This window comes from Anaeroplasma sp. (genome assembly GCF_034179385.1).
Classification (GTDB): Bacteria; Bacillota_I; Bacilli_A; order Acholeplasmatales; family Anaeroplasmataceae; genus Anaeroplasma.
In genome coordinates this window covers 1-57,671 of the sequence record NZ_JAXFPY010000086.1, presented here as the reverse complement: position 1 = coordinate 57,671, position 57,671 = coordinate 1, and the positions used below count along the sequence as shown (strand labels likewise).

Here is a 57,671-nt window from a genome sequence, read left to right as displayed (position 1 = left end):
AGCCTAAGGATACTCCATCATTAATGGCTTTATAAATATCACCAGGGATATATACCTCATTCCCAATTTCAACAAAAACGATAGTAATACCTGTATCCTGGCACATAGGGATGTTTTCCTTCTCTGCAAGGCAATCATTTTCTATAATTTGCTCTAAAATAGATTTTGCTAAACCGCATTCCTTATTTTTAGCACATTCTATAGCATTTAAAACATCACTCTCTATATAGGTTGCAGCCTCAATAGCAAGGCGCTTAACCTCATTTGTGATTACGCTAGGTTCAATTGTTTTCATAAGAATCCTCCTAGGTAACATTATATAATAATTCTTATGAAATTTAATACGGAAAATGCTTTTATAGTTTGAATTACCTTCAAAAAAAGTTATAATGTAAGAAACGGAGTGATTATTATGAACGATAAATTTGAAAATTGGTTAAAAGCCAAGAAAATGGGGGAAATCACAGATGATGCTCTCCAACAAGATGATGTCGTTGGCTTTTTAGATAATATGAAGGGATTGTTATTCCCAGGATATGTAGAGCATGTAAATATATTAAGCGATTATATTGATGAAAAAATTGATGCAATAAAATATTTCTTGCATAAGCTATTAAGAGCAGTAGAAAGAATAACGAAGAACTCTTTATTATGTGAAAACATGATCGATTGCTTCTTTAACTTTATTCCAGAAATTGATTCTTATCTTCAAACAGATTTACAAGCTCTATTTGATGGGGATCCTGCTGCAAAAACAAAATCAGAAATTATCTTAACTTATCCTGGATTAACGGCTATCTTTACTTATAGAATTGCTCATGTCCTATATAAGCTTGAGGTGCCTATTTTACCTAGAGCTTTAACGGAATATGCACATAGTAAAACAGGTATAGATATTCATCCAGGTGCAGAAATTGATTCTTACTTTTTTATAGACCATGGTACAGGTATCGTCATTGGTGAAACAACTATTATCGGAAAGCATGTAAAATTATATCAAGGTGTAACCTTAGGCGCACTATCCTTAAGAGAGGGTCAAAAGCTTTCGGGAACAAAGCGTCACCCAACGGTTAAGGACAATGTAACAATTTATTCTGGTGCTTCCGTACTTGGTGGTGAAACCATTATTGGAGAAAATACAACCCTAGGCTCTAATGTATTTATTACAACAAGCGTTGAACCAAATATGACTGTAACAATTTTAGGTGAAAAAAGGCACAAGGAGTGATAATATGAAGGTTGAATATTACAAGGAATATAGTAATATTTTGGGAAGAGATATGGAATTTAAAGTTTTTGGCCATGCCGGAAAGCCTTGTATTGCATTTCCTGCAGAGGCAAAAAGATTCTATGATTATGAGGATCATGGCTTAATTGGGGCTATGGAATATTATATCGACCAAGGAAGAATCCAAGTATTTTGTGTGGATTCTTTCGATAATGAATCTTGGAGTGCGAACTGGAAAAACCCACATGACCGCATATTAGCACAAGAAGCATATTTTAATTATATAATTAATGAATTTGTACCAAGAGTATATGAAATTAATACAAAAGGTAATGGTGGAGGAGTAGCCGATGGTATTATGACATTCGGTGTATCCTTAGGTGCATATCATGCACTAAACTTCTTAGTAAGAAGACCAGATATCTTTAATCACGTGTTAGCCTTATCTGGAATTTATCATTCTGGCTTCTTCATTAAGGATTATGCGGATGAATTAACCTTCTTAAATTCTCCTCTAGATTCTTTAATTGTTATGCATAACAATCATCCATATGTTGAGCTATACAAAAGAGCTAGAATTATCATTTGTGTAGGGCAGGGTGCATGGGAGGATATCTGCTTAGAAGAAACAAGAAAGGTAGATCAAGCCTTAAAGAATTTAGGCATACCTGCTTGGGTGGATTATTGGGGATATGATAGACCTCATGATTGGCCTAGCTGGCTTGAGCAGGTACCGTATTTCTTGTACCATATTTTAGACTAATAAAATTCGAGGATAAGTCAATTATCCTCCTTTTTATTTTCGAATTTTATCCTATTTTGAATATCATTTTGAAAACCCTTACATTGCTTGGGAAAATCCAATATTTTTATTGCATTATGAAAAATTAAGAATATAATATATCTATCAAATTATGTTTTGATTAAAAAAAGACGAATATTTTCTATAATATTCAAAGAAAATTTTTGGGAAAGGAAATTCGAAAGACACAAGTCTTTCATTCGGTAAACTGCGTTGGCACAACCTATTATCGAATTGCACAACATAGTAAAGTACTATGGAGACAATTGCGTTGTAGATGGCATTAACTTAGACATCTACCCTAATGAGTTTGTTACTCTACTAGGTCCCTCTGGATGTGGTAAAACAACTACACTTAGAATGATTGGAGGATTTGAGTATCCTTCATCTGGTGAAATCATTGTCAATGGAAAAATTATTAATAATCTTCCTGCATATGCAAGACCTATTAATACTGTATTCCAAAGATATGCACTATTTCCTCATTTGAACGTTTTTGATAACGTTGCCTTTGGTATCCGTAACCGTGGAAGAAAATTCATGATTGAATTCTATGGCGGAAAGGAAAAGGTAATTCAGGGCTGTATCGAAGAAAAAATTAGAAGAGGTATCCCTGAAAAAAAAGCCAAAAAGGTGTCTTATTTTGACATCAACAAGTATTTGAAAATTTGTGTTAGGGATTCTGTAATGACAGCCCTTGAGATGGTAAATCTATCTGGCTTTGAAGAGCGTAGCATCGATAAGATTTCCGGTGGACAAATGCAAAGAGTTGCAATCGCAAGAGCAATCGTGTTAAAACCTAAAATTTTATTACTAGATGAGCCACTATCTGCACTAGATTTAAAGCTTCGTCAAAACATGCAATATGAGCTTAAGGAAATGCAAAGAAATTTAGGTATTACATTTATCTTTGTAACTCACGACCAAGAAGAAGCTATGGTAATGAGCGACCGTATTGTCGTTATGAAGGATGGTATCATTCAGCAGCTTGGTACACCAAAGGATATCTACAATGAGCCTGTCAACCGTTATGTTGCAAACTTCATTGGAGAATCTAATATAATTCAGGGTGTATATATTGGACGTAATCGTGTAAAGTTCTTAGGTGCAGAATTTTATGTTGTTGGATATGAATTTAGTGATATGGAACCTGTAGATGTAGTTATTCGTCCTGAGGACTGGGATGTTGTTCCTATGTCTAAGGCAAAGGTTAAGGGTGTTGTTACATCGAGTATTTTTAAGGGTGTACACTTTGAACTTTTAGTTGATATTGAGGGTGTAGAATATGTTGTTCACACCTACGAGGATATTAAAAAGGGAGAGGTTGTCGGCTTAACCATCGACCCATATGAGATTTGTCTTATGAAGCTTGATGGCTCTCCTAAGAAGCTAATTCCTGTTGAAGAAATTGAAAGAAGAAAAGATTTGTCAAAAGAGGTAGACTAAGATGCAGAAGACCAATCAGAAAAGGGTCATTCCAGCACATCAGGTTTCTCACCGTCTTGAACGAATGGCAAAGCCTTACCTTTATTGGTTATACTTACTTGCTGTAGTACCAATGATCGTAATGTTTTTCTTGATGTTTGTAGACACAGAAGGAATTAAATTCGATGGAATGGCATTTAGTATATCTAATTTTGCAATCCTTACCGAAGAATCTACACTTATCGCATTTTGGAATTCGATCAGGTTTGCAGTTTTAACTACTGTAATTTGTATTTTCTTTGGCTATTTAGTTGCGTATAGCTTATATCAATCAAAATTAAAGAATAAATATATGGTTTTATTATTGTTAATATTACCATCATGGACCAATATATTACTTAGAATTAATGCTTTAGCATCTATTTTTAAACCAAATAATATTTTACAAGATATTTTTAACCTACCTGCCGTAGGGGAGGGTATTATTGGTACAGATTGGGCAGTATTACTTGGTATGGTATTTACCTATTTACCATTTATGATTATGCCTATTTATACATCCTTAGAGAAGATAGATCCATTACTTCATGAGGCCTCCTTAGACTTAGGTATGACGGATTTCAAGAAGTTTTGGTATGTTACCTTCCCATTATCCTCTAAGGGTATTGTATCTGGGTCTATTATGGTACTTTTACCTTGTATGTCCGGATTTGCTATTCCACAAATCCTTGGTAATGGTAATGTATTACTTATCGGTAATATCATTGAACAAAGCTTCAAGAGTATGAGTTATAATAGAGGCTCAGTTTTAGCTATTGTAATTTTAATTATCATTTTAGGAGCTATCCTAATCATTAACAAGACAGATAAGGAGGGCTCAACATTACTATGATGAATGAAGAAGTAAAAGCATATGATCCTTCTAATTATTCCTATGCTAAGGCATCGGATTATGGATATAAGGATTATAAGGCCTTAAAGATGGCATGGAAGATATTAAAATATATCCTTTTAGCATTTTCCATTTTCATGATTTATTTTGCAGTGATCATTATTGCAATTCAGTCCTTCAATTCAACGGATTCTACTACTGAATTTGCATCCTTTACCTTCCAAAATTATGCAAAAATGTTTGGTAAAGGCTCCTTAAATGATTCTATTTTAAATACATTTAAGACATCTATTATTGCAACTTTGGTTGCAACAGTAATTGGTACATTTATCGCAGTAGGTGCATATTACCTACCTCCAAAGATTAAGAATAGATTATTATTGTTAAATAATATTCCATTATTAAATGCAGATATCGTTACTGGTATTTCTTTAATGCTTATATTCTCCTTGTTCTTAACTATAAATAAGAAATTCTTCGGCTTTTGGACAATTACAATTGCGCATATTTATTTCATATTACCTTACATTTTCTTATCCGTTCATCCAAAGATGAAGGAAATTGATCCGAATATGCTTGATGCATCACTCGATTTAGGAGTTAAGCCATTTCGGTCTGTATTAAAGGTAATTATTCCAGCAATTAAGGGTGGAATCTTCTCTGGTATGGTACTTGCATTTACCATAAGCTTTGAGGATTTCGTCGTTGGTTATTATACAAAGGGTAATGGATATAATACATTATCTATTTGGATTTATGCATCCATTGGTAGAAAGAGCCTATACCCTGGTGTATATGCATTCTCTACTATGGTTACAGCTGTTATGATTTTAGCTGTAGTATTATTCAATGTATATAAGAAATTTAATCTAGATGTAAAGATTAAGAAAGTATTCATGAATCTACGTAAGAAGAGGGAGGCAAAGCTTTATGAACAAAAGTAAGCTTGTATATGGGATCCTTCTTGCATCCGCTTTCGCTTTAGGATTAACATCCTGTAGTGGAAGGCAAACCCTATTATTTCTAAATTGGGGAGAATATATTGATGAGGAAATGCTTGATGCATTTGAAGATAAATATAATTGTACCGTAAGTATGGATTTAGGTGATTCTAATGAAATTTTCTACTCTATGGTTAGTGCAGGTACTACGGTATATGATGTTGTATGTCCATCAGACTATATGGTTGAAAAGATGTACATGAAGGGAATGCTTCAGGAAATTGATTTTTCAAAGCTTTCTATGTCTGGCTATAATCCAAATACGGAAGAAGGTAAGGCGAACATACGTAAGGGCGTCTTATCTATAATGCAGGATATGGATAATAATCTTAAGCAAAAAGATAGTACTTATCAAGCAGGTACAATTCAAAACTATTTTGTCCCATATCTATGGGGTACTTGGGGAATTATGTATTCTACAAGGAAAGAGGATTTACCAAAGGAGGGTGAGGTTCCACCTACATACGAGAATACAATTAAGTATGCTATAATCGAATCTGAAAATCAATGGAGCTCCTTATTTGATAGAAATTCCCTTCCGAAAGGAACAAGAGTTTCTATGTATGATTCCTATCAGCATGCATATTATGCTGCAAGCCGTTATTTTGAAAAGACAAAGCCTTTAACAAATACCTATGGAAATCCACTTTCTACTCTGGATTTAGAGCGTATGAGAGATTTGGTTAAAAATATGAAGTTTGACTCTTGGGGAACCGATAATATAAAGAAGGATATTGTTGCAGGAAATACGGATGTAGGATTCATGTGGACAGGTGATTTCTTATATTACTACTGTGAAAATGCGGCAAAGGTCGCTATTGAAGCATATATTAATGGCGATGTAACTATGGATAATATGGAAGCTATGCTTGCAGAAATATGTGATTCTTCGGATAGAGTATATGAAGCAAATGGTAAAAGATATGGTATTGGCTTCGATTTATTTATTCCAGATGACACTGTTGCCTTCTGTGATAATTTAGTAATTCCTAAGGATGCATCGAATGTCGATTTAGCACATAAATTCATTGATTTTATGTCTTCTTATAAAACTAGTGCTTCTTTAGATGAAGAAGGAAAAGAAATTGATCCTTCCACCTTAGATGATGCAGACATTTTAACTCCAAAGTTTTCAAACACATATTATGTTACATATGATGCTGTAACTATTGATGTATATGAGGATTTAGTGGGATTACAGGATCCATCTGTATTTAATCAAGAATTAGCAGATATCTCTAAAGAAGAATTTAGAACAATGAATGTAGAGGACACAACTCTTTATGGTGTATTATATGATTATGTAACGGGCATAGCATTTACAAAGTATTATGAAAAGGACAATGTAAAGGGAAGCATATTAGCCACATTTGGTCAAAAATATATCGATCAAATTAATACGACATTTAATAATGCAAGAACATAAAAAGATACTTTAGTATCTTGGGGCTTTATAAGCCCCTTTTCTTTATAGATAAATAGAAACAAAATATAAAAAACTCTATAGACAAAATTCACTTTGTGACCAGTATTTTTAAGACTTGTTTTGAAAAATATGTCAAATAGGATATAATATAGAATGAGAGTTTGCGGAAGGAGGGAATATGATGATCAATTTCCATAAGTATTCATTCTTGGATTGCAAGAAGCTTAAACGATATATTGAGAATGATGATTATTGGATTTGTCAATACAATCCAATATGGATATTCGTTTGGAGTGATTATTATAAGCCTGAAATTTGCTTCCGTCACGACTTTGTGTTCATTAGGTTTATGATGCCTGATGTTGGTATGTGCTACTACCCTCCTTTAGGCAAGGGGGATTTAAAGCAAGCAATAGAGGATATGGAAGAGGATGCAAAAGAGAAAGGCTTTGATTTTTATTTAGCCCCTGTTGCTGAATCCTTATATCCATATGTTTCAAAGCTTAGTGATAAGCTTTATGAAAATAGAAATTTTGATACCTATATATGCTCCTCAGACTCCCTATCCTTCTTCAAGGAAAAGGAATATAAGGAAAAAAGAAAGCTATGCGAAAAATTTGAAAAGCAGCATAGAGATGCGGTATATAAGCCAATAAAGAAGGAAGACTTTGGTTTGATTTTGGAATTTATTACCGATTGGAATCAGGAGCATTCGGATCAATATAACACTCCCTATTTTTATAAGCAATTAAATATGATAAAAAAATGTATGGATCATTTATATGAGCTAGATTTATTTGGAATAATCTTAATGGATGAAAAGAAGGTCTATGGTGTTGCGATTGCATCCTTGATTGGTAATGTTGCAACATTACATGTAAACCTATCCTTAGATAGTATTCCTGGTGCAGCAGAGGAGCTTATGCAGTGCTTCGCAAGAACTACCTCTCTAAAAGCGAGATATATTTCTTTAGAGGTGGATTCAGGGGATTTAGTAGAAAGGAAGAAAAAGTCTTCCTATAAGCCTCTAAAGCTTGAAAAGTACTACGCAACATTTAATCTTTAATTTTGGCATAAAAAGATATATAATAAAAAAGAAATGGCCTTAGGGCTTAGGAGGATTTATTAATGGAAAATAATACAAGAGAAAATATTCCGGAAAGTATTTGGGCTGATGGAGTACCAGAGAATATAGAGGATAAGGATAGAATTAGTCCAGAGGAGCTTCATGGTATGGCTATTGATTATGTCATGAAGAAGGTTATTTTACCTAAAGGCTTTAAGGTTGAACAGGGCTTCCCAAGAAGGGATTTCCCAAATATTGTTATGAAAAGAGATGGGGTAATCTATATGGTGGTTGTATTCCCATCTGTATTTCCAAGCTATGCTACTCCAAACGATGATTTTCGTTTGAAGGTAGTAGAAAACGCAAAGAAATTTGATGCAGTTGCATTATATGCACCAGTAGGATATAAATCTATTGATGAGGAGCGTGCAAAGGCACAGCTTACTCTAAAGGGAGATGTATTCCAAACCATGTTCCCAGGATTTATTGTTTTAAACGATCAAGAGCATCAGGATTTCAATGTCAAGCCTGAGGATTTATTCCGTCCATAAGAGAAGCCTCTTGGCTTCTTTTCTTTATACTAAAGGGAAAAAATTTTTAAATTCATGGTTGACTATAGACTAATTATTTAATATAATTACTATGTTGTAACATGCACCACTTAGAAAGGGTCAAAAATGGATAAAATCCTACCCTAATAGTGTGTCTTAAATAATGAAGGAGGTAATACGACATGTATGCAATTGTTGAAACTGGTGGAAAGCAAGTAAAGGTTGAAGTTGGCGAAGCTATCTATGTTGAAAAGGTAGAAGTAGCAGAAGGCGAATCTTATACTTTCGATAAGGTTTTATTAGTAGCTGGTGATGAAACAAAGGTTGGTGCTCCATATGTTGAGGGCGCTACAGTTGTTGCAAAGTGCGAGAAACAGGGAAGAGGCAAGAAGATTACAATCTACAAGTATCGTCCTAAGAAGCATTCTGCATCTAAGAAGGGTCATCGTCAGTCATATACTAAGTTTGTTGTTGAAGCTATCAATGCTTAATTATGACTACTTATTATATTGAACGTAAAACAAATGAAGCATTAATCGAGATTAAAGGACATGCAGGAGCGGGCACTAGTGGTCATGATGTTGTATGTGCAGCAATCTCTACAGCCTGTTATATGACAGCAAATCTCATTGACAAATTGGATTTACGTTACAACATCTTAGATCTTGTTTGTGAGGATGGCTATTTCAGATTACAGGTAAAAACTGATAATCATGTAGTTTTAGGTATCTTCGATAATTTAGAAGAGCACATTATAGAATTACATAATCAGTATCCTAAATATTTAAAAATGAAGAAATAGGAGGATTCAAGATATGTTACTTAAGCTTAATATTCAGTTATTTGCATATAAAAAAGGTGTAGTTACAACTAAACACGGCCGTGATTCTGAGGCAAAGCGTTTAGGCGCTAAGGCTTCTGATGGTGAGGTTGTTACAGCTGGTTCAATTTTATACCGTCAAAGAGGTACTAAGTTCTTCCCAGGCGAAAATGTTGGTCGTGGTGGAGACGATACTTTGTATGCAAAGGTTGCTGGAACAGTAAAGTTCGAGCGTAAGGGACGCGACAAGAAGCAGATTTCTGTTTACCCAATCGCTGAATAATTAAATTGCAAGAATTTAGCCCAAAGGTACCACGGTCTTTTGGGCTTTATTTTTCAATAAAAAGGAGGGAATACTCATGTTTATAGATTCCGCTACAATGGAAATCACTGCTGGTAAGGGTGGAGATGGTATTGTTGCATATAGAAGAGAACTAAAGGTCGAGCGCGGTGGACCTTATGGTGGATCTGGTGGAAAAGGTGGATCCGTTATCTTCGTAGGCGATGAAGGTATGTCCACATTACTTGATTTAAGATACAATAAGGTTGTTAAGGGAAATCCTGGTGAAAAGGGTAAGAATAAGGGTATGTATGGTGCAAATGCTGATGATACCTATATTCGTGTACCTGTAGGTACAACTATATTTGATGATGATTCTGGTAAGGTCATTGGAGATATTACCAAAAACAAGCAAGAGGTTATCGTATGTAAGGGTGGCCGTGGTGGTAGAGGTAATATGGCATTTGCCAATGGTGTTATTAAATGCCCTGATTTTTGTGAAAAGGGTGAGCCTGGCGAGCATAGGTTTATTCGCTGCGAACTTAGAGTTTTAGCGGACTGCGGACTTGTTGGATTCCCTAGTGTTGGTAAATCCACTTTAATTAGTGCAGTTTCCTCTGCAAGACCAAAAATTGCCGCATACCATTTTACAACCTTACAACCGAATTTAGGTATGGTAAGATTAGATGATGGTAGAGACTTCGTCATGGCAGATCTACCTGGTATTATCGAGGGTGCGCACGAGGGTGCAGGCTTAGGACTTCAATTCCTACGTCACATCGAAAGATGTAAGGTTATTGTCCATATCATAGATATGGCCTCTGTAGATTTGAGAGATCCATATAATGATTTTGTAACTATTAATAATGAGCTAAAGGAATATAAAATGAATTTAGCCAATCGTCCAATGATTATTGTTGCAAATAAGATGGATTTACCACAGGCAAAGGAAAACTTAAAGGAATTTAAGAAAAAGGTTCAACTACCTATCATCGAAATATCTGCATATACAAAAGAGAATTTAAATGAGCTTTTATATAAGATTGCAGATACCCTAGATTCTACAGAAAGCTTCAGCTTATTTGAAGAGGATGAGCTCGATGTTGTAGAATATGGCTTAGAAGAGGAAAAGAAGCCATTTACTATTGAAAAGCAAAGTGATGGTGTATATAACATCACTGGAGATAAGATCAAAAGAGTCATTGAAATGACAGATTTTGATTCGGATACAGCAAGATACCGCTTTGCGCGTCAGCTTAGAGCCTATGGCGTTGATGATGCCTTAAGAAAGCTTGGCGTACAAAATGGTGATACTGTTAGAATTTATGATATTGAATTTGAATTCATAGAATAAAAGATGGGGACTACAAAGTCCCCATTTTAATCGTCTAAAACACCTGTTTGTGATAAATATTCTAAATATTCCTCATGAGGTAATATTTCCATATTTTTTACCTTAAATAGATTATTTTCCTTAGCGATATAAACTCTATTTTGGCAATCCATATCTGGTGTATCTAAATAGACATCAATCATTTTGACATAATTATCAATTAAATATTTTACTCTTGCGTGGCCATCAAGTAATACATATTCATCATCGATTATTGTAACTGGTACAACAAGCCTTTCATTTTCTAAATATTTTTCTATTGCATCATATTTCTTTTGGTCAATAAAGAATTTGGATGGCTGTAATATATCTACTGGCAGCTTAAATGTATGTATATCATCATATGCGAAATAGAAGCTTCTATCTGAATTATAAAAGCGTACAATTTGTTTATTATATTTTCTAAATGCAGCTATAGCATCCTTAATATGTAAAATATTATCATAAATGACCTTGGAATCCATACCATGAATTTCAAATTCATAATGGTATTTTTTATCGTCATCTACTATGGTAAAGCAATTTCCTAAGGCCTTATTATCAAAGGTATAAAAGGAATCTATTCTATCTCTTATTATTTTCACGTTTCATCACCAAATTCATTATAAATACATTTTAAAAATTTCTCAAGTAAATCTCCACTTTTGGATAGATGAATATAATTGAAATTATATTCCTTGAGTGCTATAATAAAAGAAATATTTTTGGAGGAATAGACTTTATGAACGATTTAATGAGAGAAAAAATTTTAAGAAATCTTGAAACAAATAGCCGTATTGACCTTCATGATTTAGCTATTATGATGGGAGTTAGTGAGGCTGAGGTCGCGAATGAAGTCGCCCAAATGGAGAAGGAACATATCATTTGTGGATATACAACCCTAATCAATTGGGATAATACCTCTAAGGAGGTTGTAACTGCCCTAATTGAGGTTAAGGTCACTCCTCAAAGAGGAATTGGCTTTGATTCTATCGCACAGAGAATCGCAAAATTCCCAGAGGTTACAAGCGTATATTTAATGAGTGGTGGATTTGACTTCGCTGTATTCATTGAGGGTAAATCCATGAAGGAGGTAGCAAGATTTGTCTTTGACAAGCTTTCTACCTTAGATTACATCCTATCTAGTGCTACTCACTTCGTTTTAAAGAAGTATAAAGATCATGGTGTAGATCTTTTTGAGGAGAAGAAGGATGAGCGTATGCTGGTAGTTGCATAATGCGTGATTTTCTATCGAAAAAGGTCAAAGATTTAAAGCCGAGCGGAATCCGTAAATTCTTCGACATCGCAAAGGAAATCGAAGGCTGTATTTCCTTAGGTGTTGGTGAGCCGGATTTTGATACACCATGGCATATAAGAGAAGAAGGTATATATTCCTTAGAAAGAGGAAAGACACATTATACTTCCAATTCTGGTTTAAAGGAATTAAGAATCGAAATCTCTAATTATTTAAATAGAAAGAATCATTTAGATTATAACTATCTTGATCAAATCTTAGTTACCGTAGGTGGTTCTGAGGCCATTGATTTAGCCCTTCGTGCAATGATTGAGGATGGAGATGAGGTCATTATTACAACCCCATGTTATGTATCCTATTTACCTTGTGCGATTATGGCTGGGGCTAATGTGGTTGAAATTCCTTTAAAAAACGAAAATGAATTCCGCTTAACAAAAGAGGAATTAGAGGCTGCAATAACACCAAAAAGTAAAATTCTTTTAATGAATTTTCCAAATAACCCAACAGGAGCTATTATGGAATATAAGGATTTAGAAGAAATAGCTAAGGTAGTTATTGAGCATGATTTAATTGTAATTTCAGACGAAATCTATTCTGAATTAACCTATTTTGGGCGACATAGATCTATAGCTGAGGTTCCTTTAATGAAGGAAAGAACAATTGTAATCAACGGATTCTCAAAATCCTATGCAATGACAGGCTGGAGATTAGGCTTTGCCTGTGGACCAAAGGAAATTATAAAAGAGATGACAAAGATTCATCAATTCTGTATTATGTGTGCTCCAATAACAAGCCAGCATGCGGCTGTTGAAGCTCTAAAAAATGGGGATAATGACGTCCTTGAAATGAAAGAAGCATACGATGAAAGAAGAAGATATCTTCTTTATCGTTTAAAGGAAATGGGCCTTCCGTGCTTCACACCTAAGGGTGCATTTTACGTCTTCCCTGATATACGTAAATTTGGTATGACAAGCGAAGAATTTAGCTTAAAGCTTTTAAAAGAGAAAAAGGTAGTTGTTGTACCAGGATCCGCATTCGGTGAATCAGGAGAGGGATTCATAAGAATCTCTTATGCTTATTCTATCGAAGATTTAAAGAAGGCCTTGGCCCGAGTAGAGGAATTTATTCAAACATTAAAGTAAGCATTAAGGACTTGAAATGTTAAATTTTAAGTCCTTTTTGTTGGAAAGGATGTATTATGGAAAAATATGAAATTCATAAATTCTTGGAAGAATATAAGCAAAAGCTTATGGATATGCATCAAGCATTACAAATCGATACAAAGGAACCAAGATTAAAAGAGTTAAATGAAGAAATCCAAGCCCCTGAATTTTGGGGTGACCCGAAACATGCCCAAACGGTTATTGGACAAGCAAATGCACTAAAGGATACAATATCGAGCTATAATAGCGCGAAAAGCCAATATAACGATATTAGAGAAATGGTCGATTTAGCCTTAGAGGATACGGATGCAATGGCACTTCTTGAGGAATCCATTGAGGATTTAAAATCCTATATGTCAGAGCTTGAAAAGAAGGCTTTATTTAGTGGTAAATATGATTTCAATAATTGTATTTTAGAGCTACACCCAGGTGCTGGTGGTACAGAATCTATGGACTGGGCAGATATGCTTTATAGAATGTATACAAGATTTTGTGCAAGAAAGGGATTTAAGACCTCTGTCATTGACTTTCAAGCAGGAGATGAGGCTGGGATTAAATCCGTTACCCTATCGATTGAAGGTCCATATGCCTATGGCCTATTAAAGGCTGAGCGTGGAGTACACCGCTTGGTTCGTATTTCTCCATTCGATTCGAATGCGAGAAGACATACCTCCTTCTGTAGCTGTGAAATTGCACCTCAAATTGAGGAGACCTCTGATTTAGTGATTCCTGAGGAGGATTTAAGAGTTGATACCTTCTGTTCCTCAGGTCCTGGTGGACAGGGTGTTAATACAACCTATTCTGCAGTAAGAGTTACGCATAAGCCAACGGGTCTATTTGTTGCATGCCAAAAGGAAAGAAGCCAAATCCGCAATAAGGAAATCGCGATGACCTTATTAAAATCTAAGCTATTAGAGCTTGAAATTAAGAAGCAAGAGGAAGAGCTTGCTAAAGAAAAGGGTGAACAAATGGGTATTAATTTTGGTTCACAGATACGTTCCTATGTATTCTGCCCATATACCCTAGTTAAGGATCACCGTACGGATTATGAAATGGGAAATATTAACGCTGTAATGGATGGAGATATCGAAGGCTTTATGCTTGAATATTTAAAGATGAAGGCTGGTGCGAAAAATGAATAATGAAGAAGTAAAGGAAGCCAAAGAGACAATTTTAGAAATAGAAAAAAAGAATAAGCCTGATTTAAAAAAATGGCTTATTCAATATATATGGGTTACCGTTGGTGTAATCTTTGTAACGCTTGGTTATTATTTTTTCTTTGACCCTGCAAATATTATTGCAGGTGGTGTTACCGGTCTTGCAGTATTCCTAAAGCCTCTATGGAAAAATTCAAGCTGGTTCACATCTTCTATATTCCTATATGGTATAGAAGCGATCTGCTTACTTTTAGGTTTAATATTTATTGGTAAGGATTTCTTTTTAAAGACGATTTATGCATCGTTATTATACCCATCCTTAGTATTTATTCTAGAAAGAATAAGTATTCCAGGAGATGTTCCTCTTCAAATGGTCATCTATAAAAGCATTCAAAATAATACGGAATTAATTTGCTTATTATTTGGTGCATTATTAACGGGTGGTGGAGTTGGTATTGCCCTAAGAAATAATGGTTCTACTGGTGGTATGGATGTCGTTCAAAAAATGATTTCAAAATATGCAAAGATTCCACTATCTCAAACGATGTATTTCACAGACTGGGTAATCGTAATATTTGCGGGATTAAAGTTTAATCCATTCTCCTATTCTATAGAATATGTTGTCTATGGTTCAATAGCTGTACTTGTTGAGGGCTTTATCATCGATTATATTGCCCTATCCATCAAGCCAAGAAGAACGGTATATGTTATATCCGATAATCCAGAAAGCATTAAGGATTTAATCTATTCTGAGCTTGACCGCGGTGTAACCTTCTCCCCAGTTAAGGGAGCTTATACCAATAAGGAAAGAACAATGGTTATTTGTACAATGGATAAGAATGAGGCCTATAGAATTGTAGGTATGATTTCTAAGGTTGATCCTAAGGCATTTACCTTTGTAACCTCCTGTAAAGAGGTAAGAGGAGAATATGGCAAGAGGGGCATATTTTAATGATTGTAGAAAAGGTTTTGAAGACCAAAAAGGGTTTATATCAAATTACAATTGATAATAAAAATTATTTATTTAGTGAAGATACTGTCGTTCAATTTCATTTGATTGAGGGACATAGAACCACGCAAAAGGAAATTGATCTTGCTATAAAGAGTGAAGATGTATCTTCACTTTTTCATAAGGCTGTAGCTTATGCTTTAAAATATGGCGCGGGTGAAAAGAGAGTTAGGGATTATTTAAAAAGAAAAGAGGTTCCTTATCCTACGATGGATTCTATTATAAATAGAATGAAGGAGGATAAGATTTTAAATGATTTAGAATTGATAGATTCTTTAATCGAATCTTATGCCAAAAAGGGAAATGGACGTAATTTAATAAAAGAAAAGCTATACCAAAAGGGCTTTAAAAAGGAAGATATAGAGGCTAGATTATCTTATATGGATATGAATACCTATAAAAATGGACTAATCAAGCTATTTTCTAAGGTGGAGCATAGATATGATAAATATGATTTACCTATTCGAAAAGAAAAACTAAAGGCCTATTTATTATCTAGAGGATACACTTATTCTGAAATTGCTTTCCTGTTCTAATTTAACTTGTTAAATTGGCAATTCTAATATATAATAAAAGTAACTGCGTTACGATATAGAAAGAAGGAGTGATATTATGTCTGTTCGCGAAAAAATTAATGGTGATTTCCTTTATTATTTCGATCAAGGAAAGGTAACCGACGCATACCAGGTGTTTGGAGCACACCTAGTAAAGGATGAGTATGGGAATATGGTCGCATGTGAGTTTACCTTATATGCACCAAATGCTGACCACATTTATATTATTGGTGAGTGGAATTATTACCAAGAGGGTCAAACCGAAATGTTTTGCATCGATAGTAAGGGTATTTGGTATGCAAGAATTGAGGGCAATTACGAGTGGAAGGCATACAAGTATGTCATCTACACAAAGAATGGACAACGTTTAATTAAAGCTGATCCATATGCATTCTATAGTGCATATCGTCCTGCACAGGACTCTAAGGTTTATGATATTGATGGATATTGTTGGAATGACCAGGATTGGATGTTTACCCATGAAAAGACCTATGATAAGCCTTTAGCCATTTATGAAATGCATTTAGGATCTTGGAGAAAGAAGCCAGATGGTTCATTCTATACCACTGCAGAGCTTGCTCCTATGGTCGTTGATTATATAAAGCAATATGGATTTACTCATGTTGAGGTAATGCCTGCATATGAGCATCCACTAGATATGTCCTGGGGATATCAGGGAACTGGTTATTATTCCGTTTCCGCTAGATGGGGCGTTCCTAAGGATTTCATGTATTTTGTTGATTTATGTCACCAAAATGGTATTGGTGTAATTATGGACTGGGTTCCTGGTCATATTTGTCGTGATGCTCATGGCTTATATATGTTTGATGGTACTCCACTTTATGAATATTCAAAGCCTGAGGATAGAGAAAATGTGGAATGGGGAACTGCAAACCTTGACTTAGGTAAGGGAACAACGAGATCCTTCCTATTCTCTAACGCAATGTTCTATATGAATTATTTCCACGTCGATGGTTTCCGTGTCGATGCTGTATCGAATTTAATTTACTGGCTAGGAAACTGCAATCGTGGTGTAAATGAGGGCGCATGTGATTTCTTAAGACAGTGCTCTAGATTAATCTTCGGTAAGGATGATAGAGTATTATTCATGGCTGAGGATTCTAGTGCTTATGGTAATGTTACAAAGCCAGTTGACTTTGGGGGACTTGGATTTAACTATAAGTGGGATATGGGTTGGATGAACGATACACTTAAGTATTTCAAGCTAGACCCAATCTATAGAAAGTATCATCATCATCAATTGACATTCTCTATGATGTATTTCTATAGTGAGCAATTCTGCCTGCCTCTATCTCATGATGAGGTTGTACACTGTAAGGGCTCCTTATTAAATAAGATGCCAGGAGATCGTTGGCAGCAATTTGCAAATTATAGATTATTAATTGGTTATATGTTTACACATCCAGGAAAGAAGTTGCTTTTCATGGGTGATGAATTATCTACCTATGATGAATGGCATTATGAGAGTGAGCTTGCATGGAATATCCGTCAATATCCAGATCATGATGCAGCTGCAAGATTCGTTCGTGATATGACCTTAGTTTATAAATATCATGCACCATTATGGCAGCAAGATTATTCTACAAATGGATTCTACTGGATTCAAGCGGATAATGCAGAACAATCCTTATATGTATTTGCAAGAGTTGCAAATGATCCAAAGGATCAACTAGTTATCGTAATGAACTGTACACCAAATACATATGATAATTATAGAATTGGTGTACCTGAGGCGGATGAATATGAAGAGGTAATCAACTCAGATAAGGATATTTATGGTGGTTCGAATAGAATCAATCCATTCAACTTAAAGGTTGAAAACTATGGTCAGGATAATCAAGCACATAGTGTATTAATGACTATTCCACCTTTAGGTATTTCTATACTTAAGCCTATTTATAAGCCAAAGGCAAAAGAAGAGGTTAAGGTAGAGGCTAAGGTAGAGGTTAAGGAAGAACCTAAAGAAGCTAAAAAGACTACTAAGAAGCCAACTACAAAAAAGGCTTCTGCTACAAAAGCGCCTGCAAAGAAGGCAACAACAAAGAAGAAAACTGCATAATCTATTTAATATAATTAAATAAACTGAAGCAATTACGTTGTTTTCGAAACTTTTTTCTATGAAGTATTGAAAGTTTCGGAATCAATGTGATAAAATGCTTATGGAGTTTTCGAAAATGGAGGGAAACGTATAATGAATAATTATCCTAATTTTAAGGACAAAGAAACATTTAAAAAAGCATTTAAGGCGAATGTAGAAGCTAAATATGCTATCGATTTTGAAAAGTCAACACCATATCAACAGTACGTTGTACTAGGTGAAATGATTAGATATTATATTGCCAAGGATTGGAATAACACAAACCAGGTAACATTTGATACAAAGGCTAAAAAGGTTTATTACTTCTCTATGGAGTTCCTAATTGGCCGTATGATTACAAACAACCTTATGAACGCAGGCGTTTATGATGTTGTAAAGGAAGCTTTCGATGATATGGGTATCGACCTTAATGAGGTTGAGCACCAGGAATCTGATGCGGGCTTAGGTAATGGTGGCTTAGGTCGTCTTGCTGCATGCTTCATGGATTCTGTTGCATCCTTAGGCCTACCTGTACATGGTAACTGTATCCGTTACCGCTATGGCTTCTTCGAGCAAGGTGTAGTTAATGGTTATCAGGTTGAGCACCCTGATCGCTGGTTAAAGGATGTTCACGTTTGGGAAATCCGTAAGGATGATCAGGCTGTTGAAATTCCATTCTATGGATATATTCAAATGTCTACCGTTAATGGTAAGCTTGTAGTAGAGCATAAGGATGCTGAATATGTTAAGGCAGTACCATATGATGTACCTATGATTGGTGCAGGTAACCATATCGTTAATACATTAAGATTATGGAGTGCAGAACCAGCTTCAACATACCCTGAAAATGATGCGTTCCAGTATGCAAGAAATTTAAGAGAAATTTCTTCTATGCTATATCCAAATGATGATACCGATGAGGGTAAGCTACTTCGTTTAAAGCAGCAGTATTTCTTTGTTGCTGCAGGTGTTAATGGAGCACTTCGTCTTCATAAGAAGACCTTTGGTACAGTAAAGAATTTAGCTGACAAGTTAGTATTCCATATCAATGATACACACCCAGCTTTAATCGTTCCTGAATTAATGAGATATTTAGTTGATGAGGAAGGATTAGCTTGGGAGGAAGCATGGAACATTACTAAGAACTGCTGTGCATATACAAACCATACAATTTTAGCAGAAGCACTTGAAAAGTGGCCAGTTCACCTATTCAAGAGATTATTACCAAGAATTTATACGATTACAGAGGAAATCAACCGTCGTATATTGCTTGAGATTGCATCTGTTTATGGTCCAAATTCTAAGCAGGCTTATGACATGGCTATCATCAAGGATGGTAGAGTACATATGGCGAATTTAGCAATCCATGGCTCATTCAGCGTAAATGGTGTTGCTGCACTTCATACAGAAATTTTAAAGAATATCGAAATGAAGGTATTTAATGACTACTATCCTGGAAAGTTCAACAACAAGACAAACGGTATTACTCACCGTCGTTGGGTTGCACAATCCAATCCAGAATTAGTTGAAATTTTAGATAAGTATTGTGGTAAGGATTGGATTAAGGATCCTGAAAAGTATTTCCCTGAGCTATTAAAGATTGCGGATGATCCAAAGGCTCAGAAGGAATTCGCTTTAATGAAGAAGGCTCGTAAGGAAGCTTTAGCTACAAAGATCTTTAATGAGCAGGGTATTTCATTAGATACAAACTCTATCTTTGATGTACAGGTTAAGAGATTACATGAATATAAGCGTCAGCTAATGAACGCATTACATATTATGTATATTTATAACCGCTTAAAGAGCGATGCTGAATTTAAGAAGAATTATCATCCTCATACATTTATCTTCGGTGCAAAGGCAGCATCAGGCTATGTTTTAGCTAAGAAGATTATCAAATTAATTAATACTATCGCTGATAAGGTTAATAATGATTACGAAACAAATTCCCTATTAAAGGTTGTATTCTGCGTTAACTATAATGTAACTTATGCAGAAACGATTATGCCAGCTGCAGATGTATCTGAGCAGATTTCAACAGCTTCTAAGGAAGCATCTGGTACAGGTAATATGAAGTTCATGATGAATGGTGCAATTACTTGTGGTACACTAGATGGTGCTAACGTAGAAATTGGTGAGCTTGTTGGTGATGAAAATATCGTTATCTTCGGTATGACTGCAAAAGAGGTAACTGACCTTTATGATCAGGGTGGATATAATCCTTGGGATTATTATAACAACGACCAAAGAATTCGTCAGGTTATTGATCAATTAACGAATGGATTCTTTGACCGTGTAGATAGAGGCGAATTCCAAATGATTCGTGATACATTACTTGGCAAGGATAACTACTTCGTATTAAAGGATTTCGATTCCTATGTAAAGGCTCAGGAAAAGATTAATGAGCTTTATAAGGACCAGAAGAAGTGGTTACATATGTCTATTGTAAATATTGCAAAATCTGGCTTCTTCACTACGGATCGTACAATGAGACAGTACAATGAGGATATTTGGCACGTTAGCCCAATTGAGACTGTTAAGCCAAAGGCTGAGGCAGCTACTCCAAAGAAGGCTTGTCAAAAGCGTTCTTCAGCTAAGAAGGCTTAGGAATTGTATATTTAAAAATTATAGGGGATGCAAGTCCCCTATTTTTTGAATAAGGAGGGAATATGTTCGAATTTAAAAATAAAACCATCCTAGAAGAAAGTATTAAAAAAGAGAAAAAGAAAACGACTCTCTTTTCTGTTTTGCGTGCTATTTTAGCTGTTTCAACTATTGTATTTATTTTATGCTTATTATCCATAGGGGATTATCTCTTATATGGATTATTATCTGGCGGATTCTTCATTTTATTTATGATAGCGATTATTTTATCGAATCCATTCTATAAAAGGGTAAGAATCCTAGAAAATAAGCGTAAGGTATATGAGCGTCATATGCAAAGAAGAGAAAAGAAATTCTCTCATTTTTCGGATAATGGTGCTGAATTTAAGGATAAGGAAGACTATAAATTGTCCGATTTAGACGTTTTTGGCCCTAAATCCCTATACCAATACCTTAGTGAGGCAAAAACCCCTTTAGGAAGGTCTATGCTTGCCAATCAGCTAAAAAATCCAATCAAGATGGAGGATGGATTTACAAATTTTGTAAATACACTTGCAGATTGTGAGGAATCCCTAGACCTTGAGGCATCCTTAATGGAATTCAAAAAGGGACAAAATGGTATTACAACGAATGAGTTTGAATCCGTAGTTCATGATGAGATATCCTATAAATTTTGGTATATTTTACCAATAGTAAGCTTTCTATTCATGCTTATATATATACCAATTTTCCTTATCTATGGATTTAATCCATATATTCTACTCATCTTTTTAGCATTCAATTTTATTTCATCTAAGATTATAATCAAGGATAAAATCTATAGAGTGGATGCGAATTCCTATTATTATTTAGCGGATTTATATGTCGATTTATCTGAATCCATAAAAAATACAAATATATCTGATCCTTATTACAATAAATTAAAGGAAGAAATTATAAATGAATTGCCCTTAATGAAAAAAATAAGGGGTATATATACCTTACTTCTCATAAGAAGAAATCTATTACTTAATATTATATTAAATATAATATTTTCCTTTGATGCCTTCTTAATTTTATACCTTAAGGCTAAGATATCTAAGGGTATAAAATTAAATAAAGCTATAGAAAATATTGCAATACTTGAAGTCGCATTATCCTTCAAAAATATTGGTATGGATAATTTAGAATATACCATTCCAGAGGATAATGATATTCTACTAGCTCATGATATGAGACATCCTTTTGTTAAGGATTGTATTCCAAATTCTATCGAATTCGATGGTGGTATTGTTTTAACAGGTTCAAATATGAGCGGTAAAACAACATTTATGAGAACCTTAGGTATTTGTATGCTGTTAAAAAATGCATCCTCCATTGTTCCTGCAGTAAGCTTTAAGGCACCAAGCCTTACTATTTATACCTCGCTTAGAGCAAATGATATGCTACAGGAGGGGGTATCTACCTTCTATGCTGAAATCAAAAGAATGAATAAAATTAATCAAGCTATAAAGAAAGAGAAATGCTTGGTTTTAGTGGATGAAATCTTTAAGGGAACCAATGCGCTTGAGCGCACTTTGGCATCAAGAAAGGTTATAGAAAAGCTCAATATGTATCATGCTATATTTATTATATCTACGCATGATTTTGAGCTATGTGAAACGGAAGGTATCACAAATTATCATTTTGAAGAAAGCTATAAGGATGATAAAATTTTCTTTGATTATAAATTAAAGGAAGGCCCAGGCATAAAGGGGAATGCCTTATATCTTCTTAAAATGTCTGGAATACTAGAGTGAAAATGGCTAATTTTAGTCATTTTTTCTTTTTCTTGAGATTTCTTTGAAAAACACGATTTTATATTATATAATAATATAGAGGTGGTGTAGATGGTATTTGCAATTAAATTTTGGATATTCAATTTAGACTTTACCACCATACTATCCTTTATTATTGGAATTGGGATTGGTATGTTATTATTAAGCCTAATCTACGCTTTAGTAGTCCTATTATCTATGAGAGATAAAAAATATAAAGCAAAGCTTCAGGCGAATGATTTATCTGTTCGGGAAGCAGAGGAAATGATTCGAATTGCCAAGGCCTCCTTTAATGATAAAACACTAAGGGGAGATCAAAAGGAGCTTGAGCATTTCAAATATGTATCTATGAATTTAGTTTATGGAATTGCATCTAGATTCTATCCAGATTCTAAGCATCCTTTTTTTGAACTTACGATTGATGAATCCTTAGAGCTTATTACCTATGTTAAGGAAAGATTAGATCAAATATTAAATCATAGAGTATTAAAGCTTATAAGAAAATATAAGGTATCCTCTATTATGTCTTTAACAGAGGCTACGATGCAGGTATTTGATTCTAAGGCCTATGAGGTTGGCAATGCATTTAAAAACACAATGAAGACAGGCTCATATATTTTAAGTATCATTAATCCATTGAATCTATTAAAGAAGAGTACAGTAGATATATCCGTAAAAATTATTATGAAAAAGATATATTTAGCAACTATTGGAATCGTTGGCGAAGAGGCCTATAAGATCTTCTCTAAATCATATCAAAATAATAGGGAGGAAATTGATTCTAATGTACTAGAAGAAATTCTTTCAGATGAAGATATTGAAAATACTTTAGATACCCAAAAAGATGAATTAAAAATGAAGAAAAGAATTATTGTTGCAAGAGATAATTCATATGATTTTGAGTCTTCATTTGATAATAAGAAGCCATTAAAGAAGAAGGTAAAAATATCATAGGAGGGATAAAATGAAAAAGAAAAAGGTAAAGGAGCCCGTATATATTCCACTTTTATATACAGAAGAGCCCTTTGAAATCTATCAATTAACAGAAAAATTTAAATTCAACGCAAGAAAAAATGAATTTCATGGTATTAATGTTGCATCCCCAGCCTATGGATCTCAAGTAGATGATAAGCCTATTTACCCAGATAATGCCGGTAAGGTTGATGTAGACCAAGGCTATGATTATATTAGAAAGCCAGAGGAAAAGCATATTTCTGATGAGGAAATCATCAAAAAATATGGAACGAAATATTATGAATTCCAAATGCTGAACCATGAGCAAGCAAGAGAATATTTAGGTGGAGATGGTCCTGAACTTAAGAAAAAAGAGGAATTACCAAAGGCACCAAAGAAAAAGAAGTCCCTATCCTTATTTGAAGAGGACTTTGAAGAATTTGTTCATGAGGGTGAGGAAAAGCCTATAGAGGATGTGGCTAAGGAAGAGGTAGTAGAGGATACTCCTGATTTCGTACTTGATTTGAATGTAGATGATACTCCATATGAGTATAATACTCCATCTAAGTCCCTTCCTAAGGCAAAGCCTACATCGATTCCATCCTTCCTAACGGAAAAACCAAAGGAGGAGCCTGTTTTAGAGGTAGAGGAAGATCCATTTAAGATGGATAAATCCTTAGAAGAAGACTTTAGCTTTGAGGATATGCCTAGCATGGAATCTCCTGAAATTAAATTCCAGGATAATCCTCCTGTAGATAGAAATATTTCTATTGAAGAGGCTATAAGAAGAGCAAGTCTAGGAGATTTCCCTACAGTTACTCCACTTGAAAAAAAGGAACCTGAAGAGGTGGAAGAGGGCATAAAGACTCAAGATCAACCTCCTAAAAAGGAAGAAAAGCCTATTGTATTTAAGAAGGAAGATAAATATAAGAATTATCATATCGATTATTCATCAATGTTTGAAAGATCCTCTAAGGAGGAATCTTCCCTTCCTAAGTGGCTTGAGGAAAAGAAGGAAATTATCAACCAAACCCTTACCTCCTTCGGTATTGCAGGTGAGGTAATTTCCTATACTAAGGGTCCTGCCTTCACTCTATATGAAATTAGGCTTGAACAAGGTGTTAATGTTAAAAAAGTTAACCAAATTAGGGATAACCTTGCGATGAACCTAGAGGTTCAATCCTTACGTATTCTATGCCCAATTCCAGGAAAGAATACCGTAGGTATTGAAGCCCCAAATGATAAGGCAGAGGTCGTTAAATTTGGTGATATCATCGATGATGCCTTCGTCAATGATAAGAAGCCTATGAATGTAGCCTTAGGTAAGGATATTAATGGTAACTGTGTATATCAGGATATTACCGATATGCCACATGCTTTAATTGCCGGTGCTACAAAATCAGGTAAATCCGTATGTATCAATACTTTACTTATATCTTTATTAATTAAGAATTCACCAGATAAGCTAAAGCTTATTTTAGTTGACCCTAAGATGGTTGAAATGACCTTCTATAGAGATATTCCACATCTGGCTGTACCCGTTATTACCGATTTAACCTTAGCGGGTGAGGCACTGAAGTGGGCTTGTGAGGAGATGGATCGAAGATATGAAATCTTCTCAAAGAATAGGGTTAGAAATCTTGAGGAATATAATAAGAAGAGGATGGAGTATAAAGAATTAGAAAACCTACCATATATTTTAGCTGTAATCGATGAGTTTAACGATTTGGTTATGCAGTGTGGTGCTGAGGTTAACGATTCTATCGTAAGACTTGCTCAAAAGGCAAGAGCCTGCGGTATGCATATCATTTTAGCTACCCAAAGACCAACCGTACAGGTTGTATCTGGTACAATTAAGGCAAACATTCCATGCCGTATTGCCTTCCGTGTGGCATCTCAAATCGATTCGAATACCATTTTGGATGAGGTTGGTGCAGAAAATCTACTTGGTAGAGGAGATATGCTTATTAAAAACCAGGGGGCTCCACTACGTGCACAGGGCGCATACCTACCAGATAATGAAATTATCGCTATTTGTGATTATTTAGTTGAAACTTATGGTCCTGATTATATGTTCAACTTAGATGATTTAAAGAAGAGAATGAATCAGGTAAATGCGCAAGGCTCTTTAGGTGGTAGAGATATTGCTTCAGAATCTGAGGAATTATTATATCAGATTGCACAATTCTGTGTAGATTCTAATGCCTGCTCCATCAATGGTATTCAAAATGCCTTTAATCTAGGCTTTAACCGTGCATCAAGAATTGTTACAATGCTTGAGGATAGAAATATCGTATCTGCTAAGAATGGAACAAAGAGCCGAGAGATTTTAGTAGATAGCTATGAATTAAGAAAGATGTTTGGTATTGATGAGGAATGAAAGAATCTCTAGAAAATAAGTATTTAGATAAAACAATTACGGAAGAAGAACTCGGTAAATATAAAAAAACTCTTTGGATGAAAAAAGGAATCCTTAATGGTATCTATTTATTTATGATGATCTTTTCCTTTATATATATCAAAAGGATTGGAGTATTCTTTAACGCCTTAGGTGGTGGTGGATTTTCCTTCTATCTGGTTGCAATTGTTATCTTCTATATTACCTTAAGTTTAGCCTTTGGCTATTTCCTATTTCAAATAGGTTATATGATTTATTCAGAAATGAAAGGGCTTGACTGGGTAGCCTTAATTACAAAATTAAATATCAAATTAGATATTTATTCCTTTATTTGTAAATGCTTATCTATATTATTATTTATAATGATATATATAACCACTCCATGTACGGTTGTAGGATCCTCTATGGAACCTACATTTAAGGATGGAGACCGATTATTATGTACAGATTTATTTTATACTCCAAAAAGAGACGATATTATCGTCTTTGATGCTAAAAATTATACAGAGCTAGATTCCTTTTTCATCAAAAGAACGATTGCAATTGAAGGCGATATTATAAAACTCTCTGGACCAGATATGAATGAGGTTAGTATCAATAATCAGGTATATAGCGATATTTCAAAGGATGAATTTATAAGAATTCGTAAAAGCGCAGGAATTATGGATGATACTGAAACTTCTTTCCTTATTCCATCTGGAATGCAGCTTGTGATGGGAGATAATAGAGATAATTCCCATGACTCAAGAAAATTTGGTTTAATCAAAAACGAGGATGTCTTTGGTAGAGTTTATATGAGGGTGTTCCCATTTACTGGCATACATTTTTATTAGAATAGGAGGATTCAAATATGAATCCGATTCAATGGTTTCCTGGCCATATGGCCAAGGCAAAAAGAGAAATTAAAGAGAATATTAAGCTTGTCGATTTAGTCATAGAATTAAAGGATGCAAGAATTCCCTTTTCATCAACGAATCCTATGGTGGGTGAAATTGTTGGAAATAAACCTAGATTAATTCTATTAAATAAATCTTCTTTAGCTGACCCTAAAATAACTAAGGAATGGATGGAATACTATAAATCCTTAAATATATTATCCTTGGATATTGATTCTATAAACGGCTATAACATTAAAAATGTTGTACCCTATGCAAGATTAGCCTTGAAGGAAGTATTTGAAAAAAGAGAATCCAAAGGAATTAAAAGCAAGCAGATTAAAGCATTAATCATTGGTATACCTAATGTAGGTAAATCTACCCTGATTAATACACTTGCAAAAAGAAAGGCTGTACAGGTAGGAGATAGGCCCGGTGTAACAAAATCACAAACCTGGATTAAAATCACAGAGGATTTATTCTTGTTAGATACCCCAGGTATCCTATGGCCTAAGTTTGAAGATCAAACGGTAGGCTTAAAGCTTGCGATGTGTGGTTCTATTAAGGATGAAATATTAGATATGGAATATATTACAGATGAGTCTGTAAGATATTTAAGTATACATTATCCAAATTTATTAAAGGAAAGATATAATATAACTGAAATTTCCTCTGATCCTATAGTAATATTAGAGGAGATAGGTAAAAAAAGAGGATGTATGCTAAAGGGTGGCATCATTGATTTAGATAGAGTAAGAACGATTATAATGAATGAGCTTAGAAGTATGAAGATAGGGGCAATGAGTTATGAAAAGCCAGAAGGAAGAAGTTAACCTATATAAATATGAGAATGAATTATATGATGAGGGATATGAAAATATCTGTGGTGTAGATGAGGCAGGTAGAGGACCACTCGCAGGTCCTGTTGTCGTTGCTGCATGTATACTACCTCCCTTTTTAAAGATAGATGGAATTAATGATTCGAAAAAGCTATCTGAAAAGAAAAGAGAGGCATTATATAAAATCATTGTTAAAAACGCTTTAGCCTATAGTGTTGTATTTATATCGGAAAAGGACATAGATGAATTAAATATTTATCAAGCAACCAAAAAGGGAATGCTAAAGGCTATAGAGGATATTAAGGTTAAGCCAGATTATGTATTGATTGATGCAATGCCTTTAGGTGAGCTTGAAATAGAGCATATATCCTTAGTTCACGGAGATGCACTATCCGCAAGTGTAGCTGCTGCATCTATATTAGCTAAGGTATCTAGAGATCATTATATGGAAAAAATGGATTTCAAATACCCAAATTATGGATTTAAGAAGCATAAGGGCTATGGAACTAAGGAACATTTACTTGCCTTAGAAAAATATGGTCCATGTAAAATCCATAGAAAAACATATGCACCAGTATCGAAGTATTTCTCAAAGCAGTTATCCCTAAATTTGGATTTTAACGAAGAAGAAAATGAAAAATAATTTTTGAATGCTCCCTCCTTTAGGAGGGGGCTTGTTTTTTTAAAGAAAGTCTAAAAATCGAGCCTTGACAACTAAAAAATCTTGGTCTATTATAGAGAAGCACTTTATAGGAGGATATAGAATGAACAAAATAATCATCGTCGAATCTCCAAGTAAATCAAAAACAATTTCTGGCTATTTAGGTGGAAAATATACCGTTTTATCCTCAAAAGGACATATTTGTGACCTTGCTACTACAGGCAAGGGTGGATTAGGTATAGATATCGATAATGGCTTCATTCCAGACTATAGAATTATAGATGGAAAGGAATCCTTAGTAAAATCACTACAAAAGGCTTGCAAGGGCAATCAAGTCTATCTTGCAACCGACCCCGACCGTGAGGGAGAGGCTATTGCATATCATCTTGCTAGAGAATTAAATTTAGATTTAAATGATTTAAATCGTATTGAATTCCATGAAATTACAAAGCAAGCAGTAAATGATGCCCTATTACATCCACATACCATCAATATGAAAATGGTGGATAGCCAAGAATCAAGAAGAATGATTGATCGAATCTTAGGCTTTAAGCTATCTAAGCTTCTTCAAAGAAAAATTGGCTCTAAAAGTGCCGGAAGAGTACAAAGTGCAACCTTATTATTAATTGTAAATCTAGAAAAAGAAATTCAAGCCTTCATTCCTGAGGCTTACTATGAAATGGAGGCTATATTTAAAGCCTTCAAGCTTAAGATATCTGAAATTAATGGCGTTAAAATAGATTCTAAAAATAGAATTAAGGATAGAAAGATACTTGAGGATTTAAAATCGAGACTATTATCCTTTACGGTATCTGATATATCGAAAAAGCAAATTAAGAAGCAATCCTATCCTACCTATACGACATCTACGATGCAGCAGGATGCATCGATTCGCTTAGGCTTTAGCCCAACAAAGACGATGAGTATCGCTCAAGCGCTATATGAAGGTAAAAATATTGGTAGTGAGACAGTCGGTTTAATTACCTATATGCGTACAGACTCCACTCGTCTTTCGGATATCTTTGTTAAGAGTGTTGAGGATTATATCCTAAATACCTATGGTACAAGATATTTAGGTAGTGTTAAGACAAAGAATCAAAAGGGTATGCAGGATGCTCATGAGGGTATAAGACCTACATCCATAAGTAGAACACCAGATTCTTTAAAGCCATATTTATCCAATGATGAATATAAGCTTTATAATCTAATTTATAAAAGAACTCTAGCCTCCTTAATGAGTGCTGCAGTATTTAATCAAACAAAGGTAGAATTTACAAATACAGATTCCTTATGGACAACCCAAGGCTCAGAGCTTACCTTTGATGGCTATTTAAAGGTATATGGAAAGGAAGAGGAGGAATCGGATTTCATTCCAAATTTTGCCTTAGGAGATTCCTATAATGCAGATAAGATTAATATCCTAGATAAGGAAACACAGCCTAAGAGTAGATATACAGAGGCATCCTTAATTAAGGATATGGAGGATTTAGGTATAGGTAGACCATCTACTTATGCACAAACCATTGCTACATTAAAGGAAAGAGAATATATCAAGCTTGAAAAGAGAATGATTCATCCAACAGAACAGGGTATATTAACAATAGATAAATTAAATGAATATTTTGATTCTATTATTAATGTAAAATATACAGCAAATATGGAAAGCGACTTAGATAAAATTGCCTCAGGCGATTTAGCTAAGGAGGATGAGCTTACAAGCTTCTACCAGAGCTTTATGCCAATCTATGATAAGGCCTTAAAGAATATGGAAAGCAAATATCCAATTCCTACAGATGAAATTTGCCCAGAATGTGGAAGTCCACTTGTGATTCGCTTAGGTAAATATGGAGAATTTACATCCTGCAGTAATTACCCGAATTGCAATTACATCAAAAAGGAAGTAAATGAAGAGGATAACGATACAGGAATTGTATGTCCTGTTTGCCATAAGGCTCATATTGTAAAGAGAATCTCGAAATCCGGAAAGAATAAGGGTTCTATTTTCTATGCTTGCGATAACTATCCAAAATGTAAAACCATCTTTAATGATATGCCTACTAGTGAGGTATGTGATAACTGTGGAAGCTTAATGCTAAAGGATAAAGATGGCAATTTATATTGCTCCAACCACTGTATGGAAGAACCAAAGGAAGTATTCATTTGTCCAGAATGTGGTAAGGGGCATTTAGTTGCAAGAACTGCCGCAAGAGGTAAAAACAAAGGGAATACCTTCTATGGATGTACAAACTTCCCTAAGTGTAAGGTAATTATTGAGGATACCCCAACCCATGAGGTATGCCCTAAGTGTGGTTCTATGATGCTAAAGGATAAGGATGGCATCTTATATTGCTATAGAAAATGTAGTGAGGCTAAGGCACCTATAGTAGTAGATCAAACTAAGGAGGTACTATGCCCAGAATGTGGTAAGGGACATTTAGTTGCAAGAACTGCAGGAAAGGGTAAAAACAAAGGGAATACCTTCTTTGGCTGCTCAAGATATCCAAGATGTAAAAGAATTGTATCCCTAGAGGAATATAATAATTTACTAAATAAATAAACTCCTATTTGGAGTTTTTTTGATTTATGGTAAAATTGTTATGAAATTGAGGAATTTATTATGGAGCTTGCATTAAAAAGATTCAATGTTAAAGAAAAAATATATAAAATCATACCCTATGTATTGATATTCACAGCATCCATCTTTGGAAATATCATTTTATTTCATGATGGATTCCCCTTTGGTGATGATATTGCCTTCCATTTTTCTAATATTTATGACATGTATTTAGATCTAAAGGAAGGAAGTATTTCCCCTATATCGGATTTGCTTGCATCGGGCTTAGGCTTTGGAAAGAATTTATTTTATTCTCCATTCGTGCATTTAACAACCTGCATGATTGCCATTTTATTTGAACCCTTTGGTATGACTCTACTTAGCGCATTAAAGCTAAATCTATTCTTATCTGTATTCCTATCCGGTATACTTATGTACCGCTTTGGTATGCATATAAGTAAAAATAAAAGAGTTCCATCCTTAATTGCAGCCTTTGTATTTATTCTATATCCCTATCGTTATTTCGATATGATTTGTAGAGTTGCTTTAGCAGAAGCCTATAGCTTCTTATTTATGCCATTATTCTTTATGGGCTTATATGATTTTGTTCATATAGGGGATAGAGGATTTTCAAGATCTATATCCTGCTTAGAAATTATTTTAGGTGGATCCTTATTGTTCCTAACACATAATATTACTGCAGTCTATTCCTATTTCTTTGGTGTTATTTATTTATTCTTTCATATAAAGAAAATCTATTATTCCTTAAAATATGATAAGGTGCTTATTCTTTATGCCCTTGTATCTATGCTTTTATTATTAGGCATTGCATCAAAAACATTATTTAGTGCTTATTCCTTATATTCTACAGGATTTTATAATGTATCGAATGAGACTCGTATGTGGACGAGTGCCTCTTATTTAGCAAATAGAGGAGATTTTGAATGGTATAGTGGCTTATTAAATTTTGAATATTTAAAGAATTTTGGTTGGACTAAGGAAAAAAGTATTATAGATGCATCCTATTTTGTAATCTTTACTATAGGTATGACGGTACTCGATTATTTCTTAGCAAAACTAAATAAATTGAAATATTTCCATTCTATAATAGTATCGATCATTGGAATTGTACCTATGATATTTTTAAGCAGTAGAACAGAAATATTCTTGGGTGTACTTATTTTCCATGTTTCTTATTTGTATTTTGTCTATTCAAAGGAATATAAGAATCTGAATCTAAAGGAAGTATTATATCTATCTATTCTATCTTCTATATTACTTATAATATCCATTATTAGCTATAAGACTCTAATGTATGGAGTTGTTATAGTGTTAGCCTTCATTTATACTATTTTTTATAGCCTTACGAAAGAAAAAAGAAGAACATCAAGATTACAAAAAGAATCCTATATGGATTTATATTATTTAATCTTTGTCCATGCATTAACCTTATTCCTTATTGTAGGTGGTAATATATGGTATATCATTCCATCCACATTAAGAAGCATTCAATTCCCATGGAGATTATTTGGATTCCTATCCTTCTTTTCATCTATACTTGCTGTAGAAATATTAAAGAATTTTAATAAGAAATATTTATCGATCGTAGGCTTAGTAGGGGCATCCTTCTTACTCTTTACAGGAGAGGCAATTCCGGAAAAGGAAATCCTATATAATAGCGAAAAGGATAAAGAGAATTCTTTAAGATGGACATATAAAATTGATGATTCCTATTTTACGGATTGGGCATCCTTTGGTGCATGTAGAGAATATTTCCCTTATATGTATTATTTTAACGATAGCTATAAATCAAGCTATTCGAATTCCTTATATCCTAAAGTAAAAAAATATATTACAAATAAAAGCTTTTACGGTAAGGAATTAAAGGAAGAAGCTATTTTACTAGAGGGAAGTGGTAGTGTTCATACGATTTCCCATAAGGCTCCTATAGTAGAATTAGAATTAAATATAGAAAGTGATTCTATTGTACAAATTCCTTTAATTTATTATCCTGGATATAAGATTGTATTAGAGGATAATTATGGAAATGTGAAAGTTATCGATGCAGAAGAAATCGATGGATTGGTATCCATTCATGTTGAAAGTGGTGAATATAAGCTAAAAACAATATATGAGGGTACTACCATAATGAAGCTTGGAAATATTTACCAAGCAATAGCTATTCCGCTTACCTTTCTAATGTTTTGTGCTGGTATACTTTTAGATAATAAGAAAAGAATTAAAGAAGAAAATGCTTTATATAAGTGAAAATAGGTCCAATGCCTATTTTTCTTCTTTAAATTTATATCTTGATTATGGTATAATGGGAAAGAATATGGAGTTGAAATCATGGGCTTTTTTGATTTATTTAAAAGAAAAGATAAAAAGAAAAAAGAAAAATATAAAATGGGTTTACATAAAACCCGTGAGGGTGCATTATCTACCCTAAAGGATATTTTATCTAAGAGCAATAAAATCGATGAGGATTTATTTGATGAGCTAGAAGAAATATTCATTATGGCAGATATTGGTGTAGATACCGTAATTGATTTTATAGATAAGCTTAAGAGTGAGGTTAAAACGAAGGGCATTACCAATCCTGTTGATCTACAGGAAATGATTATGGATGAAATGTTTGAAATCTATTTGAATGGTGAAATTGTTAATGCGAACCTAAACCTAAAGAAGGAGGGCTTATCTGTCGTATTATTCGTTGGTGTTAATGGCGTAGGTAAAACAACCTCCATTGCAAAAATCGCATACCAATATAAAAAGATGGGCAAGAAGGTTTTACTTGCTGCAGGAGATACCTTTAGAGCAGGTGCCGTTGCACAGCTTGATGTATGGGCAAATCGTGTAGGTGTAGATATTGTTGTGAAGCCGGATGGGTCTGACCCATCTGCAGTTATGTTTGATGCAGTAAAGAAGGCTAAGATGGAAGGATATGACCTACTTTTATGTGATACTGCAGGTAGACTTCAAAATAAGGTAAATCTAATGAATGAGCTTGCGAAAATGAAAAGAGTTATTCAAAAGGAAATACCGGATGCTCCACATGAAACATTATTGGTTATTGATGCAACAACCGGTCAAAATGGTATGTCTCAGGCTAAAGCATTTAAAGAGGCTACGGATGTATCTGGTGTTATTTTAACAAAGCTTGATGGTACATCTAAGGGTGGTATTGTTTTAGCTATTCGTCATGAGCTTGGTATTCCAATTAAATATATTGGACTTGGTGAGGGCGTTGAGGATTTAGAGGTTTTCGATATCGAGCAATACCTATATGGCTTATTTGCAGATTTCTTTGAGGAATAATATGGAAGAGGATAAAAGAGTATATATCATAGATTTATATGATATCTATGGTGGTTTATTAACAGAAAAGCAAAGAGCGTATTTTGAGGATTATTACTTCTTAGATTTATCCTTATCTGAAATGGCAGAAAATTATGGGATATCTAGAAATGGAGTATTTGATCAAATTAAAAGAGCGTCAAATACGCTTATAGATTATGAAAATCATATCCATCTTCTCGAAAAGATGAAAAAGATTGGTTCAATGGATATAGAACCTAAATTAAAGGAAGAAATATTGAACCTTTTAAAGGAGTAGTTTATGGCATTTGATAGCTTAAGCTCCCGTTTACAAATGGGATTAAGAAGGCTTACAGGTAAGGGTAAGCTAGATGAAAAAGATATTGATGATATGCTAAGAGAGGTTAGATTATCTTTACTAGAGGCAGACGTTAACTATAAGGTAGTAAAGAAATTCTTAGCAGAAATAAAGGAAAAGGCTCTAGGTGAGGATATCCTAAAGGGCTTAAATCCAGGACAGCAGGTCGTTAAGGTCGTTCGTGATGAATTAAAGAAGACCTTAGGTGATGAGGCTGTAGATTTAAATATTAAGGAGCATGGCACCACAGTCGTTATGGCTGTTGGTCTACAGGGTGCAGGTAAAACGACTGCTGTAGGTAAGATGGCTCTATTCTATAGAAAAAAACTAAAGAAAAAGCCCATGCTTATTGCAGCCGATATCTATAGACCAGCCGCAGTAGATCAGTTAGTTACCCTAGGTAAATCTATTAATGTACCTGTATTTGAAATGGGTACTAAGGTATCTGCAGAAAAAATTGTTACAGAAGGCTTAAAGAAGGCTCGTGAAGAGGGCTGTGACTTAGTATTTATCGATACTGCAGGTAGACTTCAAATTAATGAGGAATTAATGCAGGAATTAAAAAATGTAAAAGAGATTGCATCTCCAGATGAAATCTTACTTACTGTAGATGCCATGGCAGGTCAGGATGCTGTAAATGTAGCCCTTGCCTTCCATAAGGATTTGGATGTTACAGGTATTATCTTGACAAAGCTTGATGGTGATACAAGAGGTGGTGCTGCCCTATCGATTAAGGAAATGACCGGTATCCCTATTAAGATTATGTCTACAGGTGAAAAGCTTGATGCGATGGAAATCTTCTACCCAGATCGACTTGCTGATCGTATCTTAGGTATGGGTGATGTATTAACCCTAATTGATACCGTTCAGGAAAATATCAATGAAGAAGAAATGCAGCAAATGGCTGAAGATATGATGAAGAACAATTTCAACTATAACGATCTTTTAAAGCAATTTAAAATGATCAAGAGAATGGGTTCTATTTCTAAGCTATTAGGCTTCTTACCGGGGATGGGACAAATGAAGCAGGCAATCTCCCAAGTAGATGATAAGGCCTTCGATAAGATTGAAGCAATTATCTATTCTATGACCGAAAATGAAAGATTACATCCTGAATTAATCGATAAGGATTTCAAGAGAAGAGATCGTATTGCAAAGGGTTCTGGTAGATCGATTCAAGAGGTTAATCGACTAAGAACTATGCTTGACCAAATGAAAAAGACAATGAAGCAGATGAAGAATATGGATGAATCAGATGCGAAAAGAATGTCTTTACAAATGAAAAATGGGAATTATCCTGGCTTTTCCCAGCCAAAGCAAAAGAAGGGTAAAGGAAAAGGCAAGGGCGGCTTCCACTATTAAAAAATAATCCATGAATTTCATGGATTTTTCATTCGAAGGAGGATATATGAGGCTCATTACAAGTATATATACTATGGAACAATTAAATAACTTAGCAGCATATCTTGATATGGCCTTATTAGAATGTAAGGATACCTCCTTAAATTATAAGGATTTAGATTTAGCTTTAGCCATTGATTTTTGTAAAAAAAATCATATAGATATTGTATTATCTATGGATAAAATATATGAACCAACGAATATAGATATTGCCAAGGAATATTTCATAAAATATAAGGATTTCGTTCAATACTTTTATGTTACCGATTTAGGTTTATGCAATTTGGCAATAAAGCTAAATATAGAGGATAAAATCATCTTTGACCCCAAAACTATGATTACGAATTCCTTAGATTTTAATTCTTATCAAGCCTTTGGATTTCATGCCTTAGGTATTTCATCAGAAATTACACTTAAGGATGTACTTAATATCAATGAAAAGGCTCAAACAAATGCCTTTTATCAGGTTTTTGGTGAAAGATTGATGTTCTACTCAAAAAGAAAACTAATTTCTTTATATTCTATAAAAAACAATACGGAATACCCAAAGCATGATGTCTATTTTAAGGAAGCAACAAGGAAGGATTATTTTCCTGGAGAGGAAAATATAAATGGAACTATAATCTATAGATCCTATTTGATTTCTTATTTAGAGGAATTAAATGAATTAAAGGGTATTGCCTATGGATTTATGGAAAGCTATAGAGTAAGTGATTCTATTATGGCCTCTGTTTTAAAAATATATAAGGAAGCTTTAAATGGAAATCTAATGCTTAAGGAATTTAATGCATTAAATTTAAATACGAATAAAGGCTTTGCCTATAAGGATTCTGTATACCAAAAGGAGGAGCTAAAGCTATGAGTAAATATGAATTATTAGCTCCTGCAGGAGATTTAGAAAAGCTAAAGGTTGCCATCCTTTATGGAGCAAATGCTGTATTTATTGGGGGACTTAGATTCTCTTTAAGAAGTAGAGCATCCAATTTTACTATAGAGGATATTAAGGAGGGCTGTTGTTTTGCTCATAAGCATAAAGCAAAAATACATGTAACCTGTAATATTGTAATGCATGAGGCCGATACAGATGAAATATTAGAATATTTAAAGGCTTTAGAGGATGCAGGAGTAGACTGTATTATTGCATCTAGCATATATATTTTAAAGCTCGTTATAGAACATACGCATATGGAGGCCCATGTATCTACTCAAGAATCAATAGCAAATCCTGAGGCAATTGATTTCTTTTATAAGCTTGGAGTCAATCGAGTTGTTTTAGCAAGGGAGCTTTCCCTAGATGAAATAGAAGTATGTAAGAAGAATTCAAAGGTCGATATTGAAGCCTTTATTCATGGTGGTATGTGTGTATCCTTTAGTGGTAGATGTATGCTATCGAATAATATGACCAATAGAGATGCCAACAGAGGTGGCTGTGCACACTCCTGTAGATGGAATTATGATTTAGTGAAGGATGGAATAACCTATAACCCTAAGGGAGATTATTTTGCGATGTCCTCTAAGGACTTATGTGCAATCAAGGCGATTCCAAGGCTTATGGATATTGGTGTAGATTCCTTCAAGATTGAAGGTAGAATGAAATCCTTACATTATATTGCAACGGTTGTAAATGCCTATAGAAGAATTATCGATGAATATGAAGAAACTGGTAAGGTTATAGATTATAATGTATATATTAAGCAAATCGAAAAGGCAGAAAACAGATTGACCTCTACAGGCTTCCTATTTGGAGATACTACAATTCATGAGCAATTATATGATTTAAATTTAACTGTGCCTACTAAGGATTTTATTGGTATCGTTAGAGGATATGATGAAAATACACACATGGTATATATTGAGCAAAGAAATTATTTCTTACCGAATACAACCATTGAGGTATTTTCTCCAAGAGGTACCTTCAATCTAGATATAAAGGAAATCTTTGATGAGGATGGAAATAGTGTTGATGCGGCAAGGCATCCACTACAAAAGCTTCATTTTAAGAGTGATATTCCATTATCTGAATTTGATTTATTGAGGTTAGTTTGATGGAATTTGAGTTAAAGGGAATCAAGTTTAAGGTTGAATTCATCCTAAATAAAAGAAAAAGAGGCTGGAGCATTAAATATAAGGCTCCCGACACATTCTTATTAGAAACGAATAAAATGATGACGGATGAGGAAATATATCTTGAGATGTCTAAGCATTATAGATTCATTAAACGATGTATGACAACAGAAGAAAAAAACTTCCATCAATCCATTCACCTATTTGGAATAGAATATGAGCTTCAAATTATAGAATCAGATTTAAGAAAAATGATTCTTATGGGGAATAAGGCTATTTTATATACAGATACAACGGATAAGGAAATCAATCAAAAAATAGTGGATAGCTTTTATAAAGAGAATTTATCCTATTTCGTAAATAATCATATTGAGCTTGCGAAAGCGAAAATGAATATTTTATTTCCTATTCAAATAGAATATAAAAAGGTCAAAACCTATTATGGAGAATGCTTCCCAAAAAGAAGATTAATTATATTCCAAGAATCCTTAGCGAAATATAATGAGGAATTCATTTTATCTGTAATCTATCATGAATTATGTCATTTCTATTATCCAAATCATCAAAAAGCATTTTATGATAGGCTAGATCTAGTATTTCCTGGATATAAGAGTATTCAAGCAAGACTACGAAGAACAAAATATAATGATATGTATTAGTTCTTGATTTTTTAAAGTTTTTAAGTATAATTTATATATGTATTTTTATGGAGGACTATAAAATGGTAAACGCAAAACAAATTGATTTAACCGTATCAGGTAAGAAAGAGCTTGAAGAAGAGCTAGAGTGGAGAAAGGTTTCCGAAAGAGATAGAATCAAAGAAGCGATTAAGGTTGCTCGTGAGCAAGGTGACTTATCTGAAAACGCTGATTATACATCTGCAAGAGAAGAGCAATCGAAGAATGAGGCTCGTATTACAGAAATCGAAGACATGCTAAAGCATGCAAGAATTGTTGAAGTCACAACAATTAAGATTCGTTATGTGGCAAAGAATTTAGTTAAGGAATTCCAAATTTGTGGTTCTGAAACAGATCCATTCTCAGGTAAGATTTCTAATGAATCTCCACTTGCTAAGGCTGTATTAGGTCATAAGGCTTTAGACCATGTATTTATGACTACAGAAACTGGCAAGGACATAGAAATTGAAATTTTAGAGATCAAGTAATTAAAATTGCAGAAAAAATCCTTTACCTAAAGGATTTTTTTAACGCCAAAAGGCTTGAAATTTTATAAATACATTGTTATAATGAATATACAATAAGCTTTTAAAAATTTAGGAGGAAAAAATGAATAAATCGGAAATTGTTGCTACAATAGCAGACGAATTAGATGTAACACGTAAAGATGCTGAAAATGCAGTTGATACTGTATTTAAGATGATTACTCAAGCATTAGAGGATGGCGATAAGGTAGTTATTTCTGGCTTTGGTACATTCGAAGTTAGAACTAGAGTCGCTAGAGAGGGTAGAAACCCTAGAACTGGTGAGATTGTATCTGTACCAGCTCAGAAGACACCTGCATTCAAGGCTGGTAAGGTTTTAAAGGACGCTGTAAATAAATAGAGCATCATGCTCTATTTTTTTTCGATTACATATGGATGCATTTTTAGCTATATACGACGATAACATTCAAGCCTTAAGAGAATATTTAGAGCTTGGTGATGTCAATATAAAAAATGAAAGAGGAATGAGTCTTTTACATTCAGCTATTTTATTTTCTAATTCCGAAATTTTTGATTTATTACTTGAAAGCTATATCAATGTGAACATGAAAGACAACTATGGGAATACTCCATCTCATTTATGTGTCATTCATAACAGGCTTGGCTTTTTAAAGATGCTGATTAGACATAATGCAGATTTAAATATAAAAAATGATGAAGGTCAAACTCCATTATATAAAGCCTGTCTTTTGGGTAGAGAGAACATGATTTCTTTATTATTAGAAACTCAAAAATTTGATTTAAATATGATGGATAAAAATGATGAATCTATGTTTTTTGCATTAACAAGAAGTAGAAATTTGGATTTATTGAACAAGGTAATCCTAGATGATGAAATTGTAAATCGACCAAATTATAAGGGTGAAGCTCCAATTCATATTGCAGCTAGAAGTGGTGATGTAAAAATCTTAGATTATTTAATACAGCATAAAGCTTTAGTTAATCTTAAGACCAATCAAAAGGAAACTCCATTATTTTATGCTGTAAGAGGAAGAAGCTTAGATTGTATTGATCTATTACTTAAAAATGGTGCCATTTTAGATTGTAAAAATAAAAATGGAGAAACTATTTATGATTTAGTTGAGATAGATTCTATTGTAGAATCTATCAATGAAAAGAGAATAAAATACCATCAGGATGAATATATTTCATCCTATCCACTTCATTATGCTATTCTTATTGAGGATTCTATTTTAGTTAAAAAATATGCAAATTTAAGGAATATTTATAGAGTGGATTCTTATGGATTTACTCCTAAACAAATAAATAAGTTCATAAAGAACGAAAGAATAGAAAAACTTTTGAATGAAATTAAGTAATTTACTTGATTTTTATCCATAGTGTGAGAGTATGTTAAATTAACTTTAAGGTGAATGATTTAGAAATTTTGGCAATAATTTGCAAAAGAAAAAGAATCCAATTATAGAAGAGGATTCTTTTTTCATTTGTTATTCATTGTGTGCCAAAAGATATTCAATTATTTCATCAACAATATAGGATGGGGTAGATGCTCCACTAGAAACATTTACCTTATGAATCCCATCAAGGGATTCCTTTTTTAATTGCTCTAAATTTTCAACAAATATTGTATGAATTCCTTTATTTTTGGATACCTCAACAAGCTTTTTGGTATTTGAGGATTTCTTATCCCCAACAACGATACATAAATCACAGGATGGTTGGTTTTCCATCGCAAGCTGTCTTATGGTTGTCGCATTACATATTTTATCATCTATATATGCATTTGGATATTTTCTTTTTATTTCATCAAATAAAGCCATAGTATCGAATATGGATAATGTCGTTTGATTCGTTGCATAAACGAAAGAGCTATTTATATTTAGATTCTTAATATCCTCTAAGGTAGAAACAAAATGTATTTTATCTGAAATACCTAATACACCCTCGCATTCCGGATGATTTTTGGTACCTATGTAAATACATTCATAATTCTTGTTTAAATGCTCCTCCATTTTTTTATGAACCATTAAAACATAAGGGCATGTTGCATCAATAATATTTAATCCTTTTTCCTTGGCTTTTTCATAAACCTTAGGGGATACCCCATGGGCGGAGAATATAACTGTACCAGAATGGATCTTGTCTAAAAGAAGAAGGCGGGATAATCCTTCCTCAAAAATCGTTATAATTCCATACCTTTCTAAATCTTTTATGACATTAGAGTTATGGATGATTTGCCCAAGCATGTAAATAGGCTTTTTTATGCTTGGATCCTTTGCTGCATCCATTGCCATTTTAATGGCATGGATAACTCCACCACAGTAGCCCTGTGGTTCAATTTTGTTTACCATCATTTTGATAATCCACCAAATCTTCTATCTCTTCCTTGATAGGCAATTAAGGCTTTTTTTAATTCTTCTGGGGTAAAATCTGGGAATAGTGTATCGGTAAAATATAATTCACTGTAGGCTGCTTGCCATAACAAGAAATTCGATAATCTACATTCACCAGAGGTACGAATCAATAAATCAAGCTTTGGATAATCCTTAGTGAATAAATGATTAGTAATCATTTCTGGCGTGATATCATTAATCTCAATAGCCCCATCTCTTGCCTCTTTTGCAATTTCTTTTACAGCAGTAGTGATTTCATCTTGTGAACCGTAATCAATACATAAGGTTAATACCATACCTGTATGATTTTTTGTTAATTCAACGGCTTCATTTAAGGTGTTAGATAACATAGCTGGTATTCTATCTTTTCTACCAATGACTTGGTATCGAACATTTGTATTTTCGACTAAATCCTTAAAAAATCTTTTAAAATATTGGCTTGGAGCCTTCATTAGGTATTGAACCTCATCGATAGGTCTTTTCCAGTTTTCTGTTGAAAAGCAGTAAACGGTCATATATTTTACGCCAATGGAATTGGCATATCTTGCAATATCTCTTAGGGTAAATGCGCCATGACGATGGCCATACTTTCTAGGCATATGTCTTTTTTTGGCCCATCTACCATTTCCATCTAGTATAATTCCAATATGCTCAGGAATTCTGTTCATATCTAATTCTTGCATAAACTCCTCCTATAATCATAAGAATTATAGCATAGATAAGTAAGAATTACCACTTGAAAAAATTGTATAGAAATCGGATATATAATTAATAATATTATAATAAATTATCCCAAAAAGTTTTTCTTTATAATCTAGCTTAACTATGTTACAATATTAAGGAATAGAAAAAAGGTGAAGTATATGACAAGAAGAGATGCAAGAGTACTCTGCATGAAAGTTTTATATAATGCAGATTTAAATGAGATATCCATAGAGGAATCTAAGAATAATATAGTAGAGGAAGAGGATGAAGTAGCATTTTCTTTCTTAGAATTAGTGGAAAACAATTTAGAGAAGATTGATGAAATTATTGAAAAATCCTTAGAAAATTATAGCTTATCTAGATTAAATAAAGTCGATAAGGCGATTATCCGCCTTGCAACAGCTGAAATGCTTGATGGTAAAACACCTAAAAAGATAATTATCAATGAAGCATTAGAAATTACTAAGGAATACTCCGATCAAGGAGATCATAAGGCAACAAGCTTTAATAATCGTCTATTAGAAAATATCAGTAAAAATCTCTAGTATAAAGCGAGGTATTTTATGGAAGAACGTTATTTAACCGTTACCGCCTTAACAAAATACATTAAATATAAGTTTGACCACGACCATAATCTTGAGGAGGTACTTCTTGAAGGAGAGGTATCAAATTTTAAGCATAATTCCCGTGGTCATTTTTATTTCACATTAAAGGATGAAAATGCTCAGATTTCAGCTACGATGTTTCAATCCTTTGCCAAAAGTGTTAAATTTGAGCCTGAGGATGGTATGAAGGTATTTGTTAAAGGTGTAGTTACTGTATATGAACCATCCGGTACATATCAAATTAATGTAAGAGAAATGAAATCCGATGGTATTGGTGATTTATATTTAGCCTATGAAAAGCTTAAGGCTGAGCTTGAAAAGGAAGGCTTATTTGATCCAAACCATAAGATGCCAATTCCAAGATTTCCAAAAACCATTGGTGTTATTACATCTCCAACAGGAGCTGCCATAAGAGATATTATTAATACAGTTTCAAGAAGATATCCTCTTGCAAGTATTATCCTATATCCTGCAATTGTTCAAGGAGAGGATGCAAAGGATAATGTTTCTATGCAAATCAAAAAAGCGAATTTAGATTCCCTTTGTGATGTGCTTATTGTAGGTAGAGGTGGAGGATCGATTGAGGATTTATGGGCATTTAATGAAAGAGTAGTTGCAAGAGCAATATATGATTCTAAAATTCCAATCATTTCTGCAGTTGGTCACGAAATTGATTTTACGATTGCGGACTTTGTTGCAGACCAAAGAGCAGCAACACCTACCGCTGCAGCTGAAATTGCAACGCCAAATATTTTGGTATTAAAGGAAAACATAAAGAAGAATATCGAACAAATGACGAAAAGAATTCGTCAATCCTTCTATAATAAGCAATTGATGCTGACGCAATTAGATAAGAGATTAGATTCTAAGAATCCTCTTTCTGTTTTGCATCATAAGGAGGAATTATTAGAATCCAATATAGAAAGATTAAATATGAGAATGTATCGTATTTTAGATATGAAGAAGCATCAATATGAAATGATTAGAAGAAGCTTAGATGCGAATAATCCTTTAGCGATTATGGATAAGGGGTATTCTATATCTAGTGTCGAGGGTAAGATTATAAAGGATGCTAAGGATATTAAAAAGGATGACACAATGAAGACAAAAATGAAAAATGGTGTCGTTATAAGTAAGGTAATGGAGGTAATTTTAGATGGAAGAGAATAAAGAAATGAGCTTTGAGGAATGCATTAAAGAGCTTGAAAATATATTACGTGATTTAGAAAGACAAGATATTTCCCTAGAGGATTCGGTTAAGGCCTATACAAAAGGATTAGAGCTTTCAAAAAAATGCAATGAAATTCTATCTACAAATGAAAAGCTTGTCGTAGAAAAAATGACTGAATCTGGATTAGTGGATTTTACTCAGGAATAAAATGAGATTAGATCAGTATTTAGTAGAAAAGGGCTTTTTTGAATCTAGAAATAAAGCGAAGGCTGCCATAGAGGATAAGAAGATTTCCATCAATAATAAAATAATAACCAAATCCTCCTTTGATGTATCGGATTTAGATTCTATAAAAATAGCTTCTACTATATGCCCCTATGTATCTAGAGGAGGATATAAGCTTAAGGCCGCTATTGATGCCTTTTATTTAGATTTTAAGGACAAAGTCATTGTAGATATTGGCGCATCAACCGGAGGTTTTACGGATTGTAGCTTACAGCATGGTGCGAAGAAGGTATATGCTATAGATGTAGGTACGAATCAGCTTGCTAAAAAGCTTAAAGAGGATGATAGAGTCATCTCCTTAGAACAAACAAACATCAAGGATATACCCTATTTTCCTGAAAAAATCGATTTTTTCGTAATGGATGTATCCTTTGTATCCATCGAATATTTAATGAAGGATATCGAAAAATTTATTACGGAAGATAATAAATTAGTATGCTTGATCAAGCCTCAATTTGAGGTTGGTAAAACGCATATGAAAAATGGTATTGTAAAGGATCGAACAACCCATATTCAGGTGATTAAAAATATTATGAATGATTTAGCTACCTATGGCTTAGGTATCTCTAAATTGATACCATCCCCTATTTTAGGTGGGTCAGGCAATAAGGAATTTTTATGCCTTATTGAAAGAAACGTTAAGGCATTGCTTAATGTTATAGAAGCAGTAAAGGAGTGATTTCATGTTAAAATCCTTAAGTGTTAAAGATTTTGCAATCATCGAAGATTTAACTGTAGAATTTCATAAGGGGATGACCGTTTTAACTGGTGAAACAGGTGCTGGTAAATCTTTAATTATTGATACGATTTCCCTCCTCCTTGGAGCAAGAGCGGATTCTGATATGATTCGGTATGGAAGAACTCAAGCATCTGTTGTGGGTATATTTGATTATGTAAAGGAATTAGATTTTCTTTTTGATTCCTTAGGAATAAGAAAAGAAGAGATTAAAATTGAAAGGATCATATCCGATTCGAGTAAAAATCAGGTTAAGGTCAATGGTGTTTACATCACTTTAAATTCTTTAAAACAAATTTCAAAACATTTAGCGGATATTCATATTCAAAATGATACCTATAAGCTCTTTAATCCAGAAAATTATTTAGATATGTTAGATGCATCAAGTGATAATAATCTCAATAAATATTTGAATAAATATTCTAAAAGCTTACTGGAATATTTCGATGCCTTAAAAGATTATAATAAGGTTTTGATGGGTAAGAAGAATCTTGATGAAAGATTAGAATTCTTAAAATACGAAAAAGAAGAGCTAGAAGCATTAGAGCTTTATCCTAATATGGATATAGAGCTTAATGAAACCATTTCTCGATTATCGAATTTTGATAAGATTAAGGAAGGCTTAGTCAATTCCTATAATAGCTTAGATATAAATAATTCTATCGATAGTTTATATGATGCATCAAAGGCTTTAGAAGCTATAGGAGAATACGATAAGGAATATATGGAATATGCATCTAAGCTTTTAGATTGTTATTATATTTCTGATGAGATTAAATCCAATATAAGATCCTCTATCGATAATTTAGATTATGATGAGGATGAATTAAACCATTCGATTGAAAAGATGAATGATTTATCTAAGGCCATGGATAAATATAAAAAGAATGTCGATGAATTGATGAGCTATTTAAAGGAAATTACCTTAATGATCGATATGGCAGAAAATTATGATGAAACCCTAAAGGCAAATAAGGATAAGGTCATTCTTTTCTTTGATGAATTAAAAAAGAATTCTATAGCCTTAAGTGACTATAGAAAGAAAATAGCAAAATCCTTAGAAAAGGCAATCCTAAAGGAATGTGTAGATTTAGATTTGCCAAATACAAAATTTATGGTTGAATTTATGGATATAGATTATTCAAATCCATTCGATAAAAGTATCTTTAAGGAAAATGGATGTGATACTATAAATTTCTTAATTAGCTTTAATGAGGGTGAGCCATTAAGACCTTTATATAAGGTTGCATCCGGTGGAGAAGCATCAAGAATGATGCTTGCGTTTAAATCCTATTTATCCAAATCCATGAATTTATCCTTGATGGTATTTGATGAAATTGATACAGGTGTATCTGGTGTTACAGCTTCAAAAATTGCAAATAAGATGCATAATATCAGTAAAAATATTCAGGTATTATGTATTACCCATTTACCACAGGTAGCTGGGATGGGTGATTATCATAAGCATATTTATAAGGTTTTAGATAACGGAAGAACCAAAACAGAAATAAAGGATTTATATGATAAGGATAGAGTTGAGGAGATAGCAAAAATGCTATCTGGAGATTCTATTTCCTTATATGCATTATCTCATGCAAGGGAATTACTTGAAAAAAAGGACTAGTTCGATTTAATTTGAACTAGTCTTTTTCCTCTAAAACGAATTTATTTATAGCGTATGCAACACCAGAGGATTCGTTATCTAATGTGATAAAATTCGCACATTTTTTAACTTCCTCACATGCATTTTCCATCGCAACACCGATTCCTGCATATAAAATCATAGATTTGTCATTATCCTGATCTCCTATGGCCATGACCTCATCTCTTTTCACATTTAAATGCTTGGCTAAAGCTTCAAGCGCCATACCCTTATTGGTGTTTTTATTTAAGAATTCTAAGAAGATATCCGAACTTCTTACCATAGAGAATTCTTCCTTATATTTTGGGTTTATATCCCTTATTACTCTTGAGACATTTTCTTTATTATCTACAAGCATAGCCTTAATAAATGCCTCATCATCCTTAATCTTAGTAAAATCATAGATATAATCCTTTGTATGATTGATGGTTGCCTCAACATCGGTATATGGATTATGATCCTTTGTAATTAGCTCCTCATTTAAGCGGAAGGCATGATAATGTACATTGAGTCTTATGGACTCATAGTAGAGCTCTTTTACGGTTTTACCCGTAATAGAAGAGCTAAAAATCATTTCCTTTGTTCCTATATTAAATACTTTCGCACCATTATATATAATGACATAATCCGAAGTACTATTTAATTCTAATTCGTCAAATACAGGCTTCACTCCAGAATAAGGTCTACCCGTTGTGATGACGATTTTCACACCTAAATCCTTAGCACGTTTAAGTGCTATTTTATTTTCTTTAGATATGTTTTTCTTATCATCAAATAAGGTGCCATCTAAATCGATAGCTATGATTTTAATCATAGTAACCTCCCTAAAAAAAAGACTCCAAGCGGAGCCTAAATTCTTTTATAGCTTACCTATACATGCCATGATAATAAGAGAGATAACTCCACTTAGTGCCATAGCTAAAGCTAATGTAACAATAATGATCTTACCAGCCTTAGACATAACTGGGTTTCTATATTTCTTTTCGTTTTTATCTTTGTTCTTTTCTTTAATATATTTATTGTTTTTATCTTGTGCCATATTCTTCACCTACTTACAAAAAAATGCTATAATAATATCGCTATGATTATATACTAAATTGTTTGAAAAAGGAAGATGCCAAGTGAAAGAAAATAATTTAAAAATAATATTTCATATCGACATGAATGCATTCTTTTGCTCGGTTGCATGCATTTTAATGCCAGAACTAAGAGGCATTCCCTTCGCCATTGGAAGAGAAGGCACTTCAAGAGGTGTTTTATCTACAGCATCCTATGAGGCTAGAGCCTATGGAATACATTCTGCCATGCCTACCATAGAGGCCAAAAGAATACTTCCTACCTTAAGGGTGGTTCATATTGATTATAAGTATTATCAAAAGTATCATAATTATTTTTTGTCGATTATAAGAGAATATTCAAGCTTAGTTGAAGTAGCATCCATAGATGAATGCTACGCAGATATGACTGAGGCATGCAAGAATAAGCATCCTATAGTTTTAGCTAAGGAAATTCAAGCAAGAATATTGAAGCAATATGATCTTCCATGCTCTATAGGTATTTCGCATACTTTATTCCTAGCCAAAATGGCATCCGATATGAAAAAGCCTTTAGGGGTAACGATTATTACTCCATCCAATACAAGGCATTTACTTGGCCCATTATCTGTTGAAGATATTTACGGGATAGGAAAAAGAACTTCTCCTATATTACTTAAGGCAGGAATAAATACAATTGATGATTTTATGAATCCTAAGAATAAGGATAAGGTTATATCCTTAGTAGGTTCAAATACATATCAATATGTAAGAAGCCATGTTTTAGGCTTATCTAGTGATGTAGTAGATCCAAATCGATATTCTAAATCAAAATCAATCTCAACATCACAAACCTATGATGTATATAAGGAATCCTTATCGGATATGCTGTATGAAATGAGGCAAATGACAAGAAGTGTAATCGCTAGAATGAAGGAGGAGTCCTCCCTTTGTAAAACCGTAACGATTACACTTAGGGATTCTGATTTTAATACGATAACAAGGCAAACAAAATTAGAGGATTTTAGTGATGATTTTGATTTAATCTATAGTGTTGTAAGTGAACTTACAGAAGAAAATGTAGAAAAAGATAAATCCTATAGATTACTTGGCGTTGGATTATCTGGTTTAGTGGAAAAGGATAGTCTTCCTAAGGAATATAATATATTTAATGTAGATGATGTAATGAAAAAAGAAATTATCCTTGATGAAATGATTCATGAATTTCAAAACAAGTATGGTAAAATGGCGTTATATAGGAAAAAGGAAAAACAAGGTTGATTTCTGTTATGAAAAAATATAAAATAGGTTGTAAAATTAACAAAGATTACAAATTTTAAATTTTTGTAATGGGAAGGAGGGTATGCTATGGTATTTGATGGACTTGAATTAAAGGATTATATCGTAAGAGCTTTAAAGGATTTAAGATTCGAATCCTTCACAGAGGTTCAAAAAGCAGTATTTAATAAAATGAAGCTTGAAAAAAATATTTTAGCAAAATCAAAAACAGGCTCAGGTAAAACACATGCTTTTTTAATACCGATTTTCCAAGATTTAGATGAAAAGCAGAATAAGGTTCAAGCAACCATTGTTGCCCCTACAAAGGAGCTTGCAATGCAAATCTATAAGATGGCACAGCATATTGCATCCTTTTGTCCAGAACGTATCGATATAAAGCTTTATAGTGGTGGTACAGACAGGTTAAAGGAGGTTTCAAAGCTTGAGGGCTTACAACCTCAAATCGTTATTGGTACCCCAGGTAAGATTAAGGATTTATCTATTACCGTAAATGCTTTAAAGATTTATACATCGAAGTATTTTATTGTAGATGAGGTAGATATGACCTTTGAAAATGGCTTCCAAGAGGATTTAGATGCAATAACAGAGGTCGTAAGTGATGCAAGATGTATGTTCTTTAGTGCAACGATTGCAGAAAAGATTTTACCTTATTTAAAAAAATATATGACGAATGTAGAATTTGTAGATATAAATAATACAAATGATCAAAAGATAGAGCATATTTGGATTCCTCTTAAGCATAAGGACCGCTTTTTAGTCTTAGATATGCTACTTAAAACGATTCAGCCTTATTTATGTATTATATTTGCAAATAAAAAGGAAACGGTTATGGATCTTCAAGCAAAGCTTGTTAACGAAGGGTATTTCGTTGGTGCGATGCATGGAGATTTAACTCCAAGAGAAAGAAAAAGAGTTTTAAACGATTGTAAAGCGCTTAAATATCAATATTTAGTCGCAACAGATTTAGCTGCAAGAGGTATTGATATTGAAGGTGTATCTCATATTATTAATTATGAATTGCCAATGGATTATGAATTCTATTTACATAGATCAGGTAGAACCGGTAGAATGCATAAGGATGGTATTGTATATTCCTTATATGAGGAGATTGATGATGCTTATTTAGATTCCTTAAATAAGAAAAAAATAAAGCCTTCTTATTTTGAATTTAAATCTGGTGAGCTTGTACCATATAAAGGAAGAAATACTAGATTAGATCGAATTAAGCCTAAAACAGATTATCAAAAGGAAGCTGCAAAATATATTCCAGAGGCGAAAAAGGTTAAGCCTGGATATAAGAAAAAGCGTCAGGCACAAATTGATGATTTAGCGACTCGCTTAAAGAGAAATGATCAAAAGAAAAAGAAAAGAGGCAGATAATATGAAGGATTACATTATTGTAACGGATTCTACAATCGATTTAACCGATGAAATGGCAAAGGAATTAGGAATTCTTGTATTACCTATGACATTCACTATCGATGGTAAGGAGTATAAGAATTATTTAGATGGAAGAGAAATTGGATTAGAGGAATTCTACCAAAAAATGGTAAATGGTAGTACACCTAAAACAGCACAGCTAAATGTAAACTATATTATGGAGCATGCAAAGCCAGTATTAGATAAGAATTTAGATGTATTATATATTTCCTTTTCCTCTGGATTATCTGGATCCTTTAATGCAGTAAGGCTTGCAAGTGAGCAATTAATGCTAGATTATCCAGATGCAAAAATTGAAATTGTGGATTCCTTATGTGCATCTGGTGGCGAAGGCTTATTGGTATGGATGGCTGTACAGAAGAAAAATTCAGGCGCAACCCTAGAAGAGAATAAGGAATATCTAGAAAATTTAAAGCTTCATGTAAAGCATAGCTTTACGGTTGCAGATTTGGAATATTTAAAGCGCGGAGGAAGAATTAAGGCTACTGCAGCCTTTGCCGCAAAGCTATTAAATATTAAGCCAGTGTTACATGTAGATAATGAAGGACATTTAGTTGCCTTAGCAAAAAAGCATGGTAGAAGAGCAGCATTAAATGCCACTTGTGAAAATGCATTGGTTGGACTTGATACAAAGGCTAATTTTATTACGATTGTATCTCATGCAGATGCATTAGAGGATGCACTATACTGTAAGGATTATATGGAAAAGAAATATGCAGAAATGCATTTTGATTCCAAGGTGGTTATTACGCCTATAGGACCAGTTATTGGAGCACATAGTGGCCCTGGTACTATCGCAGTATTTACGATTTCTGATAAAAGAGAATAATTCAGTTATAAAAGATTTGGCGCATTTAATTCCAAATCTTTTTCTTTTCTATTTTAACTAAGGCAAAAAGACCCTATATGTAGAATCTGCCTTTGTATAGGTATCTACTTTATAGGGTCTATTTTACAAATTTATTAGTTATTTTTATAGCTTTGGTGTACCAATAGAATCACCAGAGGTAATATGCTTTACCGTAATTTCCTTAGGCTTTGCAGAAGAGAACACACGAACATTTCTTTCGATGATTAAGCCTTCTGGTAAAATGAGCTTTTTACCAATGACATTTAAGCCGGAAGATAATAGCTTAGGATTATCCTTGTTTGGTGTTAAATCACGACCTGTACCAATGATAGAATAATCACCTACTACAGTATTCTTATCGATAATTGTCTTTTCAATTTTACAATTATCACCGATGATTACATCATTTAAGATGACAGAATCACGAATTGTAGTATTCTTACCTACAACAACACCTGGAGATAATACAGAGTGAATAACCTCACCATTAATGATGCAGCCATTAGAGATTAATGATGTTTGGATAGAAGCATGACGACCAACCTTTACTGGAGGTAAATCCTCACTCTTTGTATAAATTTTCCATTTTGGATCATATAAATCTAAGGCAGAATCACCAGTTAATTCAAGGTTAGACTCTAAGTAGGAATCATATGTTCCTACATCCTGCCAGTAATCATAGAATTCATAGGCATATACATTCTTTTTTTCAATCATTTCAGGAATTAGATGGAAGCCAAAATCTAAATCATCGATATCTGGATGAGATTCAATAGCTTCAATTAATGCATCTGTTGAGAATACATAAATACCCATAGAAGCCTTATTGGACTTAGGATTTTTAGGCTTTTCTACGAATTTTTTAATTCTTAAATTCTCATCGGTCTCCAAAACACCATAGCGAGATGCCTCCTCCATAGGTACAATTTTAGCTGCGATAGTTAAATCTGCACCTGTACGCTTATGCTGCTCAATAAGCTTAGAATAATCCATCTTATAGATTTGGTCTCCAGACATGATTAATACATATTTGGATGCATAACGCTTAACGAAATCCAAATTCTTTCTTACAGCATCTGCAGTTCCGTTATACCAAGAATTGTTTGGTTGAAGAAGTGTAACAAATGAATCTCTACGGTCTAAGTCCCATGGCTTTCCAACGCCAATATGCTCATTTAAGGATAATGGTAAATATTGTGTTAAAATACCAATTTGGAAAATTCCTGAATTTGTACAATTGGATAATGCAAAATCGATAATTCTGAATTTTCCTGCGAAGGGAACGGCTGGCTTAGAACGCTTTTCCGATAGAATATCTAATCTAGAACCACGTCCACCAGCTAAAATTAATGCTAATGTTTCTCTCATAATAAACTTCCTTTTTTATTGTTGTAATTTACGATATAAATCAATATAGATTAAAGCTGATGCATTCCAGCTAAAGTCCATTTCCATAGCTTGCTTAATAAGCTTTTTCCAATCATCCTCATGATTGTTATATGTATCAATGGCTAGATACATAACATCCTTTAGAGAATTCGAATCATAATTGGTGAAGGAAAATCCTGTACCGGAACCATTAAAATGGTTATATGGTATAACGGTATCCTTAAGTCCGCCAGTCTCTCTAACAAGTGGTAATGTACCATAGCGCATCGCAATCATTTGTCCAAGACCACATGGCTCAAACATAGATGGCATTAGGAATAAATCAGATCCTGCATAAATCTTTTGTGCCACTCGATCGGAATAACCAATATAGCACTTAAAGCGATTTGGATATCTTGCTTCTAAAGAGCGGAAGTAATCCTCGTAATTTCTTTCTCCACTACCCATTAAAATGAATTTCGCATTCGAGTTTACGATAACATCATCTAAAATAGGCATTAGTAAATCGATTCCCTTTTGGTCAACTAACCTTGAGACCATACCAAATAGTGGCACATCCTCTTTATTGTCTAGACCAAATTCCTCAAGCAATGCTTTTTTATTGCCCTTTTTACCAGAAACAAAGGTAGAAGCAGAATAGTTTTTATAAATGTATGGATCCGTTTCTGGATTATATCTTACTGTATCAATACCATTTAATATGCCGTGGAAATCGAAATATCTTAGTCCTAATACGTTATTCATGTTATAGCCATAATAATCGGTAAGTACCTCATTTTTATATGTTGGAGATACTGTTGTAATAATATCTGATTCCATAATCGCTGTTTTCATGAAATTAATGCATCCGTCAAATTCAATTGAATTGGAATATGGCATATATAAAATGGACATCATATCCATAGGGAATATTCCCTGGTATTGAATATTATGAATGCTATAAACTGTACGAATTCGGTTATATACATTATAGGAATAATAATTTTTCTTTAAAATGTATGGAATAAGTCCAGTTTGCCAATCGTTACAATGAATGATATCCGGGAAGAAATCTACAACTCTCAATGCTTCAAGTACAGCAAAATCAAAGAATGCGAATCTTTCTCCATCATCACCATAACCATAGAATCTATCCCTCGAGAAGTATTTTTCAGAATCCACAAAGTAATAATCGATATCATCCTTTATTGCATGGAATATTCCAGCATATTCAAGGGACGAGCCCATTCTTACATAATTGTATCCCCTGTAGTAGGCAATATTTTGATCCTTAATGGATTTGTAATACGGCATGATTACTCGAACATCAACACCATTTTTCTTTAATGCCTTAGGTAGTGCACCAATTACGTCAGCAAGACCACCAGTCTTTGCGAATGGAGCACCTTCACTTGCAACAAGCAAAACTTTCATCGTGGCACCTCTTTCCTAAGATATTACATATCTTCACTTCTAATTATAGTCTTACTTTTGATGTCATTCAAGACAAATTTACGAAAAAATTAAGTAAAAATTGTTTATATTTTTTCGAAAATAAATCGAAAATATCGCTTTTGCGGCATAGTGAATTGATATAGAAAAAAACCATTTTTCTATTGCTTAAAGTGCTTGAATTTGATATAATGATAGGGCATAATGTTTCATTGTGAATAGAATATATTCTATTAAGGAGTTTATATATATGGCATCAAAGAGTAAAAGAAATAAAGTTAAATTTAAATGGACTAAGGAATTAGGCTTCCTAATTGGAGCAATCGCAATTATTGGTGCGGTTACCCTAACCCTAGCTTTAGTAAGACAATTTTCAGGTAGAGATATAAAGAGAGTAAATGAAGCAATTGAACAATTCAACGCATCTGAATCTCAAACGGTATATACCATTGATACAGAAAAGAATGTATTTAAGATGACAAATCATTCAAGCTTAGTATCCCAAAAGAACAGTTCGGATTATACCTATGTATGGTATGGTACTTATACATCTGCAGATTTCTTAAGATATTTATATACTATTAATGAAACTGCTGAAACCTATAAGGTTGATACAGTATATTTATATATTGCTGATTATGTTCAATCTGCAATCGACAACAACACAAAGGATACAGAGGAATATAAAACAACCCTAAAGGCTATGGAAGATGAGCTAAACCAAGGCCGTACGGATGCAGCTGCAATTGACCTAGAGGATTATGCTGCATTATTCGTGTTTAAGGATGGTAAGCTAGTTTACAATTCTCAAGTAGCTGGTGAATCTTCTGAATACAAATGGGAGATTCAATTTGCAAAAGCATTTAGCTATGCACAATTAGGCGAATAATAAACTTGGCTGAGGAAAACCTCAGCCTTACTTTTTAAAGGAGAATAGGACATGATTGAACAAATTAAATTATCCATTAAAGAAAAGCTTGAAGCTTATTATAAAGAGAAATACAATTTCGAATTAGCTATCGTAGTAGAAAGTCCAAAAAAAGCAGAAATGGGAGATATTTCCATTCCTATGTTTACCGTTGTTAAGGCACTTAGAAAGCCAATGCCTGAGGTTGTAAATGAGGCAATAGAGGAAATCAAATCCTTTGATTTACCTATTAATTCTATTTCTAATGCCGGTGCATTTATAAATTTATTTGTGGATAAGGCAAAGCTTTCTGCAAAAATTATTAAGGATTGTGTAACCCTTGAGGATGAATTTGGAAAAAGTAATCTTGGTGAAGGTAAAACGGTTGTATTGGATTATTCCTCACCAAATATTGCAAAATCCTTCTCTGTAGGTCACCTAAGAAGTACTATGATTGGTAATTCCTTAAAATTAATTTTACAGAAATGTGGATATCATACCGTTGCGATTAATTATTTAGGAGATTGGGGTACTCAGTTTGGTAAGATGATTGTTGCAATAGAAAAATGGGGCGACATCGAGGTTATTAAGAAAGACCCAATCAATGAGCTTGCGAGCCTTTATGTAAGAGTAAATAATGAGGAAAAGGAACATCCTGAAATTGCTGAAGAAGCAAGAGAGGCCTTCCGTAAGATTGAGCTTGGTGAGCCTAAATATGTAAAAATGTGGAAATGGATTAGAGAAGAATCCTTAAAGGAATCTGAACAAATCTATGATTTACTTGGTGTATCCTTTGATTCTTATAATGGTGAGGCCTTCTATAACGATAAGATGGATCCTGTTGTAAATGAGCTTGAGGAAAAGAAAATTCTAGAAGAAGACCAAGGTGCTATGGTTGTAAGATTATCCGATGATATTCCACCTGCATTAATTAAAAGAAGTGATGGTGGTACATTATATATCACAAGAGATTTAGCTGCGGTATTCTATAGAAAAAAGGAATATAATTTTGAAAAAGCATTTTATGTTGTAGGTGGAGAACAAAAGCTTCATTTCAATCAGCTTAAGGGTGTATTAACAAAGATGGGCTATAAGGATTTAGCTGATTCTATTATCCATGTGAATTTCGGTATGGTTTTAAAGGATGGTAAGAAGATGTCTACAAGAAAGGGTAATGTAGTTAAGCTATATGATATCCTTATGCAGGCAATTGATGCAGCCTACAAGCAAATCGAAGAAAAGAATCCAAATATGGAAAATAAGAATGAAATTGCAGTTAAGGTAGGTTGTGGTGCAGTTGTATTTAATGATTTAAAGAATTACCGTGCCCTAGATTATGAATTCGATATTAACGCAATGGTAAAATTTGAAGGTCAAACAGGACCATATTTACAATACACAGGTGTAAGAATTGCGTCTATCTTAAGAGATAAGAAATTCGATATAAATAATATTGATCCAAATCTATTTGAAAAACCTCATTACTTTGAGATTGTAAAACAAATTTCATCCTTCCGTATGACCGTTGAAAAAGCAGCAGAGGAAGCCTCTCCATCTGTCATTGCAAAATATTTATTATCCTTAGCATCAAGCTTTAATAAATTCTATTCTCTAGAAAAGATTAATGCAGAGGATATTGTTGTAAGAAACACCAATTTCGCACTTGCCAAATCTGTTCGTATTGTATTAAATGAAGGATTAAGATTGCTTGGAATCAATTATCTTGAAGAAATGTAATTGAGTACAAAAACAATTAGAAAATCGAAAAAGATGTTATGTTGCCTGAAATAGGTAGTTGCATAACATCTTTTTTTCTAGAAAACTATTAATGATCTATAGGTGGCAACGTCATGCAATTTTAATACAATTGCATACCCCTAATTCTTATAAAATGGACATTTTTTCCCTATGCATTGTTTATTCCATGATGAAAACTCACAAGATGTGTTGTCTAAATTCATTTTAATTCCATATTTCTTTTCTACAAACTCAGCTGCATATGAAAGCGATAAAAAAGCATTTCTTTTACAACATCTAGGACCACCTATTTCACTCATTCTTTTAATCACGGATGCGGTGAATTCCATATTATCCTTATAATAATCATTGGAAGTTAATGGTCCTGTCTCATGAATAATGGAAAGAACAGCTCCAATAGATGAAGTAGATCCACAGACACCCCAAAAACCACACATAGCTCCAGGCATCTTTATAGTTCTTTTGGCTAATATATCTATTGCTTGATTTAAATCAACTTCACCAGAAGCATTTTTATAAGCTACAAGAAAACTAGCCCCATCTAAAAAATGGTGTTCTGGTCCATGAATATTTACAAAACTTTATGCATAATTGACTTTGCAATTTCGATTGGATTCTTGCTTTTACTTTTTAAGACCTCTTCTTTAATAAGTTTATATTTATCATCTAATGTATATTCCATAATGCCACCTTTTTTAAGTAATTATTTAATAATACGACTTTTTCTTTGTCAATTGAATAATGTACCCATTTTCAATCTATTCTAGAAATCATTAATCCACTATCCGTTAATATTTTCATATGATGAGATAAAGTAAATTAATTACAATTAACCATTTCTAATAACTTACAAGCAAATGATTCATCATTTGTAATCCATTTTTTTGAATAAACAATCTTGTTACATCGCCAATTGCTTTAA

Annotated in this window: 55 protein-coding genes (1 of these 55 running past the window's edge); 46 read left to right on the top strand and 9 right to left on the bottom strand. The window is 33.5% G+C overall.

Annotation, left to right across the window (positions count from 1 at the left end; genetic code table 11):
- On the bottom strand, positions 1-295 hold the 5' end (the start) of the coding sequence (locus SPJ17_RS05785) for a fumarate hydratase (RefSeq protein WP_321093454.1). It extends 542 nt beyond the left edge of the window; the window shows 295 of its 837 coding nt (coding positions 1-295); its start codon is at positions 293-295; its stop codon lies beyond the left edge, outside the window.
- A 117-nt stretch (positions 296-412) separates the two neighbouring features.
- On the opposite strand from SPJ17_RS05785, the gene epsC reads away from it, so the two are divergent.
- From epsC to obgE, 12 genes are all read left to right on the top strand, one after another.
- Positions 413-1,228, top strand: a complete 816-nt coding sequence (gene epsC / locus SPJ17_RS05780) for a serine O-acetyltransferase EpsC (RefSeq protein WP_321093453.1) — start codon at positions 413-415, stop codon at positions 1,226-1,228.
- A gap of 4 nt (positions 1,229-1,232) precedes the next feature.
- Positions 1,233-1,991: an alpha/beta hydrolase-fold protein gene (locus SPJ17_RS05775; RefSeq protein WP_321093452.1), complete on the top strand. Its 759-nt coding sequence runs from the start codon at positions 1,233-1,235 to the stop codon at positions 1,989-1,991.
- Between the two features lie 252 nt (positions 1,992-2,243).
- On the top strand, positions 2,244-3,476 hold the full coding sequence (locus tag SPJ17_RS05770; protein WP_321093451.1) for an ABC transporter ATP-binding protein: 1,233 nt from the start codon (positions 2,244-2,246) through the stop codon (positions 3,474-3,476).
- A gap of 1 nt (position 3,477) precedes the next feature.
- The gene (locus SPJ17_RS05765) at positions 3,478-4,347 is read left to right on the top strand and encodes an ABC transporter permease (protein WP_321093449.1); all 870 of its coding nucleotides are present in this window, start codon (positions 3,478-3,480) and stop codon (positions 4,345-4,347) included.
- Positions 4,344-5,291, top strand: a complete 948-nt coding sequence (locus SPJ17_RS05760; protein WP_321093447.1) for an ABC transporter permease — start codon at positions 4,344-4,346, stop codon at positions 5,289-5,291. Before SPJ17_RS05765 ends, SPJ17_RS05760 begins: the two co-directional genes overlap by 4 nt.
- Positions 5,278-6,774 carry an extracellular solute-binding protein gene (locus SPJ17_RS05755; protein WP_321093446.1) on the top strand — a complete coding sequence of 499 codons (1,497 nt, stop codon included), beginning with the start codon at positions 5,278-5,280 and terminating at the stop codon, positions 6,772-6,774. The genes SPJ17_RS05760 and SPJ17_RS05755 overlap by 14 nt, the downstream gene beginning before the upstream one ends.
- Positions 6,775-6,952: 178 nt before the next feature.
- Complete coding sequence (locus tag SPJ17_RS05750) at positions 6,953-7,840, top strand: phosphatidylglycerol lysyltransferase domain-containing protein (RefSeq protein WP_321093445.1); 888 nt, start codon at positions 6,953-6,955, stop codon at positions 7,838-7,840.
- Positions 7,841-7,902: 62 nt separating this feature from the next.
- Positions 7,903-8,391, top strand: coding sequence for a hypothetical protein (locus SPJ17_RS05745; RefSeq protein WP_321093443.1), 489 nt, complete (start codon positions 7,903-7,905; stop codon positions 8,389-8,391).
- Positions 8,392-8,573: 182 nt separating this feature from the next.
- Positions 8,574-8,882 (top strand): 50S ribosomal protein L21, encoded by a 309-nt coding sequence (gene rplU / locus SPJ17_RS05740; RefSeq protein ID WP_321093441.1) that lies wholly within the window; start codon positions 8,574-8,576, stop codon positions 8,880-8,882.
- Positions 8,883-8,884: 2 nt separating this feature from the next.
- Positions 8,885-9,193 (top strand): ribosomal-processing cysteine protease Prp, encoded by a 309-nt coding sequence (locus SPJ17_RS05735; RefSeq protein WP_321093438.1) that lies wholly within the window; start codon positions 8,885-8,887, stop codon positions 9,191-9,193.
- A gap of 13 nt (positions 9,194-9,206) precedes the next feature.
- A complete protein-coding gene (gene rpmA / locus SPJ17_RS05730) occupies positions 9,207-9,494 on the top strand; it encodes a 50S ribosomal protein L27 (protein WP_321093436.1) in 288 nt (95 codons plus the stop codon).
- A gap of 76 nt (positions 9,495-9,570) precedes the next feature.
- The gene (gene obgE / locus SPJ17_RS05725) at positions 9,571-10,845 is read left to right on the top strand and encodes a GTPase ObgE (protein WP_321093435.1); all 1,275 of its coding nucleotides are present in this window, start codon (positions 9,571-9,573) and stop codon (positions 10,843-10,845) included.
- 26 nt (positions 10,846-10,871) lie between these two features.
- On the opposite strand, the gene SPJ17_RS05720 is transcribed toward obgE, so the two are convergent.
- Positions 10,872-11,468, bottom strand: coding sequence for a hypothetical protein (locus tag SPJ17_RS05720; RefSeq protein ID WP_321093434.1), 597 nt, complete (start codon positions 11,466-11,468; stop codon positions 10,872-10,874).
- A gap of 137 nt (positions 11,469-11,605) precedes the next feature.
- Between SPJ17_RS05720 and SPJ17_RS05715 the strand changes: the two genes are divergently transcribed.
- From SPJ17_RS05715 to SPJ17_RS05600, 24 genes are all read left to right on the top strand, one after another.
- On the top strand, positions 11,606-12,100 hold the full coding sequence (locus SPJ17_RS05715; RefSeq protein ID WP_321093432.1) for an Lrp/AsnC family transcriptional regulator: 495 nt from the start codon (positions 11,606-11,608) through the stop codon (positions 12,098-12,100).
- A complete protein-coding gene (locus SPJ17_RS05710; protein ID WP_321093430.1) occupies positions 12,100-13,260 on the top strand; it encodes an aminotransferase class I/II-fold pyridoxal phosphate-dependent enzyme in 1,161 nt (386 codons plus the stop codon). Before SPJ17_RS05715 ends, SPJ17_RS05710 begins: the two co-directional genes overlap by 1 nt.
- Before the next feature lie 56 nt (positions 13,261-13,316).
- The gene (gene prfB, locus SPJ17_RS05705; protein ID WP_321093429.1) at positions 13,317-14,423 is read left to right on the top strand and encodes a peptide chain release factor 2; all 1,107 of its coding nucleotides are present in this window, start codon (positions 13,317-13,319) and stop codon (positions 14,421-14,423) included.
- Complete coding sequence (locus SPJ17_RS05700; RefSeq protein WP_321093427.1) at positions 14,416-15,390, top strand: YitT family protein; 975 nt, start codon at positions 14,416-14,418, stop codon at positions 15,388-15,390. Before prfB ends, SPJ17_RS05700 begins: the two co-directional genes overlap by 8 nt.
- On the top strand, positions 15,390-15,983 hold the full coding sequence (locus SPJ17_RS05695) for a RecX family transcriptional regulator (RefSeq protein WP_321093425.1): 594 nt from the start codon (positions 15,390-15,392) through the stop codon (positions 15,981-15,983). The genes SPJ17_RS05700 and SPJ17_RS05695 overlap by 1 nt, the downstream gene beginning before the upstream one ends.
- A 76-nt stretch (positions 15,984-16,059) precedes the next feature.
- Entirely contained in the window at positions 16,060-18,081 is a 2,022-nt protein-coding gene (glgB, locus tag SPJ17_RS05690) for a 1,4-alpha-glucan branching protein GlgB (RefSeq protein ID WP_321093424.1), read from the top strand.
- Positions 18,082-18,213: 132 nt separating this feature from the next.
- Positions 18,214-20,706, top strand: coding sequence for a glycogen/starch/alpha-glucan phosphorylase (locus SPJ17_RS05685; RefSeq protein WP_321093422.1), 2,493 nt, complete (start codon positions 18,214-18,216; stop codon positions 20,704-20,706).
- Between the two features lie 62 nt (positions 20,707-20,768).
- Positions 20,769-22,481 carry a hypothetical protein gene (locus SPJ17_RS05680; RefSeq protein WP_321093421.1) on the top strand — a complete coding sequence of 571 codons (1,713 nt, stop codon included), beginning with the start codon at positions 20,769-20,771 and terminating at the stop codon, positions 22,479-22,481.
- A 90-nt stretch (positions 22,482-22,571) separates the two neighbouring features.
- Positions 22,572-23,453, top strand: a complete 882-nt coding sequence (locus SPJ17_RS05675; protein WP_321093420.1) for a hypothetical protein — start codon at positions 22,572-22,574, stop codon at positions 23,451-23,453.
- A gap of 10 nt (positions 23,454-23,463) precedes the next feature.
- A complete protein-coding gene (locus tag SPJ17_RS05670; protein WP_321093419.1) occupies positions 23,464-25,833 on the top strand; it encodes a DNA translocase FtsK in 2,370 nt (789 codons plus the stop codon).
- Positions 25,830-26,684: a signal peptidase I gene (gene lepB, locus SPJ17_RS05665; RefSeq protein WP_321093417.1), complete on the top strand. Its 855-nt coding sequence runs from the start codon at positions 25,830-25,832 to the stop codon at positions 26,682-26,684. Before SPJ17_RS05670 ends, lepB begins: the two co-directional genes overlap by 4 nt.
- A gap of 17 nt (positions 26,685-26,701) precedes the next feature.
- On the top strand, positions 26,702-27,559 hold the full coding sequence (gene ylqF, locus SPJ17_RS05660; protein ID WP_321093415.1) for a ribosome biogenesis GTPase YlqF: 858 nt from the start codon (positions 26,702-26,704) through the stop codon (positions 27,557-27,559).
- Complete coding sequence (locus SPJ17_RS05655) at positions 27,534-28,208, top strand: ribonuclease HII (protein WP_321093414.1); 675 nt, start codon at positions 27,534-27,536, stop codon at positions 28,206-28,208. Before ylqF ends, SPJ17_RS05655 begins: the two co-directional genes overlap by 26 nt.
- A gap of 121 nt (positions 28,209-28,329) precedes the next feature.
- Positions 28,330-30,783 carry a type I DNA topoisomerase gene (gene topA / locus SPJ17_RS05650; RefSeq protein ID WP_321093413.1) on the top strand — a complete coding sequence of 818 codons (2,454 nt, stop codon included), beginning with the start codon at positions 28,330-28,332 and terminating at the stop codon, positions 30,781-30,783.
- A gap of 60 nt (positions 30,784-30,843) precedes the next feature.
- Positions 30,844-33,048, top strand: coding sequence for a hypothetical protein (locus SPJ17_RS05645; RefSeq protein ID WP_321093412.1), 2,205 nt, complete (start codon positions 30,844-30,846; stop codon positions 33,046-33,048).
- An 81-nt stretch (positions 33,049-33,129) separates the two neighbouring features.
- Entirely contained in the window at positions 33,130-34,098 is a 969-nt protein-coding gene (gene ftsY, locus SPJ17_RS05640) for a signal recognition particle-docking protein FtsY (RefSeq protein ID WP_321093410.1), read from the top strand.
- A 1-nt stretch (position 34,099) separates the two neighbouring features.
- Positions 34,100-34,396, top strand: a complete 297-nt coding sequence (locus SPJ17_RS05635; protein ID WP_321093408.1) for a YlxM family DNA-binding protein — start codon at positions 34,100-34,102, stop codon at positions 34,394-34,396.
- A 3-nt stretch (positions 34,397-34,399) separates the two neighbouring features.
- Entirely contained in the window at positions 34,400-35,818 is a 1,419-nt protein-coding gene (gene ffh, locus SPJ17_RS05630) for a signal recognition particle protein (protein WP_321093407.1), read from the top strand.
- A 46-nt stretch (positions 35,819-35,864) separates the two neighbouring features.
- The gene (locus tag SPJ17_RS05625) at positions 35,865-36,719 is read left to right on the top strand and encodes a U32 family peptidase (protein WP_321093405.1); all 855 of its coding nucleotides are present in this window, start codon (positions 35,865-35,867) and stop codon (positions 36,717-36,719) included.
- Positions 36,716-37,903, top strand: coding sequence for a U32 family peptidase (locus SPJ17_RS05620; RefSeq protein ID WP_321093404.1), 1,188 nt, complete (start codon positions 36,716-36,718; stop codon positions 37,901-37,903). Before SPJ17_RS05625 ends, SPJ17_RS05620 begins: the two co-directional genes overlap by 4 nt.
- Complete coding sequence (locus SPJ17_RS05615) at positions 37,903-38,580, top strand: SprT-like domain-containing protein (protein ID WP_321093402.1); 678 nt, start codon at positions 37,903-37,905, stop codon at positions 38,578-38,580. Before SPJ17_RS05620 ends, SPJ17_RS05615 begins: the two co-directional genes overlap by 1 nt.
- Positions 38,581-38,642: 62 nt before the next feature.
- Complete coding sequence (gene greA / locus SPJ17_RS05610) at positions 38,643-39,086, top strand: transcription elongation factor GreA (RefSeq protein WP_321093400.1); 444 nt, start codon at positions 38,643-38,645, stop codon at positions 39,084-39,086.
- 121 nt (positions 39,087-39,207) lie between these two features.
- Positions 39,208-39,483 (top strand): HU family DNA-binding protein, encoded by a 276-nt coding sequence (locus tag SPJ17_RS05605; protein WP_321093398.1) that lies wholly within the window; start codon positions 39,208-39,210, stop codon positions 39,481-39,483.
- 31 nt (positions 39,484-39,514) lie between these two features.
- A complete protein-coding gene (locus tag SPJ17_RS05600) occupies positions 39,515-40,462 on the top strand; it encodes an ankyrin repeat domain-containing protein (RefSeq protein ID WP_321093396.1) in 948 nt (315 codons plus the stop codon).
- A gap of 129 nt (positions 40,463-40,591) precedes the next feature.
- On the opposite strand, the gene ispH is transcribed toward SPJ17_RS05600, so the two are convergent.
- Both ispH and SPJ17_RS05590 read right to left on the bottom strand, forming a co-directional pair.
- Positions 40,592-41,458: a 4-hydroxy-3-methylbut-2-enyl diphosphate reductase gene (ispH, locus tag SPJ17_RS05595; protein ID WP_321093395.1), complete on the bottom strand. Its 867-nt coding sequence runs from the start codon at positions 41,456-41,458 to the stop codon at positions 40,592-40,594.
- Complete coding sequence (locus SPJ17_RS05590; RefSeq protein ID WP_321093393.1) at positions 41,455-42,180, bottom strand: isoprenyl transferase; 726 nt, start codon at positions 42,178-42,180, stop codon at positions 41,455-41,457. The genes ispH and SPJ17_RS05590 overlap by 4 nt, the downstream gene beginning before the upstream one ends.
- 180 nt (positions 42,181-42,360) lie before the next feature.
- Here SPJ17_RS05590 and nusB point away from each other — a divergent pair, with 180 nt between their 5' ends.
- The 5 genes from nusB to recN are packed head-to-tail and all read left to right on the top strand — an operon-like array spanning position 42,361 to position 46,623.
- Positions 42,361-42,747, top strand: coding sequence for a transcription antitermination factor NusB (nusB, locus tag SPJ17_RS05585; RefSeq protein WP_321093391.1), 387 nt, complete (start codon positions 42,361-42,363; stop codon positions 42,745-42,747).
- 18 nt (positions 42,748-42,765) lie between these two features.
- Entirely contained in the window at positions 42,766-43,977 is a 1,212-nt protein-coding gene (gene xseA / locus SPJ17_RS05580; RefSeq protein ID WP_321093390.1) for an exodeoxyribonuclease VII large subunit, read from the top strand.
- Positions 43,964-44,185 carry an exodeoxyribonuclease VII small subunit gene (xseB, locus tag SPJ17_RS05575; protein WP_321093389.1) on the top strand — a complete coding sequence of 74 codons (222 nt, stop codon included), beginning with the start codon at positions 43,964-43,966 and terminating at the stop codon, positions 44,183-44,185. Before xseA ends, xseB begins: the two co-directional genes overlap by 14 nt.
- A gap of 1 nt (position 44,186) precedes the next feature.
- On the top strand, positions 44,187-44,942 hold the full coding sequence (locus SPJ17_RS05570; protein ID WP_321093388.1) for a TlyA family RNA methyltransferase: 756 nt from the start codon (positions 44,187-44,189) through the stop codon (positions 44,940-44,942).
- Positions 44,943-44,946: 4 nt separating this feature from the next.
- Positions 44,947-46,623 carry a DNA repair protein RecN gene (recN, locus tag SPJ17_RS05565; RefSeq protein WP_321093387.1) on the top strand — a complete coding sequence of 559 codons (1,677 nt, stop codon included), beginning with the start codon at positions 44,947-44,949 and terminating at the stop codon, positions 46,621-46,623.
- A gap of 16 nt (positions 46,624-46,639) precedes the next feature.
- On the opposite strand, the gene SPJ17_RS05560 is transcribed toward recN, so the two are convergent.
- Positions 46,640-47,455 (bottom strand): Cof-type HAD-IIB family hydrolase, encoded by an 816-nt coding sequence (locus SPJ17_RS05560; protein WP_321093386.1) that lies wholly within the window; start codon positions 47,453-47,455, stop codon positions 46,640-46,642.
- Between the two features lie 45 nt (positions 47,456-47,500).
- Positions 47,501-47,680 (bottom strand): hypothetical protein, encoded by a 180-nt coding sequence (locus SPJ17_RS05555; RefSeq protein ID WP_321093385.1) that lies wholly within the window; start codon positions 47,678-47,680, stop codon positions 47,501-47,503.
- Between the two features lie 82 nt (positions 47,681-47,762).
- Here SPJ17_RS05555 and dinB point away from each other — a divergent pair, with 82 nt between their 5' ends.
- From dinB to SPJ17_RS05540, 3 genes are all read left to right on the top strand, one after another.
- Complete coding sequence (gene dinB, locus SPJ17_RS05550; protein ID WP_321093384.1) at positions 47,763-48,956, top strand: DNA polymerase IV; 1,194 nt, start codon at positions 47,763-47,765, stop codon at positions 48,954-48,956.
- Between the two features lie 87 nt (positions 48,957-49,043).
- Positions 49,044-50,354 carry a DEAD/DEAH box helicase gene (locus tag SPJ17_RS05545; RefSeq protein ID WP_321093383.1) on the top strand — a complete coding sequence of 437 codons (1,311 nt, stop codon included), beginning with the start codon at positions 49,044-49,046 and terminating at the stop codon, positions 50,352-50,354.
- Position 50,355: 1 nt separating this feature from the next.
- Positions 50,356-51,243, top strand: coding sequence for a DegV family protein (locus SPJ17_RS05540; protein WP_321093382.1), 888 nt, complete (start codon positions 50,356-50,358; stop codon positions 51,241-51,243).
- A 144-nt stretch (positions 51,244-51,387) separates the two neighbouring features.
- Here the strand turns inward: SPJ17_RS05540 and glgC are convergent, their stop codons facing one another.
- Both glgC and glgA read right to left on the bottom strand, forming a co-directional pair.
- Positions 51,388-52,632, bottom strand: coding sequence for a glucose-1-phosphate adenylyltransferase (gene glgC, locus SPJ17_RS05535; RefSeq protein ID WP_321093380.1), 1,245 nt, complete (start codon positions 52,630-52,632; stop codon positions 51,388-51,390).
- 15 nt (positions 52,633-52,647) lie between these two features.
- Positions 52,648-54,066: a glycogen synthase GlgA gene (gene glgA, locus SPJ17_RS05530; RefSeq protein WP_321093378.1), complete on the bottom strand. Its 1,419-nt coding sequence runs from the start codon at positions 54,064-54,066 to the stop codon at positions 52,648-52,650.
- A gap of 268 nt (positions 54,067-54,334) precedes the next feature.
- On the opposite strand from glgA, the gene SPJ17_RS05525 reads away from it, so the two are divergent.
- The gene (locus tag SPJ17_RS05525) at positions 54,335-54,973 is read left to right on the top strand and encodes a hypothetical protein (protein WP_321093377.1); all 639 of its coding nucleotides are present in this window, start codon (positions 54,335-54,337) and stop codon (positions 54,971-54,973) included.
- Positions 54,974-55,024: 51 nt separating this feature from the next.
- Positions 55,025-56,728, top strand: coding sequence for an arginine--tRNA ligase (gene argS / locus SPJ17_RS05520; protein ID WP_321093375.1), 1,704 nt, complete (start codon positions 55,025-55,027; stop codon positions 56,726-56,728).
- A 140-nt stretch (positions 56,729-56,868) separates the two neighbouring features.
- Here argS and SPJ17_RS05515 read toward each other — a convergent pair whose 3' ends face one another.
- Positions 56,869-57,318, bottom strand: a complete 450-nt coding sequence (locus tag SPJ17_RS05515; protein WP_321093472.1) for a DUF5714 domain-containing protein — start codon at positions 57,316-57,318, stop codon at positions 56,869-56,871.
- Positions 57,319-57,671: the final 353 nt, after the last annotated feature.

What these genes read in the sequence shown, in the direction of transcription:
- epsC (WP_321093453.1), top strand. Translation starts at nt 413, where the DNA reads ATGAACGATAAATTTGAAAATTGGTTAAAAGCCAAGAAAATGGGGGAA.
- SPJ17_RS05775 (WP_321093452.1), top strand. Translation starts at nt 1,233, where the DNA reads ATGAAGGTTGAATATTACAAGGAATATAGTAATATTTTGGGAAGAGAT.
- SPJ17_RS05765 (WP_321093449.1), top strand. Translation starts at nt 3,478, where the DNA reads ATGCAGAAGACCAATCAGAAAAGGGTCATTCCAGCACATCAGGTTTCT.
- SPJ17_RS05760 (WP_321093447.1), top strand. Translation starts at nt 4,344, where the DNA reads ATGATGAATGAAGAAGTAAAAGCATATGATCCTTCTAATTATTCCTAT.
- SPJ17_RS05755 (WP_321093446.1), top strand. Translation starts at nt 5,278, where the DNA reads ATGAACAAAAGTAAGCTTGTATATGGGATCCTTCTTGCATCCGCTTTC.
- SPJ17_RS05750 (WP_321093445.1), top strand. Translation starts at nt 6,953, where the DNA reads ATGATGATCAATTTCCATAAGTATTCATTCTTGGATTGCAAGAAGCTT.
- SPJ17_RS05745 (WP_321093443.1), top strand. Translation starts at nt 7,903, where the DNA reads ATGGAAAATAATACAAGAGAAAATATTCCGGAAAGTATTTGGGCTGAT.
- rplU (WP_321093441.1), top strand. Translation starts at nt 8,574, where the DNA reads ATGTATGCAATTGTTGAAACTGGTGGAAAGCAAGTAAAGGTTGAAGTT.
- SPJ17_RS05735 (WP_321093438.1), top strand. Translation starts at nt 8,885, where the DNA reads ATGACTACTTATTATATTGAACGTAAAACAAATGAAGCATTAATCGAG.
- rpmA (WP_321093436.1), top strand. Translation starts at nt 9,207, where the DNA reads ATGTTACTTAAGCTTAATATTCAGTTATTTGCATATAAAAAAGGTGTA.
- obgE (WP_321093435.1), top strand. Translation starts at nt 9,571, where the DNA reads ATGTTTATAGATTCCGCTACAATGGAAATCACTGCTGGTAAGGGTGGA.
- SPJ17_RS05715 (WP_321093432.1), top strand. Translation starts at nt 11,606, where the DNA reads ATGAACGATTTAATGAGAGAAAAAATTTTAAGAAATCTTGAAACAAAT.
- SPJ17_RS05710 (WP_321093430.1), top strand. Translation starts at nt 12,100, where the DNA reads ATGCGTGATTTTCTATCGAAAAAGGTCAAAGATTTAAAGCCGAGCGGA.
- prfB (WP_321093429.1), top strand. Translation starts at nt 13,317, where the DNA reads ATGGAAAAATATGAAATTCATAAATTCTTGGAAGAATATAAGCAAAAG.
- SPJ17_RS05700 (WP_321093427.1), top strand. Translation starts at nt 14,416, where the DNA reads ATGAATAATGAAGAAGTAAAGGAAGCCAAAGAGACAATTTTAGAAATA.
- SPJ17_RS05695 (WP_321093425.1), top strand. Translation starts at nt 15,390, where the DNA reads ATGATTGTAGAAAAGGTTTTGAAGACCAAAAAGGGTTTATATCAAATT.
- glgB (WP_321093424.1), top strand. Translation starts at nt 16,060, where the DNA reads ATGTCTGTTCGCGAAAAAATTAATGGTGATTTCCTTTATTATTTCGAT.
- SPJ17_RS05685 (WP_321093422.1), top strand. Translation starts at nt 18,214, where the DNA reads ATGAATAATTATCCTAATTTTAAGGACAAAGAAACATTTAAAAAAGCA.
- SPJ17_RS05680 (WP_321093421.1), top strand. Translation starts at nt 20,769, where the DNA reads ATGTTCGAATTTAAAAATAAAACCATCCTAGAAGAAAGTATTAAAAAA.
- SPJ17_RS05675 (WP_321093420.1), top strand. Translation starts at nt 22,572, where the DNA reads ATGGTATTTGCAATTAAATTTTGGATATTCAATTTAGACTTTACCACC.
- SPJ17_RS05670 (WP_321093419.1), top strand. Translation starts at nt 23,464, where the DNA reads ATGAAAAAGAAAAAGGTAAAGGAGCCCGTATATATTCCACTTTTATAT.
- lepB (WP_321093417.1), top strand. Translation starts at nt 25,830, where the DNA reads ATGAAAGAATCTCTAGAAAATAAGTATTTAGATAAAACAATTACGGAA.
- ylqF (WP_321093415.1), top strand. Translation starts at nt 26,702, where the DNA reads ATGAATCCGATTCAATGGTTTCCTGGCCATATGGCCAAGGCAAAAAGA.
- SPJ17_RS05655 (WP_321093414.1), top strand. Translation starts at nt 27,534, where the DNA reads ATGAAAAGCCAGAAGGAAGAAGTTAACCTATATAAATATGAGAATGAA.
- topA (WP_321093413.1), top strand. Translation starts at nt 28,330, where the DNA reads ATGAACAAAATAATCATCGTCGAATCTCCAAGTAAATCAAAAACAATT.
- SPJ17_RS05645 (WP_321093412.1), top strand. Translation starts at nt 30,844, where the DNA reads ATGGAGCTTGCATTAAAAAGATTCAATGTTAAAGAAAAAATATATAAA.
- ftsY (WP_321093410.1), top strand. Translation starts at nt 33,130, where the DNA reads ATGGGCTTTTTTGATTTATTTAAAAGAAAAGATAAAAAGAAAAAAGAA.
- SPJ17_RS05635 (WP_321093408.1), top strand. Translation starts at nt 34,100, where the DNA reads ATGGAAGAGGATAAAAGAGTATATATCATAGATTTATATGATATCTAT.
- ffh (WP_321093407.1), top strand. Translation starts at nt 34,400, where the DNA reads ATGGCATTTGATAGCTTAAGCTCCCGTTTACAAATGGGATTAAGAAGG.
- SPJ17_RS05625 (WP_321093405.1), top strand. Translation starts at nt 35,865, where the DNA reads ATGAGGCTCATTACAAGTATATATACTATGGAACAATTAAATAACTTA.
- SPJ17_RS05620 (WP_321093404.1), top strand. Translation starts at nt 36,716, where the DNA reads ATGAGTAAATATGAATTATTAGCTCCTGCAGGAGATTTAGAAAAGCTA.
- SPJ17_RS05615 (WP_321093402.1), top strand. Translation starts at nt 37,903, where the DNA reads ATGGAATTTGAGTTAAAGGGAATCAAGTTTAAGGTTGAATTCATCCTA.
- greA (WP_321093400.1), top strand. Translation starts at nt 38,643, where the DNA reads ATGGTAAACGCAAAACAAATTGATTTAACCGTATCAGGTAAGAAAGAG.
- SPJ17_RS05605 (WP_321093398.1), top strand. Translation starts at nt 39,208, where the DNA reads ATGAATAAATCGGAAATTGTTGCTACAATAGCAGACGAATTAGATGTA.
- SPJ17_RS05600 (WP_321093396.1), top strand. Translation starts at nt 39,515, where the DNA reads ATGGATGCATTTTTAGCTATATACGACGATAACATTCAAGCCTTAAGA.
- ispH (WP_321093395.1), bottom strand. Translation starts at nt 41,458, where the DNA reads ATGATGGTAAACAAAATTGAACCACAGGGCTACTGTGGTGGAGTTATC.
- SPJ17_RS05590 (WP_321093393.1), bottom strand. Translation starts at nt 42,180, where the DNA reads ATGCAAGAATTAGATATGAACAGAATTCCTGAGCATATTGGAATTATA.
- nusB (WP_321093391.1), top strand. Translation starts at nt 42,361, where the DNA reads ATGACAAGAAGAGATGCAAGAGTACTCTGCATGAAAGTTTTATATAAT.
- xseA (WP_321093390.1), top strand. Translation starts at nt 42,766, where the DNA reads ATGGAAGAACGTTATTTAACCGTTACCGCCTTAACAAAATACATTAAA.
- xseB (WP_321093389.1), top strand. Translation starts at nt 43,964, where the DNA reads ATGGAAGAGAATAAAGAAATGAGCTTTGAGGAATGCATTAAAGAGCTT.
- SPJ17_RS05570 (WP_321093388.1), top strand. Translation starts at nt 44,187, where the DNA reads ATGAGATTAGATCAGTATTTAGTAGAAAAGGGCTTTTTTGAATCTAGA.
- recN (WP_321093387.1), top strand. Translation starts at nt 44,947, where the DNA reads ATGTTAAAATCCTTAAGTGTTAAAGATTTTGCAATCATCGAAGATTTA.
- SPJ17_RS05560 (WP_321093386.1), bottom strand. Translation starts at nt 47,455, where the DNA reads ATGATTAAAATCATAGCTATCGATTTAGATGGCACCTTATTTGATGAT.
- SPJ17_RS05555 (WP_321093385.1), bottom strand. Translation starts at nt 47,680, where the DNA reads ATGGCACAAGATAAAAACAATAAATATATTAAAGAAAAGAACAAAGAT.
- SPJ17_RS05545 (WP_321093383.1), top strand. Translation starts at nt 49,044, where the DNA reads ATGGTATTTGATGGACTTGAATTAAAGGATTATATCGTAAGAGCTTTA.
- SPJ17_RS05540 (WP_321093382.1), top strand. Translation starts at nt 50,356, where the DNA reads ATGAAGGATTACATTATTGTAACGGATTCTACAATCGATTTAACCGAT.
- glgC (WP_321093380.1), bottom strand. Translation starts at nt 52,632, where the DNA reads ATGAGAGAAACATTAGCATTAATTTTAGCTGGTGGACGTGGTTCTAGA.
- glgA (WP_321093378.1), bottom strand. Translation starts at nt 54,066, where the DNA reads ATGAAAGTTTTGCTTGTTGCAAGTGAAGGTGCTCCATTCGCAAAGACT.
- SPJ17_RS05525 (WP_321093377.1), top strand. Translation starts at nt 54,335, where the DNA reads ATGGCATCAAAGAGTAAAAGAAATAAAGTTAAATTTAAATGGACTAAG.
- argS (WP_321093375.1), top strand. Translation starts at nt 55,025, where the DNA reads ATGATTGAACAAATTAAATTATCCATTAAAGAAAAGCTTGAAGCTTAT.